Source organism: Massilia luteola (assembly GCF_034420155.1).
Lineage (GTDB): Bacteria > Pseudomonadota > Gammaproteobacteria > Burkholderiales > Burkholderiaceae_D > Telluria > Telluria luteola.
This window is the reverse complement of record NZ_JAXOFN010000023.1, coordinates 1-56359: the sequence shown is the minus strand read 5'-3', so window position 1 is coordinate 56359 and position 56359 is coordinate 1. Positions and strand designations below refer to the sequence as shown.

The 56359-nt window shown below is 68.4% G+C and carries 46 protein-coding genes, 3 tRNA genes and 2 riboswitches (1 of these 51 cut by a window edge); of the genes, 16 read left to right on the top strand and 33 right to left on the bottom strand.

Annotated elements, in window-relative coordinates; translation table 11 throughout:
* Positions 1-833: the 5' portion of a LysR family transcriptional regulator gene (locus U9J41_RS21170; RefSeq protein WP_322404140.1), read on the bottom strand. Its footprint begins 109 nt before the window's first position; the window shows 833 of its 942 coding nt (coding positions 1-833); its start codon is at positions 831-833; its stop codon lies off the left edge, out of view.
* Between the two features lie 105 nt (positions 834-938).
* Here U9J41_RS21170 and U9J41_RS21165 point away from each other — a divergent pair, with 105 nt between their 5' ends.
* Complete coding sequence (locus U9J41_RS21165) at positions 939-1928, top strand: aldo/keto reductase (protein WP_322404139.1); 990 nt, start codon at positions 939-941, stop codon at positions 1926-1928.
* A 14-nt stretch (positions 1929-1942) separates the two neighbouring features.
* Here the strand turns inward: U9J41_RS21165 and U9J41_RS21160 are convergent, their stop codons facing one another.
* The 6 genes from U9J41_RS21160 to U9J41_RS21135 all read right to left on the bottom strand — a co-directional run bounded on the left by U9J41_RS21160 (position 1943) and on the right by U9J41_RS21135 (position 8049).
* Positions 1943-2506: a TetR/AcrR family transcriptional regulator gene (locus U9J41_RS21160; RefSeq protein WP_322404138.1), complete on the bottom strand. Its 564-nt coding sequence runs from the start codon at positions 2504-2506 to the stop codon at positions 1943-1945.
* A 241-nt stretch (positions 2507-2747) separates the two neighbouring features.
* Positions 2748-4667 (bottom strand): putative bifunctional diguanylate cyclase/phosphodiesterase, encoded by a 1920-nt coding sequence (locus U9J41_RS21155; RefSeq protein WP_322404137.1) that lies wholly within the window; start codon positions 4665-4667, stop codon positions 2748-2750.
* A gap of 88 nt (positions 4668-4755) precedes the next feature.
* Entirely contained in the window at positions 4756-5643 is an 888-nt protein-coding gene (locus U9J41_RS21150; RefSeq protein ID WP_322404182.1) for a LysR family transcriptional regulator, read from the bottom strand.
* A 42-nt stretch (positions 5644-5685) separates the two neighbouring features.
* The gene (locus tag U9J41_RS21145; RefSeq protein ID WP_322404136.1) at positions 5686-6078 is read right to left on the bottom strand and encodes a Rossmann-fold NAD(P)-binding domain-containing protein; all 393 of its coding nucleotides are present in this window, start codon (positions 6076-6078) and stop codon (positions 5686-5688) included.
* 49 nt (positions 6079-6127) lie between these two features.
* Positions 6128-6877 carry an SDR family oxidoreductase gene (locus tag U9J41_RS21140; RefSeq protein WP_322404135.1) on the bottom strand — a complete coding sequence of 250 codons (750 nt, stop codon included), beginning with the start codon at positions 6875-6877 and terminating at the stop codon, positions 6128-6130.
* 128 nt (positions 6878-7005) lie between these two features.
* A complete protein-coding gene (locus tag U9J41_RS21135) occupies positions 7006-8049 on the bottom strand; it encodes a lysozyme inhibitor LprI family protein (protein WP_322404134.1) in 1044 nt (347 codons plus the stop codon).
* A 157-nt stretch (positions 8050-8206) separates the two neighbouring features.
* On the opposite strand from U9J41_RS21135, the gene U9J41_RS21130 reads away from it, so the two are divergent.
* The gene (locus U9J41_RS21130; protein ID WP_322404133.1) at positions 8207-8935 is read left to right on the top strand and encodes an SDR family oxidoreductase; all 729 of its coding nucleotides are present in this window, start codon (positions 8207-8209) and stop codon (positions 8933-8935) included.
* A gap of 18 nt (positions 8936-8953) precedes the next feature.
* Here U9J41_RS21130 and U9J41_RS21125 read toward each other — a convergent pair whose 3' ends face one another.
* The gene (locus U9J41_RS21125; protein WP_322404132.1) at positions 8954-9664 is read right to left on the bottom strand and encodes a glutathione binding-like protein; all 711 of its coding nucleotides are present in this window, start codon (positions 9662-9664) and stop codon (positions 8954-8956) included.
* Between the two features lie 101 nt (positions 9665-9765).
* Between U9J41_RS21125 and tssF the strand changes: the two genes are divergently transcribed.
* From tssF to U9J41_RS21110, 3 genes are read left to right on the top strand one after another with little or no spacing between them, the layout of a single operon-like run.
* Entirely contained in the window at positions 9766-11622 is a 1857-nt protein-coding gene (gene tssF / locus U9J41_RS21120) for a type VI secretion system baseplate subunit TssF (protein WP_322404131.1), read from the top strand.
* Entirely contained in the window at positions 11613-12635 is a 1023-nt protein-coding gene (gene tssG, locus U9J41_RS21115; RefSeq protein WP_322404130.1) for a type VI secretion system baseplate subunit TssG, read from the top strand. Before tssF ends, tssG begins: the two co-directional genes overlap by 10 nt.
* 53 nt (positions 12636-12688) lie before the next feature.
* Positions 12689-15121 (top strand): heavy metal translocating P-type ATPase, encoded by a 2433-nt coding sequence (locus tag U9J41_RS21110; protein ID WP_322404129.1) that lies wholly within the window; start codon positions 12689-12691, stop codon positions 15119-15121.
* Here U9J41_RS21110 and U9J41_RS21105 read toward each other — a convergent pair whose 3' ends face one another.
* From U9J41_RS21105 to U9J41_RS21085, 5 genes are all read right to left on the bottom strand, one after another.
* The gene (locus U9J41_RS21105; RefSeq protein WP_322404128.1) at positions 15122-17209 is read right to left on the bottom strand and encodes a TonB-dependent receptor; all 2088 of its coding nucleotides are present in this window, start codon (positions 17207-17209) and stop codon (positions 15122-15124) included.
* A gap of 97 nt (positions 17210-17306) precedes the next feature.
* Positions 17307-18686, bottom strand: coding sequence for a multicopper oxidase family protein (locus U9J41_RS21100; RefSeq protein WP_322404127.1), 1380 nt, complete (start codon positions 18684-18686; stop codon positions 17307-17309).
* Positions 18683-20080: a TolC family protein gene (locus U9J41_RS21095; protein WP_322404126.1), complete on the bottom strand. Its 1398-nt coding sequence runs from the start codon at positions 20078-20080 to the stop codon at positions 18683-18685. The genes U9J41_RS21100 and U9J41_RS21095 overlap by 4 nt, the downstream gene beginning before the upstream one ends.
* On the bottom strand, positions 20080-20454 hold the full coding sequence (locus U9J41_RS21090; protein ID WP_322404125.1) for a hypothetical protein: 375 nt from the start codon (positions 20452-20454) through the stop codon (positions 20080-20082). Before U9J41_RS21090 ends, U9J41_RS21095 begins: the two co-directional genes overlap by 1 nt.
* A gap of 90 nt (positions 20455-20544) precedes the next feature.
* A complete protein-coding gene (locus tag U9J41_RS21085) occupies positions 20545-20925 on the bottom strand; it encodes a DUF2946 family protein (RefSeq protein WP_322404124.1) in 381 nt (126 codons plus the stop codon).
* Between the two features lie 111 nt (positions 20926-21036).
* Here U9J41_RS21085 and U9J41_RS21080 point away from each other — a divergent pair, with 111 nt between their 5' ends.
* Entirely contained in the window at positions 21037-21411 is a 375-nt protein-coding gene (locus U9J41_RS21080) for a hypothetical protein (RefSeq protein WP_322404123.1), read from the top strand.
* Positions 21412-21424: 13 nt separating this feature from the next.
* Here U9J41_RS21080 and U9J41_RS21075 read toward each other — a convergent pair whose 3' ends face one another.
* Positions 21425-22363, bottom strand: coding sequence for a cation diffusion facilitator family transporter (locus tag U9J41_RS21075; protein ID WP_322404122.1), 939 nt, complete (start codon positions 22361-22363; stop codon positions 21425-21427).
* A gap of 91 nt (positions 22364-22454) precedes the next feature.
* On the opposite strand from U9J41_RS21075, the gene U9J41_RS21070 reads away from it, so the two are divergent.
* Entirely contained in the window at positions 22455-25145 is a 2691-nt protein-coding gene (locus U9J41_RS21070; RefSeq protein ID WP_322404121.1) for a bifunctional acetate--CoA ligase family protein/GNAT family N-acetyltransferase, read from the top strand.
* 197 nt (positions 25146-25342) lie between these two features.
* Here the strand turns inward: U9J41_RS21070 and U9J41_RS21065 are convergent, their stop codons facing one another.
* Complete coding sequence (locus U9J41_RS21065; protein ID WP_322404120.1) at positions 25343-26599, bottom strand: DEAD/DEAH box helicase; 1257 nt, start codon at positions 26597-26599, stop codon at positions 25343-25345.
* A gap of 156 nt (positions 26600-26755) precedes the next feature.
* Here U9J41_RS21065 and U9J41_RS21060 point away from each other — a divergent pair, with 156 nt between their 5' ends.
* A complete protein-coding gene (locus U9J41_RS21060; protein ID WP_322404119.1) occupies positions 26756-27145 on the top strand; it encodes a hypothetical protein in 390 nt (129 codons plus the stop codon).
* A gap of 24 nt (positions 27146-27169) precedes the next feature.
* Here the strand turns inward: U9J41_RS21060 and U9J41_RS21055 are convergent, their stop codons facing one another.
* The 4 genes from U9J41_RS21055 to U9J41_RS21040 all read right to left on the bottom strand — a co-directional run bounded on the left by U9J41_RS21055 (position 27170) and on the right by U9J41_RS21040 (position 29976).
* Entirely contained in the window at positions 27170-27412 is a 243-nt protein-coding gene (locus U9J41_RS21055) for a hypothetical protein (protein ID WP_322404118.1), read from the bottom strand.
* A gap of 81 nt (positions 27413-27493) precedes the next feature.
* A complete protein-coding gene (locus U9J41_RS21050; protein WP_322404117.1) occupies positions 27494-28756 on the bottom strand; it encodes a D-amino acid dehydrogenase in 1263 nt (420 codons plus the stop codon).
* Between the two features lie 119 nt (positions 28757-28875).
* Positions 28876-28981, bottom strand: a riboswitch (TPP riboswitch).
* 128 nt (positions 28982-29109) lie between these two features.
* On the bottom strand, positions 29110-29241 hold the full coding sequence (locus U9J41_RS21045; protein ID WP_322404116.1) for a hypothetical protein: 132 nt from the start codon (positions 29239-29241) through the stop codon (positions 29110-29112).
* A 66-nt stretch (positions 29242-29307) separates the two neighbouring features.
* Complete coding sequence (locus tag U9J41_RS21040) at positions 29308-29976, bottom strand: hypothetical protein (RefSeq protein ID WP_322404115.1); 669 nt, start codon at positions 29974-29976, stop codon at positions 29308-29310.
* Between the two features lie 178 nt (positions 29977-30154).
* Here U9J41_RS21040 and U9J41_RS21035 point away from each other — a divergent pair, with 178 nt between their 5' ends.
* Both U9J41_RS21035 and U9J41_RS21030 read left to right on the top strand, forming a co-directional pair.
* Positions 30155-30682, top strand: a complete 528-nt coding sequence (locus U9J41_RS21035; protein WP_322404114.1) for a hypothetical protein — start codon at positions 30155-30157, stop codon at positions 30680-30682.
* A gap of 79 nt (positions 30683-30761) precedes the next feature.
* Positions 30762-32066: an NAD(P)/FAD-dependent oxidoreductase gene (locus tag U9J41_RS21030; protein ID WP_322404113.1), complete on the top strand. Its 1305-nt coding sequence runs from the start codon at positions 30762-30764 to the stop codon at positions 32064-32066.
* On the opposite strand, the gene U9J41_RS21025 is transcribed toward U9J41_RS21030, so the two are convergent.
* The 3 genes from U9J41_RS21025 to U9J41_RS21015 form a co-directional block, all read right to left on the bottom strand.
* A complete protein-coding gene (locus tag U9J41_RS21025) occupies positions 32053-32322 on the bottom strand; it encodes a hypothetical protein (protein WP_322404112.1) in 270 nt (89 codons plus the stop codon). The genes U9J41_RS21030 and U9J41_RS21025 overlap by 14 nt on opposite strands.
* Before the next feature lie 88 nt (positions 32323-32410).
* Complete coding sequence (locus U9J41_RS21020; RefSeq protein ID WP_322404111.1) at positions 32411-35044, bottom strand: patatin-like phospholipase domain-containing protein; 2634 nt, start codon at positions 35042-35044, stop codon at positions 32411-32413.
* A 242-nt stretch (positions 35045-35286) separates the two neighbouring features.
* Positions 35287-35991, bottom strand: a complete 705-nt coding sequence (locus U9J41_RS21015; RefSeq protein ID WP_322404110.1) for a sensor histidine kinase — start codon at positions 35989-35991, stop codon at positions 35287-35289.
* A 144-nt stretch (positions 35992-36135) separates the two neighbouring features.
* On the opposite strand from U9J41_RS21015, the gene U9J41_RS21010 reads away from it, so the two are divergent.
* Positions 36136-36642 carry a hemerythrin domain-containing protein gene (locus U9J41_RS21010; RefSeq protein ID WP_425260845.1) on the top strand — a complete coding sequence of 169 codons (507 nt, stop codon included), beginning with the start codon at positions 36136-36138 and terminating at the stop codon, positions 36640-36642.
* A 97-nt stretch (positions 36643-36739) separates the two neighbouring features.
* On the opposite strand, the gene U9J41_RS21005 is transcribed toward U9J41_RS21010, so the two are convergent.
* Positions 36740-38395: a response regulator gene (locus U9J41_RS21005; protein WP_322404109.1), complete on the bottom strand. Its 1656-nt coding sequence runs from the start codon at positions 38393-38395 to the stop codon at positions 36740-36742.
* A gap of 239 nt (positions 38396-38634) precedes the next feature.
* On the opposite strand from U9J41_RS21005, the gene U9J41_RS21000 reads away from it, so the two are divergent.
* Positions 38635-39081: a hypothetical protein gene (locus tag U9J41_RS21000; RefSeq protein WP_322404108.1), complete on the top strand. Its 447-nt coding sequence runs from the start codon at positions 38635-38637 to the stop codon at positions 39079-39081.
* 110 nt (positions 39082-39191) lie between these two features.
* Here the strand turns inward: U9J41_RS21000 and U9J41_RS20995 are convergent, their stop codons facing one another.
* The 4 genes from U9J41_RS20995 to U9J41_RS20980 all read right to left on the bottom strand — a co-directional run bounded on the left by U9J41_RS20995 (position 39192) and on the right by U9J41_RS20980 (position 47274).
* The gene (locus U9J41_RS20995; protein ID WP_322404107.1) at positions 39192-41510 is read right to left on the bottom strand and encodes a TonB-dependent receptor; all 2319 of its coding nucleotides are present in this window, start codon (positions 41508-41510) and stop codon (positions 39192-39194) included.
* Positions 41511-41949: 439 nt separating this feature from the next.
* The gene (locus U9J41_RS20990) at positions 41950-42975 is read right to left on the bottom strand and encodes a GGDEF domain-containing response regulator (protein WP_322404106.1); all 1026 of its coding nucleotides are present in this window, start codon (positions 42973-42975) and stop codon (positions 41950-41952) included.
* Positions 42976-43129: 154 nt separating this feature from the next.
* Positions 43130-46204, bottom strand: a complete 3075-nt coding sequence (locus U9J41_RS20985; protein WP_322404105.1) for a hybrid sensor histidine kinase/response regulator — start codon at positions 46202-46204, stop codon at positions 43130-43132.
* A 233-nt stretch (positions 46205-46437) separates the two neighbouring features.
* Positions 46438-47274, bottom strand: a complete 837-nt coding sequence (locus U9J41_RS20980) for a response regulator (protein ID WP_322404104.1) — start codon at positions 47272-47274, stop codon at positions 46438-46440.
* Between the two features lie 684 nt (positions 47275-47958).
* Between U9J41_RS20980 and U9J41_RS20975 the strand changes: the two genes are divergently transcribed.
* Both U9J41_RS20975 and U9J41_RS20970 read left to right on the top strand, forming a co-directional pair.
* The gene (locus tag U9J41_RS20975; protein ID WP_322404103.1) at positions 47959-48555 is read left to right on the top strand and encodes a TOL_0243 family YfiR-like periplasmic protein; all 597 of its coding nucleotides are present in this window, start codon (positions 47959-47961) and stop codon (positions 48553-48555) included.
* Complete coding sequence (locus U9J41_RS20970; protein WP_322404102.1) at positions 48555-50444, top strand: sensor histidine kinase, YfiR-like protein-associated; 1890 nt, start codon at positions 48555-48557, stop codon at positions 50442-50444. The genes U9J41_RS20975 and U9J41_RS20970 overlap by 1 nt, the downstream gene beginning before the upstream one ends.
* Before the next feature lie 71 nt (positions 50445-50515).
* Here the strand turns inward: U9J41_RS20970 and U9J41_RS20965 are convergent, their stop codons facing one another.
* The gene (locus U9J41_RS20965; RefSeq protein ID WP_322404101.1) at positions 50516-51064 is read right to left on the bottom strand and encodes an FxDxF family PEP-CTERM protein; all 549 of its coding nucleotides are present in this window, start codon (positions 51062-51064) and stop codon (positions 50516-50518) included.
* Between the two features lie 423 nt (positions 51065-51487).
* Positions 51488-51564 (bottom strand) — tRNA-Arg (locus U9J41_RS20960).
* A 168-nt stretch (positions 51565-51732) separates the two neighbouring features.
* Here U9J41_RS20960 and U9J41_RS20955 point away from each other — a divergent pair.
* Together U9J41_RS20955 and U9J41_RS20950 are read left to right on the top strand one after the other, a co-directional pair.
* Positions 51733-52626 (top strand): SPFH domain-containing protein, encoded by an 894-nt coding sequence (locus tag U9J41_RS20955; RefSeq protein WP_322404100.1) that lies wholly within the window; start codon positions 51733-51735, stop codon positions 52624-52626.
* An 11-nt stretch (positions 52627-52637) separates the two neighbouring features.
* On the top strand, positions 52638-52832 hold the full coding sequence (locus tag U9J41_RS20950; protein ID WP_322404099.1) for a type II toxin-antitoxin system antitoxin: 195 nt from the start codon (positions 52638-52640) through the stop codon (positions 52830-52832).
* A gap of 45 nt (positions 52833-52877) precedes the next feature.
* On the opposite strand, the gene U9J41_RS20945 is transcribed toward U9J41_RS20950, so the two are convergent.
* The 4 genes from U9J41_RS20945 to U9J41_RS20930 all read right to left on the bottom strand — a co-directional run bounded on the left by U9J41_RS20945 (position 52878) and on the right by U9J41_RS20930 (position 56340).
* Positions 52878-52954 (bottom strand) — tRNA-Arg (locus U9J41_RS20945).
* Positions 52955-53004: 50 nt separating this feature from the next.
* A complete protein-coding gene (locus U9J41_RS20940) occupies positions 53005-54777 on the bottom strand; it encodes a S8 family serine peptidase (RefSeq protein WP_322404098.1) in 1773 nt (590 codons plus the stop codon).
* An 83-nt stretch (positions 54778-54860) separates the two neighbouring features.
* Positions 54861-54947: riboswitch (cyclic di-GMP riboswitch) on the bottom strand.
* Positions 54948-55250: 303 nt separating this feature from the next.
* Complete coding sequence (locus tag U9J41_RS20935) at positions 55251-55877, bottom strand: PEP-CTERM sorting domain-containing protein (protein ID WP_322404097.1); 627 nt, start codon at positions 55875-55877, stop codon at positions 55251-55253.
* Positions 55878-56263: 386 nt separating this feature from the next.
* Positions 56264-56340 (bottom strand) — tRNA-Arg (locus tag U9J41_RS20930).
* Positions 56341-56359 lie beyond the last annotated feature (19 nt).

Here is a 56359-nt window from a genome sequence, read left to right as displayed (position 1 = left end):
CTCGACGCGGCCAGGTCGGCGTGGATCACGAGCCAGACGCCGTCGCTGAACACCTGGTCCGGCGCCAGCACGCGCACGAAATCGGCGCCCGTCGCGAGGAAGTCGGGCAGCACCGCGAGGCCCAGGCCCGCGCGCACGGCCGCGATCTGCGCGCGCAGGGTCGACGCCGTCAGCACCACGTGCGCACCGGGTGCGCGCTGCGCCAGCCATTGCGCGGCCGGCAGGTGCGCATGCGCCTCGTCCCACGTGATGACGGCGCGGCCGGCCAGCGGATCGGCCGCTTGCGCCGGATGGCGGGCGAGGTAGTCGCGGTGTCCGTACACGCCGTGGCTCATCTCGCCGAGGCGGCGCGCCTTGAGGTTGCCGTGGGTCGGCCGCACGACGCGCAGCGCGAGGTCGGCGTCGCGCCGGCCCAGTTCCACGGTGGCCGTCGTCGTGACGATCTCCAGGCGCAGCCGCGGATGGCGCGCGACGAGGCGGGGCAGGGCGGGGATCACGAGGTCGGTCGCCAGGTTCTCGGTCGTGGCCAGGCGCACGAGCCCCGACACGGCGGGACTCAGGCCGGATGCGCCGCGTTCGAACGCCAGCATATTGTCCTCGACGGCTTGCGCGCGCCCGAGCAGTTCGCGGCCCTCGTCCGTCAGGTGGTAACCCGTCTGGTGGCGCGCGAACAGGCGCGTGGCGAGGCGCGTTTCCAGTTCGGTGATGCGGCGGCCGACGGTCGACTGGCTCACGCGCAGCACGTCCGCCGCGCGCGTCAGGCTGCCGCCGCGCGCCACTTCGAGAAAGTATTTCAGGTCGTTCCAGTCCACGCGTTCGCTCTCGTCTTCCATTTTTGGAAAACGATTATGCGATTATTGGTGTTTTCTTTGCAAGGCACAACGCCTACATTGTCGACAGGCCGCCGCCGGCGGCATCCACCAGGAAAGGACAACGACATGCTGACCACACGACGACTCGGAACCCAGGGACTGGAAGTCTCCGCCATCGGCCTGGGCTGCATGGGCATGAGCCATGCCTACGGCACCCCCGACGACGCGGAATCGATCGCGACGATCCAACGGGCCCTCGACCTGGGCTGCACCTTCTTCGACACCGCCGAAGTGTACGGCCCGTTCACCAACGAGGAATTGCTGGGCCGCGCGCTGGCGGGCCGCCGCGACGACGTGCAGATCGCCACCAAGTTCGGCTTCGTCATCGGCAAGGGCCATTTCGCGGGCGCCGACAGTCGTCCGGAACACATCCGCGCCGTGGTCGAGGCGTCGTTGAAGCGCCTGCGCACCGACCGCATCGACCTGCTGTACCAGCACCGCGTCGATCCGAACGTGCCGATCGAGGACGTGGCCGGCACCGTCAGGGACCTGATCCAGGAAGGCAAGGTGCTGCACTTCGGCCTGTCCGAGGCCGGCGCCGCGACGATCCGCCGGGCCCACGCCGTGCAGCCGGTGACGGCGCTGCAGAGCGAGTATTCGATCTGGGAGCGCAACATCGAGGCCGACGTGCTGCCCGTGCTGCGCGAACTGGGCATCGGCTTCGTGCCGTTCAGCCCTCTCGGGCGCGGCTTCCTGACCGGCACGGCCAAGCGCGCCGAGGACTATCCGGCCGACGATTTTCGCGCCCAGAACGACCCGCGCCTGCAGGGCGAGAACTTCGACCGCAACCAGGCCATCGCCGACCTGGTGAAGGACATCGCCGCCGCCCACGGCGCCCTGCCGGGGCAGGTGGCGCTGGCCTGGCTGCTGGCGCAGGGCGACGACATCGTCCCGATTCCCGGCACCAAGCGCCGCACCTACCTCGAACAGAACCTGGCCGCGGCCGACGTCCGGCTCGATGCGGACGACCTGCGCCGGCTGGATGGCGCGCTGGCGCAGATCGGCGTGGCCGGCGCGCGCTACACGGCGAAGGCAATGGCGATGGTGGATCGCTGACGCCGGCCGCCGGCTCAGGTTTCCGGCGGCGCGGGTTGCAGCGCGGCGCGCACGGCCGCGAGAATCCCGTCCGACGCGGCGCCGTCGGACACGGCGCGCGCCAGCGTGAGCGCGCCCACCATCGCGGCCAGCGCCACGATGCCCTCGTCGCCCGGGGCGGCCGCGAGGTTGCAGTCCCCCAGCAGCGCGGTCATGCGCGCCACCATCGCGTCGGCGGTGGCGCTGGGCTGGCCGCGCAGGCCCAGTTCCGCGGCCAGCGTGGGCAGCGGACAGCCGTCGCCCGGTTCGTCGCGGTGTTGGGTGGACAGGTAGTGGTCGATGACGGCGCGTGCCGGCGGATCGGCGGCAGGCGGCGCCTGCCAGCGTTCCAGCGTCTGCTCGGCGGCGGCTTCCAGCGACGCCTGAACGAGGGCATCCTTGGATTCGAAGTGGGCGTAGAAGCCGCCATGGGTCAGGCCGAGCGCCTTCATCAGCGGCACCAGGCCGGTGCCCTCGATGCCGTCCTTGCGGAAGCGGCGCGCGGCTTCGCCGATGATGCGCTGGCGCGTTTCGGCCTTATGGTTACTCGTGTAACGCATGCTTATGAGTCGGTATGCAGTAATCGGTTGCGGTCCGTGCGGCCGGGTGTGACGGACTCGCTGGCGACGGATGTGCCCATGAAATTTGGCAACGCTCCGTGTCACGATTTTAAGGCTTTGCGTGGGATTCCACAATTCCGGCCATCCATTTTCACGGAATTTGCCGGAATTGGTGTTGCGTCCCGGCATACATACGGGCCGCACAGACATTTTACGATATAAAAACGATAGCGTTCAGGGCTTATTTGGCCGCGGCGGCCGCCGGCACCGTTTCCGCACCGTGGGATGCGGCCGCGGCCGCCCCGTGCCGCCGCAGGTACGCGGCGCAGGCGTCGGCGTCCAGCGGCTTGCTGTAGTAGTCGCCCTGGATCTGGTCGCAGCCGGCGCTGCGCAGGGCGGCCAGCTGGCCGTCGGTCTCGACGCCCTCGGCGATGACGTCCAGGTGCAGGGTGTGCGCCATCGCGATGATCGCCTTCACCATCGCCAGCGATTCGGCGCTCTGGTGTACGTCGAGGACGAACGAGCGGTCGATCTTGAGCTTGTCGACGGGCAGGCGCTTGAGGTAGCTGAGGCTCGAATAGCCGGTGCCGAAATCGTCGATGCTGAGCGTGGTGCCGAGTTCGCGCAACTGGCGCATCAGGTCCGCGGTGCGGCCCGGGTCGTCCATGGAGATGCTTTCGGTGAGTTCCAGCTCGAGCAGGCGCGGAGGCAGGCCGGAGTCGCGCAGCACCGTGCCGACGAGCGCCACGACGTCCGTGCCGAGGAACTGTTTGCCCGACAGGTTGACGGCCACCGGCACGTCCGGCACGCCGGCGTCGCTCCAGGCGCGGCGCTGGGCCACGGCCGCGCGCAGCACCCATTCGCCGATCGGCACGACGAGGCCGGATTCCTCGGCGATCGGGATGAATTCGGCCGGCGAGATCGCGCCATGTTCCGGATGCTTCCAGCGCACGAGCACTTCCAGGCCGGCGACGGCGCCCGTGTGCAGGTCGGTCTTGGGCTGGTAGTTCAGCGAGAGTTCGTTGCGTGCGATGGCATGGCGCAACTGGTTCTCCAGCGTGAGCTTGCGCTGCAGCGCCTGGCTCAGCTCTTCCGAATAGCGCTGGATCTGGCCGCCGCCCAGCGCCTTGGCGCGGCGCACGGCCATCGTCGCGTTGTTGAGCAGGACGTCGCCGTCCGCGCCGTCTTCCGGGAAGATGGCATAGCCGATGCTGCAGGTGAGCGGGATGGCGCCGCCGGCCGTCTTGAATTCGCGCGTGACGGACTGCAGCAGCTGGCGCAGGCGGTCGCGCGCCACGCTGTCGTCGCCGAGGCCGGGCAGCAGCAGGACGAATTCGTCGCTGCCCGCGCGCGCCAGCAGGTCGCCCGGCCGCAGCAGGTTCTGCAGGCTCCACGTGATCGCGACGAGGGCCTTGTCGCCCGCGTGGTGGCCCAGCAGCTCGTTGAGGCGCTTGAACTTGTCGACGTTGACCGTCGCGACCAGCGTGTGGCCGCCGGCGTGCTTCCATTGATCGAGGTTGTCGGCGATGGTCTTCACCAGCACCTGGCGGTTCGCGAGGCCCGTCAGCATGTCGTGCGTAAGCAGGAATTCGACCTGGCCGGCGGCCGCCGCCAGTTCGGGATTCGCATTGTCGACGTAGATGTGCGAGCGCAGCGACTGCGCGGCCGCGGCCAGCTGGCGGAAGTGGATCAGCTGTTCCGTCATGCGCGCCAGGTCGCGCAGGATGTCGAGTTGCTCCTCGGAGAGCGTGCGTGGCACGCGATCGAGGACGCACAGGGTCCCCAGCGGCATCCGGTCGATCGAGTACAGCTGCACCCCCGCGTAAAACCGGATGTGCGGCGGGCTCACGACCATCGGATTGTCCGCGAAGCGCGCATCCTTCGTCGCGTCCGGGACGATCAGCGGTTCGTGGTCGAGGATCGCATGGCCGCAGAACGAGACCTCGCGCCGCGTGCCCGTCATGTCGATGCCGCAGCGCGACTTGAACCATTGGTCTTCCTTGTCGACCAGCGACACGAGCGCGATCGGCATGTCGAGGAGCCGGCTGGCCATGCGGGTGATGCGGTCGAAGGCGTCTTCCGGCGCGGTGTGGAGGAGGCGGGTGGCGTGCAGCGCCGTCAGCCGGCGCGCTTCGTCGAGCGGGATGGATGGGGTCTGCATGGCGGGTCTTGTTCGGGTCGGTTAAGACATTTTGCCACGGTAAGCGAAGTGGAGGCACGAGCTTGGTGCGCCGTTGCCGCCAGGCAGGTCAAGCCGTCGTGAACCGCTGCACGAGCCAATCCGCGAACACGCGCACGCGGGCCGACAGCTGGCGCGCCTGCGGGTACAGCACGGAGACGGGGATGGTCGGCGGCGGCACGTCCGCGAGCACTTCGACGAGCTGCCCGTCCGCCAACTGCTCGGCGATGCGGTAGCGCGGCACCTGCACGAGGCCGAGGCCCGCGAGGGCCGCCGCCGTATAGGCTTCGGTGCCGGTGACCGAGACGACGCCGGGCGGCGTCGCCAGTTTCAGCCCGGTGTCCGTCATGAATTCCAGCGGATACGGCCGGCCCGTCGCCGTCGACACGTAGTGGACGGCCTGGTGGCGCGCGAGGTCGGCCAGCGCGGCCGGGACGCCCAGGCGTTCCAGGTAGGCGGGGCTCGCCACCGTCACCTGTTCCAGGTCGGCCGCGCGCCGCGCCACCATCGAGGAATCGTGCAGCTGGCCCGCGCGCAGCACGCAGTCGACGCCTTCGCGCACGAGGTCGACGAGGCGGTCGTCCTCGCCGACGTGCAGCTGGATGCGCGGGTAGCGGGCGAGGAACGCGGGCAGCGCGGGAAAGACGAAGTAGCGCGCGAGGGTCGGCTGCAGGTTCACGCGCAGCAGGCCCGTGGGCTCGCTGCCGCGGAACGCGTCCTCGGCCTCGTCGAGGTCGGCCAGCAGGCGCACGCACCGTTCGTAGTACGCGGCGCCGTCCTGCGTGGGCGCGACGGCGCGCGTGGTGCGTTCCAGCAGCCGCGTGCCGAGCCGGTTTTCCAGCCGCTTGATGGCGTTGGTGGCGGTGGCGCGCGGGATCAGGAGATCCTCGGCCGCCTGCGTGAAGCTGCGCCGCTCCACGATGCGCACGAAAATCTGCATCTCCTGGAACCGGTCCATCTGCGTCGCCATGCGTGCCGCCTCCTGACGTTGAACCCCGGATTATACGGTGGGCCGCGGCAGGTCGGCGATGCCGATGCGGCGCGCGACGTCCACGCGCACGGCTTGCGCCACCGCCAGCACGTCGCGCGCGCCGTCGCCGCCGACATCGACCACCGTGCGGACCGGCCGCCGGCCGCGCGGCAGGCCGACGATGCGCACCCGTTCATCGGCCACGGCCGCGTCGCACGACGCTTGCGGCAGCACGTCCAGTTCGAGCGGGCGCAGGTCCGCGCCGTGAGCCCACGTCCGCGCCGCGTCCGCGCGGCCCTGGTTGCGGCCGTCGACGTCGCGCATCGTCGCGTGGACCGTGTGGCCGGCCAGCGCGAGCGCCCGGGCCGCGAGCTTGCCGCTGCCGCTGCCGGCGCCCGCGATGAGGATGACTGCCTCGGTCATGTCGGTCTCCTGCGTGTGGGAATTCCGGGTGTTCGGGTCGGATACGGGATTACGCGATGCCGCCGTTGGCGCGCAGCACCTGGCCGTTGACCCAGCCGCCGTCCGGACCGGCCAGGAAGGCCACGACGCCGGCGATGTCGTCCGGCTCGCCCAGGCGTCCCAGCGGCGCCATCATCGCGGCCTGGCGGATCTGCTCGTCGGACTTCCCGTCCAGGAACAGCTCGGTCGCGACGGGGCCCGGCGCCACCGCGTTGCAGGTGATGTCGCGGCCGCGGAGCTCCTTTGAGAACACGCGGGTCAGCGCTTCCACCGCGCCCTTGGTGGCGACGTACACGCCATAGGTCGGCGGCGCCATATGCAGCACGCTCGTCGAGAAGTTGACGATGCGCCCGCCGCCGTTCAGGCGCGCGGCCGCCTCGCGCATCGTGTTGAACGTGCCGGTGACGTTGATGGCCATGGTGCGTGCGAACACCTCGTCGCTCGTCTCGGCGATGGTCACGTACGGCAGGATGCCGGCATTGTTCACGAGGATGTCGATGCGGCCGAGCCGTTCCTCGATCGTCGCGAACATCGCTTTCACGTCGGCCACGCTGGCGACGTCGGCCCGGACGGCGATGGCATGGCCGCCGGCCTGTACGATGGCGGCGACGGTGGCGTTGGCGGCTGCTTCGTTGCCGGCGTAGTTGACGGCGACGGCGAATCCGTCGGCGGCGAGGCGTTTGGCGACGGCGGCGCCGATGCCGCGCGAGGCGCCGGTGACGAGGGCGACGCGGGTGGTTTGCCGGGCTTGCTGGTTCATGGTGACCTCCTTGGTTGACAGTGAGGTCATGATGATTGATTTCTGATCGTAGATAATCGTCTGGAATATGGTTTTAGAATTTCGTTTGCGATAATAATCATGCGGTGCCACTGCTTGACCGGCACGATTCATAGGTATAAAGCGATTTTCTTCAATTCGGCGATGCGCTGCTGGAGCAGCAGTGCCGTGACGGCGTCCGCGTCGGACCCCGCTGCCAGCCCGGCGCGGAAGGCCAGGAATGCGTCGCGGTAGGCCAGCCACAGACGCTCGGCCTTGCGGACATCGGCGCGCTCGATCGTGGCGTCGCCGATGCGGCCGGGCGCGTCCGCCTGCTTCGACGGTGCGCTCATGAGTCGCTGGTAGGCCGCGTTGAGCGCCGCGTCGAGTTCCACCGCGTCCGCGTGCGGGGAGGCCGGCAGTTTGTTGTCGAGCACGTCCAGCACGGCGCGCATGAATTGCTCGCGCAGCTTGTTCTCGTGCCCGATGCCCAGCCCTGCCGCGGCCGTGCCCTGCATGTCGACTTCGGCCGCGGCACCGACCGCATAGGCGTCGGCCGCGGCGCGCAGCGTCCTGAACGCCGCCAGCGCCGCTGGCGGGAGGGTACGCGCCACGCGGTCCAGGCGCGCCTCGCGCACGCGGCCGGCCTGCGACGCGGCAATGGCGGCGCAGACGGCGCCCATCCGGCCGCTGGTGATGTCGTCGCACTGGTCGAACACGGCACCGGCGGACAGGCCGCCGGCCAGATGGGCGATGCGCGCTTCCATTTCCGCCTTGGCCGCGAAGTCGAGGCTGCAGGCATAATGGATCGCGATGTCGATGTCGCGGGGCACGCCGAAGCCATTCGCATACAACATCATCAGGACGGTATTGTCGCCATGGGCCAGCGCGCATTCCCTGACGGCGTTCCATTCGGCGGGCGACGTCACGGCCTGGCTGCGCTTCCGGTAATACAGCGCGGCCGCGTCGCAGGCCGGGCCGGGCGCGTGCGCGGCATGCGCGGCGGGTGCCACCGCATGCTCGACGCGCATGCACTGGCGGTACCAGGCCTCATCCTTCGAAAACGGGACGCCGAAGGTCTGCGTCGTGGGATAGTCGGGCGCGGCCAGCGCGGGGGCCGCGGCGCACAAGGCGAGGGCGGCGCAGCCTGCCTTGAGGAAGGATATAGATATCATCGCGACAGCCTAGCGCACATCCCGGTCCGGCAATCTATCGAATTCTCACGCGGCGGACCACGCGCACGATTGGCCGCGACCCGGTCCATGGGTTAACATTTCCTGTATCGGCGTCGGCCCGCGCAGGGCGGCCCGCGGCGGCACCAGGGAGACCACCATGAAAGCGATCATCACCGGCCACACCAGGGGCCTCGGCGCCGCGCTCGCCGGCAACCTGCTGGCGCGCGGCGTGCCCGTGCTGGGCCTGGCGCGCAGCCGCGCGCCCGAGCTGGCCGACGCGTATCCCGACCTGTTCGAGGAGATCGAGCTCGACCTGGCCGACAGCGTCGCGTTGTCCGGCTGGCTGGCGGGCGGCGCCCTCGGCGCTTACCTGGACGGCACCGGCGCCGTCCTGCTGCTGAACAATGCGGGCATGGTCAGCCCGGTCGGCCCGCTCGACGCCCAGGACCCGCAGGCCGTGCTGCGCGCCGTGCAGCTGAACGTGGCGGCGCCGATGGCGTTGGCGGCGGCCGTCGTGCGCGCCAGCGACGGGGCGCAGCGGCGCATCCTGCACATCTCCAGCGGCGCGGGCCGCAGCCCGTACGCGGGCTGGAGCGTCTACTGCGCCACCAAGGCCGCCCTCGACCACCACGCGCGCGCGGTCGCGCTGGACCGCGAGCGGGGCGTGCGCATCTGCAGCCTGGCGCCGGGCGTCATCGACACCAGCATGCAGTCCGAGATCCGCGCCGTGCCGGAGGAACGCTTCCCCATGCGCCAGCGCTTCGTCGACCTCAAGGAGACCGGCGCGCTCCTCGATCCGGACGAATGCGCCGAACACCTGATCGACTACCTGCTCGGCGCCGGTTTCGGGGCCGAGGTGATCGCCGACCTGCGCACGCTGTCCTGAGCGCTGTCGCGGGCCCGGTTACGCGGCCGGCGCGCGCGGGATCTGCAGGCCTTCGGCGACGGCCGGGCGGGCACGGAAGGTTTCCAGCACGCGGCCCACTTCCGGGAAGCGGTCGAAGCCGACGATCTCGCCCGCGTCGTAGAAGCCGATCAGGTTGTTCACCCACGGGAAGGTCGCGATGTCGGCGATCGTGTACTCGTCGCCCATGATCCAGTCGCGGCCGCGCAGGTGCGCGTCGAGCACGCCCAGCAGGCGCCTGGCCTCGTGCACGTAGCGGTCGCGCGGGCGCTTGTCCTCGTATTCGCGGCCGGCGAACTTGTGGAAGAACCCCAGCTGGCCGAACATCGGGCCGATGCCGCCCATCTGGAACATCAGCCACTGGATCGCCTCGTAGCGCCGCGCCGGGTCCGCGGGCAGCAGCTGGCCCGTCTTCTCGGCGAGGTACAGCAGGATCGCGCCCGATTCGAACAGCGGCAGCGGCTTGCCGCCGGGGCCGTCGGGGTCGATGATCGCGGGGATCTTGTTGTTCGGGTTCAGCGCCATGAATTCCGGGCTCGTCTGCTCGTTCTTGTCGAACGCGATGCGGTGCACCTCGTACGGCAGCTTGACCTCTTCCAGCATGATCGACACCTTGACGCCGTTCGGCGTCGGCAGCGAATACAGCTGCAGGCGGTCGGGGTGCTGCGCGGGCCATTTCTGCGTGATGAGGAATTGGTTCAGGTCGGTCACGGACGATTCTCCTGTCGGTTGGATTGCGTTGATTGTACTCAAGATACGGTGTTGCGCAGGGTGGGAGCATGCATCTTGGTCTTGGGCAACGATGGGGAGCCATGGACGAGCTGCTGCGCTACTACGAGGAAGAGCTGGGGTTGTTCGGGCAGTTCGCGCGCGAATTCCGCGCCCGCTACCCCAAGCCGGCCAGCGACCTGCACGTGACCGGCGACACCTGGGACGATCCCGGCGTCGCGCGCCTGATCCAGTCCGTCGCATTGCTGTCCGCGCGGATCAACAAGCGCCTCGACGACGATTATCCCAAGTTCACCGAAGCCCTGCTGGACAGCCTGTATCCCCATTACCTGCGGCCGCTGCCGTCGTATTCCGTCGTCCAGGTGGGCTACCGCGCGCCCGCCGAGGTGCCGGAAAAGCCGTTCGTGCTCGCGCGCGGCACGATGCTGCGCACCGGCGCCGCAACGGATGCGCCATGCCTGTTCCGCACCGTCTACGACGTGCTGCTGGCGCCGCTCACGGTGGCGCGGCTCGCATTCGTGCCGCTGCTCGACGTCCCAAGCGCACTGCGCGCGCCGCGCAAGGTAGCGAGCAACAGCGCCTGCGGCATCAGCCTCACGCTCGAGACGGCGCGCGGCGGCTTTCCCGACCGCCTGCCGCCGGCGCTGCGCCTGTTCGCCGACGGCGACGCGTCGACCCGCGCCGCGCTGGTCGACGCGCTGTTCCTGCGCGCCGCGTCCGCCTGGCTGCAGCCGGAAGGCGACAAGGGCTGGCTGCCGCTCGCGCGCGTGCCGCTGCGGCTGGCCGGATTCGCGGACGAGGACGCGATGCTGCCGTATCCCGCGCGCTCGCATCCGGCGCCGCGCCTGCTGACGGAGTATTTCTGTTATCCGGAAAAATTCAATTTCATCGACGTCGACCTGGCGGCCCTGGACGATTTGCTGCCGCCGCGCTGCCGCCGGTTCACGCTGCATGTCGCGCTGTCCGGCATCGCCCCCGATTCCGACGGCGCCCGCCTGCTGGCCGGGCTGGACGCGCGCAACCTGCTGGCCGGCTGCACGCCCGTCATCAATCTGTTCCCCAAGGCCGGCGCGCCGCTGCAGCTCGCCTACACGAGCGCCGACTACCCGCTGCTCGCCGACGGCGCCCACGCGGCGGCCTACGAAATCCACAGCGTGGACGCGGTGCGCCTGGTGCGCGAAGGCACCGGCACCGTGACCCCGTTCGCGCCGCTGTATGCGCCGGGCGAAGCGGCATCCGGCGACGCGGGCAGGGCGGATGCGGCGCACTACTGGATCGCGCGGCGCGACTACGCGACGGCCGCCGTCAGTCCCGGCCACGAGATGCGCATCGCGCTCGTCGACGGCGATTTCCACCCGCTCGACGCGGCCGGCGCGACGCTTTCCACCGAGCTGACGTGCAGCAACCGCGACGTGCCGTCGCGCCTGCCGTACGGCCAGCCGCAGGGCGACCTGCGCAGCGACGAGCTGTCGGCCCTGGCCCCCATCCGCATGCTGCGCAAGCCGACGCCCAGCTGGCGCTTCGCCGGCACGCGCGGCACGCACTGGCGCCTGATCGCCCACCTGGCGCTGAACCATGCCGGCCTGACGATGGCGGGCCTGGACGATTTCCGCAAGATGCTCGTGCTGTACGACCTGCCGCGTGCGCCCGTGGCGCAGCGCCAGATCGCCGGCATCGTCGGGCTGGAACACGGTACGGTGCGCGCGTGGGTCGGCGCGGCGCCCGTCGCCAGCCTCATGCCCGGCATGGGCATCCGCCTCACGGTCGACGAGGACGCGTTCGCCGGCACCGGCCTGTATCCGTTCGTGCAGGTGCTCGACCATTATTTTGCCCTGAACGGCCAGCTCAACTGCTTCACCCGGCTGCAGGTCGTGTCGCACCAGACCGGCCGCGAAATCCTCGCCTGCGCTCCGCGGACGAGCGGCGGCGGATGGACCTGATCGCGCGCCTGCTGGCCGAGCCCCAGCGCTTCGACTTCGTGCAGGCCGTGCGCCTGCTGCTGTTGGCGCTGGACGAGCGCGGCATCCCCGCGCGCCGCGCGCTCGAGCGCCACCTGCGCTTCGCCAACAGCGTCGCGCTGTCGTTCCCGCCCAGCCAGCTGGAGGCGGCGGCGCGGGAGCGGGACGGCTACCGCCTGACGCCCAGCTTCATGGGCCTCCTTGGCGCGCACGGGGCGCTGCCGCTGCACGTGACGGAGCGCCTGCTCGCGCTGCCGGCCGACGCGCCGGACGCACAAGCCACCCGCGCCTTCCTCGACATGTTCAGCACGCGCATGCTCGCGCTGTGGTACGGCGCGTGGCAGAAATACCGGGTCGAGCACCTCGTGGCCGGCCCGCGCGACGGGTTTCTCCCCATGCTGCTGGCGCTGGCCGGCGTGCCGGGCGGCGCGGCGTTCGCGGAGGACGGCGTCGCGGACACGGCGCTGGCCGCGTTCGCGGGCCTGCTGCGCCGGCGGCCCGTGTCGGCGGTCGTGCTGGGCCGGGTGCTGTCCAGCCACTTCGGCGTGACCGTGCGCGTGCAGGAGGGCGTCGGCCATTGGGACCGCCTGGCTGTGTCCGAACAGAGCGCCCTCGGCACAAAATTCGAAAACCGCGCGCTGCTCGGCCGGCGCGCGCTGCTGGGCGCGCGCAGCTGGCGCCCCGACCTGCGCGTGCGCGTGCGCATCGGCCCCCTCGACCGGGCCCGCTACGACCACTTCCTGCCCGGCGCGCCGGGCGCCCGCGCGCTGCGTACCTTGCTCGGCCTGTTCGCCGTCCCGACGCTCGCCTACGACATCGTGCTCGTGCTGCGCCGGGCCGACCTGGGACCGGTGCGACTGGCGCCGGCCGGCCGCCGGCTGGGCCTGGACAGCTATCTGCTCAGCGCCGCCGCCGCGGCCGACCGCGCCGACCTCCGCTACGAACTCCGGCCGCTCGATCCGCTGCCGCCCCTGTCCGCCACAAAATCCCCTTGACCTTCCCATTGTAGGAAGGCATATCCTGTGTCGGTAATCACAGGAGAATCAGCATGGGGATCGACATCGATATCGGCGGGATGACCTGCGCATCGTGCGTGGCGCGCGTGGAGAAGGCGATCAAGGCCGTGCCGGGCGTGCGTGCCGCGAGCGTCAATCTGGCGACGGAGCGCGCGGCCGTGCAGGGCGACGGGCTGGACCTGGCGGCCATCGTGGCCGCCGTCGAGCGGGCCGGCTACGCGGCGCGGCCGGCCGGCAGCGCCAAGGCCGGGGCGCCCGCGGCGACGGGCCTGCCGACGTGGTGGCCCGTCGCCGTGGCCGCGCTGCTCAGCGTCCCGCTCATCGCTCCGATGCTGCTGGCGCCGTTCGGCATCGACTGGATGCTGCCGGGCTGGCTGCAGCTGCTGCTGGCGACGCCCGTCCAGTTCTGGCTCGGCGCGCGCTTCTACCGGGCCGGCTGGAAGGCCGTGCGCGCGGGCGCCGGCAATATGGACCTGCTCGTTGCGATCGGCACGTCGGCCGCCTACTTCCTGTCGCTGTACCAGCTGTTGAACGCGGGCGGCGGGCACCTGTACTTCGAATCCGCCGCCGTCGTCATCACGCTCGTCTTGCTGGGCAAGTGGCTGGAAGGCCGCGCGCGGCACCAGACCGTCGCCGCGATCCGCGCGCTGGAGGCGTTGCGGCCCGCCGAGGCCATCGTCCGCCGCAATGGCCTCGACGTGACGATCGCACTCGACGACCTGCGCGCCGGCGACCTGATGGTCGTGCGGCCGGGCGAACGCGTGCCGGCCGACGGCCGCGTCGTGGAAGGCGCCAGCCATCTGGACGAATCCCTGCTGACGGGCGAGAGCCTGCCGGTGGCGAAGGGCACGGCCGACCGCGTGACCGGCGGCGCCGTCAACGGCGAGGGCCTGCTGCTGGCCGAGGCGACCGCGGTCGGCGCCGACAGCATGCTGTCCCAAATCATCCGCATGGTCGAGGATGCGCAGGCCGCCAAGGCGCCGATCCAGCGGCTCGTCGACAAGGTCAGCGCCGTGTTCGTGCCCGTCGTGCTCCTGATCTCCCTCGTCACCTTGCTGGCCTGGGGCCTGGCGACCGGCGACTGGCAGCACGCGCTGCTGAACGCGGTGGCCGTGCAGGTGATCGCGTGCCCGTGCGCGCTGGGTCTCGCCACGCCGACGGGGATCATGGTCGGCACGGGCGCCGCCGCGCGCCACGGCATCCTGATCAAGGACGCGGAGGCGCTGGAGACGGCGCACGCGCTCGAGATGGTCGTGTTCGACAAGACGGGCACGCTGACCGAAGGCCGCCCGCGCGTCGTCGCGCTGGAAGGCGGCGACACGCGCCGGCTGCTGGCATTGGCCGCGGCCGTGCAGCAGGGCAGTGCGCATCCGCTGGCGCGCGCCGTGACGGAACTGGCCGCGGCGCGCGCGGTGGCCGCGCCGCCCGCGACGGAATCCGCGGCGCTGCCGGGCCGCGGCGTGCGTGCCCGCGTTGACGGCGACACGGTTTATCTCGGCAACCGGCGCATGCTGGACGAGATCGGCGCGGACGCTGACTTGCCGCCCGCGCTGGTCGCCGCGGCCGCGCGCCACGAGGCGGACGGCCGCACCGTGTCGTGGCTGGCCCGCGACCAGGGCGGTGCGATCAGCGTGGAAGGCGTGCTCGCATTCGGCGACCGCCTCAAGCCGACGAGCCAGGCGGCCATCGCGCGCCTGCGCGCCCTCGGCGTGGACAGCATGATGCTCAGCGGGGACAACGAAGGCAGCGCGCGCGCCGTCGCGCAGGCGCTCAGCCTCACGCGCTGGGTCGCGCACGTGCAGCCGCAGGACAAGGCCGATGCCGTGCGCGGCCTGATGCGGGAAGGGCGCAAGGTGGGCATGGTGGGCGACGGCATCAACGACGCCCCCGCGCTGGCGGCAGCCGACGTCGGCATCGCCATGGCGGGCGGCACCGACGTGGCGCTGCACACGGCCGCGATCACCCTGATGCGCGGCGACCCGCTGCTCGTGGCGGACGCCATCGACATCTCGGACCGCACGTGGCGCAAGATCCGCCAGAACCTGATGTGGGCCTTCATCTACAACGTCGTCGGCATCCCCGTCGCGGCGCTGGGCCTGCTGAATCCCGTGCTGGCCGGGGCGGCGATGGCGCTGAGTTCCGTCAGCGTCGTCACCAATGCGCTGCTGCTGCGGCGCTGGCGGCCGGCGCCGCGTCCCGCCGCCGACGATACGATTTCAACCACCGGGGCGGACCTGCCCCAAGTACAAGGAGCACACACGATGTATGAATTGACCGTCGAAGACATGAGCTGCGGCCACTGCGTGGGCCGCGTCACCAAGTCCGTGCAGGCCATCGACAAGGATGCGAAGGTCGAGGTGGATTTGCCGACCAAGAAAGTCAAGGTCGAGAGCACCGCCGACCTGGACGCGATCGCGCGGGCGATCGACGCGGCCGGGTATCCGGTGACGGCCCGCGGCGCCTGATCACTCGATCTTCTTGACGAAGCCGACATAGATCCGCCGGACGACGAAATGGTCGAACCCGGCCCGGCGGAACGTGCTCGTGTCGGTCCGATAGGCGCGTGCGCTGCCGTCGAAGATGTCGTTCGCATTGACCGTCAGGCCGAGCGTCTTGCTCAGGGCATGCTTCCACGTCAGGTTCACGCTGCTGGTCGCACCGAGGCGGCCCAGCGGCGTGAGCGCGGTCGACTGGCCATGCGCATCGAGTGCCACGTCGTCGCGGCCGACGCGGTACGCCGCCCTGAGGTTCAGGTAGCCGGCAACGCCGGCCTGGCGCACGGGGCCGGCGAGGTCGGGCGTGTCCAGCACCACGCGATACGCGCCGCCGTCCACGCCCAGGCGCAGCGCCGCATCCGGTGTCCAGTCGAGCGAGCCCGTGATGCCGGCCGAGCGGGCCTGTCCGCCGTTCTGCTTCGACGTGACCAGCACGTTCTCGGCAAAACTGCGCGCGTCCGTCACCGTATCGCGGCTCGTGCGGTAGAAGGCGCCGGCATTGCCGTCCAGGTGTGCCGTGCCGGCATGCGCGCCGATCTCCCATGCGGTCAGCCGCTGCGGCCTGAGGCCGGGATTGCCTCGGCTCAGATTCTGCGCGTCGACATAGGTCGTGAATGGATTGCGGTCGCGCGGATCGGGCATTTGCAGGCTGCGGCGATAGGCGAGCGTCAGGTCGGCGTCGTCGCCGAACGCGTACTTCAGGTGCAGGCTCGGATCGAATGCCTGCCAGTGTCCGGTTTGCGCGCCTCCCTGTGCCGGATTCACGCGCAGCGCCATGCGTTCGGCCCGGCCGCCCAGCAGCGCTTCCCATTTGCCGCGCCGGATCCGGTCGGTCAGGTAGGCGGCGTGCACGGTCGTCGTCACGGTGTAGCCGTTGGTCGTGGCCGGATCGGGCGTCTCGGCGCCGGTCGCGGGATCGACCCGCGCCTGGTAGTTGCCGATGGCGTCGGTCTGGTCCCGGAGATCCAGGCCCATGCCCCATTGGCCGTGTGCCGCCGCGCCGGTCCAGTCGACCGTGGCCTGGTCGAGGCGGCGCGCCGACCGCGTCGCGCCATGGCTGTCGTCGGTGGCGCGCGCGGGTGCCACGAATACGTCGCGATACGACTTGTCGACCATAGTGGCCGTCGCGCTGTGCTGGACCGTCGCCTTGAGCGCCGTGCCGTCGCCCTGGTGGCTGACGCTCAGGTTGGCGCTGTCGTCCGACTGCTCGTTCGGCCCGTTGGAGATGCGGTGAAAGGTGGTCGCGGCGGCGCCGGTACTGGTCTCGTTGAGGACGTCGAACAAGGGACGCGAGCGCCGTTGGTTATGGCGCGCCGACAGGCTGACGCTGTCCGCGTCGCTCAGGGCATAATCGGCGCCCAGCGCCGCGCTGTCGACGATGCGCCGGATGAAGACGCGCGAAGTCTGCAGCGTCTGTCCCGACTCGCTTGCGACGGGATTATTCCAGTCCACCTGCGAGCGGCGGATCTTCAGCGTGCCGTCATGGCGGTACGCCACGTTGCCGTGCACGCTCAACCGGCCCCGGGTCGCGTCGCCCGACGCGCCGGCGTTCCACAGGCCCTGGTCCGTGGCGCTGCCCTGGATCTGCGCATGCGCGCCGGGCTTGCGGTTGCGCTTCAGGACGATATTCAGGATCGCGCCGCCGTTGGCGCGATACGCGGCGGATGGATTCGTGATGACTTCGACGCTCGCGATGTCGGCGCCGCTCATGGTCTGCAGCGCCAGCGCGCGTTCTTCGCCGGACCCCGACAGCATCGCCGTCGGCTTGCCGTCGACGAGGACCGTGACCTGGGTATTGCCCTTGACCGCGATTTGCCCGTCGGCCGTGACCGAGACCTCAGGGGTCGCCTGCAGCACGTCCTGCGCGGAGCCGTTGGCGGCCCGCGGCGTGTCGGCGACCTGGTAGACCGTCTTGTCGAGTTGTCTGGCGACGGCCGCTTTCCTGGCCGTGACGGTGACCGTCGGGGCGGCCGGATCGCCGTCGCCGTCGCCGGCGCGCGCCGTCAGCGGCAGCGCGGCGACGCCGCACAGGAACGACGATCGTATCGTCTTCTGCACATCATGTCCTTTCATTCCGTTGAACCGGATTGTCGGGGACATTCGAGCGTTCGGAAGACAATGTGTGACCGACGCCCTGTTCGGCGTGACGTGCGGGTCAGTGGCCCTCGTGCCCGCCGCCGCCTTGTCTCCGGCGCGCGGTCCCGATGAGTTCACCCTGCGCCGGCGCGGCCGGCGCGTTCACGGCCTCCGGCACCGCGCCCGTCCACTCGCGCGCCACCGTGCCGGCCGGATGCCGGTACCAGCCCGGATCGCGATAATCGCCCCGCGCCAGTCCCTCGCGCACCTTGATGACGGTGAACATGCCGCCCATCTCGATGCCGCCGAACGGGCCGCGTCCCGCCATCATCGGCAGCGTGTTTTCCGGCAGCGGCATCTGCATGCCGCCCATCGATCCGCCCTTGTCGCCCATGACCATATAGCCCGGCACGAGGTCGTTGATCGTTTGCGCGACGCCGGCCTGGTCGACGCCGATCAGGGTCGGCGCGTCGTGGCTCATCGCGTTCATCGTGTGGTGCGACTTGTGGCAGTGGAAGGCCCAGTCGCCCGGATTGTCGGCGACAAATTCGATGGCGCGCATCTGGCCGACGCCGATGTCGACCGTTACCTCGGGCCAGCGCGCGGCCGGCGCAATCCAGCCGCCGTCCGTGCCCGTCACCTCGAAGCGGTGGCCGTGGATGTGGAACGGGTGGTTCGTCATCGTCAGGTTGCCCATCCGGATGCGCACCTTGTCGTCCTTGCGCACGACCATCGGGTCGGTGCCGGGGAAGGCGCGGCTGTTGATGGTCCACAGGTTAAAGTCGAGCATCGTGTTCACGTTCGGCGTGTAGTTGCCGGGCGCGATGTCGTACGCGTTCAGCAGGAACACGAAGTCGCGGTCGACGGCCTGCCGGCGCGGATCCTTCGGGTGCGTGACCCAGAAGCCCATCATGCCCATCGCCATCTGCGTCATCTCGTCGCTGTGCGGGTGGTACATGAAGGTGCCCGCGTGGCGCGCGACGAATTCGTAGACGAAGGTCTTGCCGGGCGCGATGGCCGGCTGCACGAGTCCCGCGACGCCGTCCATGCCGTTCGGCAGGATCTGGCCGTGCCAGTGGATGGTCGTCGCCTCCGGCAGCTTATTGGTCACGAAGATGCGCACCTTGTCGCCTTCCACGACCTCGATGGTCGGTCCCGGGCTTTGCCCGTTGTAGCCCCACAGGTTCGCCTTCATGCCGGGCGCGATCTCGCGCACGACGGGTTCGGCCACGAGGTGGAATTCCTTGACGCCGTCCTTCATGCGCCACGGCAGGCTCCAGCCGTTGAGCGTGACGACGGGATTGTACGGGCGGCCGCTCGTTGGATGCTGCGGCGGCTGCGTCGCGGCGGAGGCCTGGACCGGTGCTTCCGGAATGGCGGCCGCGCCGGCCTTCGACACGAGCGAGGCGCCCACCATGGCGCCGGCCGCGCCGGTGATGAAGTTTCTGCGGCTGGTCATTCTGTCTTGTCCTTGTTCTGCGAGTTCACTTGCTGCGGGTTCAATCGGGTGCCGAGCGTGGCTTCCAGCGCGGCGTGGGCGGTCCAGAAGGTGTCCAGCGCCTCGATGTACGCGCCGACCGCCTCCGCCTGCGCGCGCGCGTCGGCCAGCAGGTCCTGCGGACTGGCCAGCATGCCGTTGTAGCGCAGCAGGACCTCGTGTCCGATCTTCTTGCGCAGCGGGATGATCGTGTCGCGATAATGCCGCGCCACGTCGTAGGCGTTGCGATAGGCGAGATACCCCTCGCGCGCCTCGCTGCGCGCCGTGACGGCGGTGAGCGCCACGCGGTTCACGGCCTGCATGTACGTGGCCTCGGCGCGGGCGACGCGCGCACCGCCCCAGTCGAACAACGGCAGTTCCAGCGACAGCGTGTAGCCGTGTTGCCTGGCCGCGCCGGTGTCCGACTTGTCGGCGTAACCCGCGTCGAGCACGTCGACGAAGCGGGTCGTGCGCGTGAGGCCCAGGTCCGCCGCGGTGGCGGACGCCTCGGCCTTCGCGGCCTGCACGTCCAGGCGCTGTTCGAGCGCGATGCGTTCGACGTCGGCCAGTTCCGCCGGCGCGGCGGGCAGGTCGGGCAGGTGGTCGGGCAGCGCGTAGCCGGCGTCCTTGCCCCACAGGCCCAGCGCGCGCGTGAGGCGCTCGCGCGCCGCCGTCGCGCGCCTGGCCGCGCGCGCGACGTCGCTCGCGGCCTGCGCATGCAAGACCTGTTCGCGCGCCAGTTCGAGCTGGTTCGTGGTGCCCGCCCTGGCCATGCGGCCGGCCAGCTCGGCGCCGGCTGCGCTCGACGCCTGCACGCGGCGCGCATAGTCGAGGGCCTGTTTGCTGGCCACCGCCTCGATCCACGCCGTGCGCGTTTCCAGCGCGTGGCGCTCGATGGCGGCGCCGACCTCGCGCTTCACCTGCTCGAAGCGGCGCGCCTCCATGCGCGCGGCCAGCGGCGCGGTCAGCATGCCGACGAGGTCGAACGTGATGCCGCGTTCGATCTCGAGGGCGCCGCCGCTCGCGAGCCGCTTGAAGTCGAACGACGGATTGCGCGGGCGCGCGGCCTGGGCCAGGTCGGCCTGGGCGATCCCCACGTTCCAGTACGTGGCCTGCAGGCCGGGATGGTTGACGAGGGCGATGCGCACGGCCGTGTCCATGTCCAGCGGTGCGCCCGCCGCGAACACGGGCAGCGCCCGCAACGACGGCGCCAGCGCGCCCTGTCCGGCGTCGTCGCGCGCCAGTTGCGGCGTCACGCCGATGCGGTGCCGCGTCGCGGCGGCGACGTCGTCGAAGCCGCCGTCCGGCGTGACCGTCGTGCAGCCCGCGAGCAGCGCCAGCGCGGCCGCCGCCGGCAGGAATCGTGCTGGCGGCATCACTTCGCCTCCCTGTGGCCGCAGCAGTCCGGCTTGCACGCGGCCGGCTGCGCGCCCGTGCCGGCATGGTCGGCGCCGCCGCCGTTTTTCTTATCGCCGCCGCCCATGCACTGCATGCCTGTCATGCCGCCGCCGGCCGTGGACGGCATCGCGCCCATGGCCATGCCGGGGTGATGCTCGTGCATGGGCATGGGCATGGCGGGGCCGGCTGCCGGCGCGGGTTCGGCGTGGTCGTCGATGGCCGGCTGCGCGCGGGTGGCCGGCACCGGCGCCTGCGGATCCGCGACGCCGGCGGAAGAAGCCTGCGCGGCGGCGTGCGCGCACGTGGCGGCCAGCAGCCAGGCCAGCGCGCAGGTCGGGTGAAGTCGTTTCATGTCGTCCTCGTGTCGAATGCGTGAATGGCGCCGCCGCGCATCGAGAGCGCCGGCGGCGTGATACGGGCGCGGACCGGAAGGCCGCGCCGTTCAGGCGATCGAGGGACGGGGAGGGCGTTCGGGCAGCGCCGGGTCGACGCTGGCCACGTGGCCGGCGCGGAAGGGAATCGCGACGGAGGGCGGCGCGAACGCCGGCGGGACGAGCGGCGCGGGCACGAGGGCGACGGCGATGCAGCAGCCGGGGCAGGTGCCGCGATGATGGTCGTGATGATCGCCGCCGGACGCCTTGCCCGCCTGCGCCGCGTGGGCGGCGGGCATGTGGTGGCAGCTTTGCGCCGGCGGCGCGGCGTGCGCCGCCGCCATGGCGGCCGGCGCGCTCACGGACGGCAGCATGCGCGCGGCGGCCAGGCCCTGGAAGGGCAGGGCCAGCAACAGCAGCCAGACGAACAGTGAGCGCAGGACGATATTCACGCGGGCATTCTAGCACGGCACCGTTGCATTTTTATCCGTCCAGCGCCTTTGCGGTGATGCAAGAATGGTCACACGTGCTAGCATATTGACATGACAAGGAGACTACGGGCAATGATGGGCATCTTGACGCGCCTGCGGGCGGCACGGGCCATGCACAGCCGGCGCCAGGTGGGCGAACGGGCCGCGCAGGTCATCGATCGGGTGATCTTCGACATGGGCGTCGAGCGCCTCGTGCAGGGCACGTTCCGGCTCGATCGCCACTGCCGCCCGCGCTTCTCCAGCGTCCCCCTCGCGCCCGGCCGCGACGGCGTCGCGGTGGCGCTGGCGCAGCTTACCGAATGCGCCGCGCTCACGGCGGCGGCACGCCGCGATGCCGATCGCGAGGCGCTGCGGATGCACACGGAGGCCGTCGTCGCGGGCCTGCTGCGCGAATTCGAGGCCCGCTCCCCGCGCTTTCGCGCGCTGCCGGCGGTGCCGGGCGCATAAGGCCGTGCCGTTGTCAGCGCAGCGCCGAGCGCAGCGCGCCGGACTCGAAATAGATGTGCTGGATCGCCGGATACGCGGCCGCCACGGCCTTCTCCAGCCGCTCGATCGCGGCCTCCACTTCGTCGATGCGCATGCCGCGGTTGAACTGCACGGCCGCCGTCAGCAATACCTCGTCCGGCCCCAGTTGCATGCTGAGCAGCTTGCCGACGTCCTGGATGGCGGGATCGGTGCGCAGGATCTCGCACACGCGCCGCGTGGCCTCGGTGCCGATGCCTTCGCCGACGAGCAGCGCGCCCGTCTCGCGCGCCAGGGCGAACGCGGCGCCCACGAGCAACAGGCCGATCGCGATCGATGCGGCCGGATCGAAATACGGGCTGTCGAACACGAAGCCGAGCGTGATGCCGACGGCCGCGATGGTCAGGCCCAGCAGGGCGGCCGTATCCTCGATGAAGACGGTGAACACCGACGCGTCCTTGCTCGCATGGACCGTCTGCCACAGCGAGGCGCCGGGCTTGCGCCGCTTGTTGAGTTCCTTGCGCGACACGTTCCAGCTATAGCCCTCGAAGCAGGCCGAGACGGCCAGCACGATGTAGTTCCACATCGGGTCTTCCAGCGGCTCCGGATGGCGCAGCGCGCTGATGCCGTGGTAGATCGACAGGCCGCCGCCCAGCGAAAACACGGACAGCGCGACGAGCAGCGCCCAGAAATACAGCGCCTTGCCGTAGCCGAACGGGTGGCTCTTGTCGGCCGGCTTCTCGCTGTTCCTCTCGCCGATCAGCAGCAGGAATTCGTTGCCGGTGTCGACGGCCGAGTGGATGCCTTCGGCCAGCATGGCGGCGCTGCCCGTGATGGCGGCGACGACGAACTTGGCGATCGCGATGCCCAGGTTCGCGAGGATCGCCGCGTAGATCACCTTGCGCGAGCCGCCTTGTTCGTTCTCTTTGTCCGTCATGGTGTATGGTTGTCGCCGGTGGCGTCGATGAGATGTCGAACCAAGTGTAGCCAATCCGCCGCCGGCGGCTTGCACGGCTGGGAGCGTGTGGATGAGTGTCCGTAATCTCAAGCAACTGTTCGCCCCGACGTCGGTGGCCCTCGTCGGCGCATCCGAGCGGCCGGGCAGCGTCGGCGCGACCATGCTGCGCAACCTGCGCGAAGGCGGCTTCGCGGGCCGGCTGTTCCCCGTGAATCCCAAGTACGACGCGCTCGCCGGCCTGCAGGTCTGGCCCGACGTGGCGCAGCTGCCGCAGGCGCCGGACCTGGCCATCATCTGCACGCCGCCGGCCACGATCCCCGGCATCGTGCGCGCGCTCGGCGCGCTGGGGACGCGCGCCGCCATCGTGATGAGCGCCGGCGTGTCGACCGCGCGCGACGTGCGCGGGCGCAGCATCAAACAGGCGATGCTGGATGCCGCCAACCCCTATTTGCTGCGCATCCTGGGGCCGAACAGCTCAGGCCTGCTGGCGCCCGGCATCGGCCTGAACGCGAGCATCGCCGTGGGCGGCGCGGCGCCGGGGCGCCTCGCCTTCGTGTCCGAGTCGGGCGCGCTGATGGCCGGCGTGCTCGATTGGGCGCGCACGCGCAACGTCGGCTTTTCCACGTTCCTGGCCCTGGGCGACTCGGCCGACGTCGATTTCGGCGACGTGCTCGATTACCTGGCCAGCGATCCCGGCACGTCCGCGATCCTGGTGCACGCGGAGAGCGTGCGCTATGCCCGCAAATTCATGTCGGCCGCGCGCGCGGCGGCCCGCAGCAAGCCGACCCTGATGCTCAAGGCCGGCCGCTCGCTGGAGGCGGCGACGGCCGGCGCCTGCCTGTCCGGCGTGCTGGCGCGGCCCGACGACGTGTATGACGCCGCGATCCGCCGCGCCGGCATGCTGCGCGTGTACACGACGGACCAGCTGTTCGCGGCCGTGGAGACGCTGGCGCGCGCCAAGCCGTTGTACGGCGAGCGGCTGGCGCTGCTCGGCAACGGCGCCGGGCCCGTCGTGCTGGCCGCCGACGCCCTGCAATACGGCGGCGGCCAGCAGGCCGAATTGTCGGCGGAGACGGTGGCGAAGCTGCGCGGCCTCGTGCCCGAATGGAGCGGCAGCGGCGAATTGAACCTGCGCGGCGACGCGCCGCCGGAGCGCTACCGCGACGTCGTCGACGTGCTGCTGCACGACGGCGACGCCGACGCCGTCGTGATGATCCACGCGCCCAACGCCGTCGTCGACCCGGCCGACGTGGCGCGCGCGGTGGCGCCGCTGGCGAAGGCGTCGTCGCGCAACGTGCTCGCGTGCTGGCTCGGCCTGCAGTCGGTGGGAGAAGCGCGCGCGATCGCGTACGAGGCGGGCATGCCGGCCTACCGCACGCCGGAAGCGGCGGTGAACGGCTTCCTGCAGATCGTCCATTTCCGCCGCAACCAGCAGCTCCTGATGGAAGTCCCGGCCTCCGTCGGCGACGGCGAGCCGGACCGCGGACGCGCGCGCGCCCTCGTCCGCGATCTGCTCGCGCGCGGGCGCAGGACGGGCCGCTACCTGCTGGACGACCCGGACACGAAGGCGATCCTCGACGCCTACGGCATCCCCACCGTGCCCACGCGCGCGGCCGTGACGCCGGACGATGCCGTCGCCATGGCCGGCGAGATCGGCTATCCGGTGGCGGTCAAGATCCTGTCGCCGGACGTGGTGCAGAAGTCCGACGTCGGCGGCGTGTCGCTCGACCTGGACACGCCGGAAGCCGTGCGCGCCGCGACGGAACGCATGCGGAAACGCCTGGCCGAACTGCAGCCGGACGCGCGCCTGGACGGCTTCATCGTGCAGGCGATGGCGCGCAATCCGGCCGCGCACGAACTGATCGCGGGCGCCGCCACCGACCCCGTGTTCGGGCCCGTGATCCTGTTCGGGCAGGGCGGCCTCGCCGTCGAAGCCGTGAACGACCACGCGGTCGGCCTGCCGCCGCTGAACACGGTGCTGGCGCGCGACCTGATCTCGCGCACGCGCGTGGCGCGCCAGCTGGCCGGCTACCGCAACCATCCGGCCGCCGACCTGGACGCCATCGCCGCCGTGCTCGTGCAGGTGTCGCGCCTCGTGGCCGACGTGCCGGAGATCGTCGAACTGGACATCAACCCGCTGCTGGCCGACGCCAATGGTGCCGTCGTGCTGGACGCGCGCATGCGCATCGCGATGGCTGACCGCGCCGGCCACGCGCTGGACCGCCTCGCAATCCGCCCGTATCCGGCCGAACTGGAAGAATTCGTGGCGTGGCAGGGCGAAACGATCCTGCTGCGCCCCATCCGCCCCGAGGACGGCGCCGCGCACGTCGCCTTCTTCAACGCGCTGACGCCGGACGACGTCCGCTACCGCATGTTCGTGCGCGTGCGTGAACTGCAGCCGGCGCAACTGGCGCGCTTCACGCAGATCGACTACGACCGCGAAATGGCCTTCATCGCCACGCGCGCCGGCGCGGACGGCCACGCGGAGACGCTGGCCGTGGGCCGCGTCGTGGCCGATCCCGACAACATGAGTGCCGAATTCGCGGTGACGGTGCGCTCGGACCTGAAGGGCAAGGGCCTGGGCGTGATGTTGATGAACAAGCTGATCGCCTACTGCCGCGCGCGCGGCACGCGCGAGATCGTGGGCGAGGCGCTGCCGCAGAACGCGCCCGTCATCGGCCTCGTCAAGAAACTCGGCTTCATCGTCGGACCGGTGGACGAGGACGAGGGCGTGCGGAAGTTCCGCTTGCCGCTGCGCTAGGGTCTATCCGACTAACGAAAGGCCAACGGCATAATTTATTACGTCGTTCCCGCGGAGGCGGGAACCCAAGTTCGAAAGGCCGCCCGCGCATAACCGGGTCACGCCAAGGGGGGGCGTCCAGCCGGGGCGCGACGTGCTCATGATCCCGGAAATTGCGCTTTTTACCTCGTGTCAGCCTGACAGCCCCTGGCGCCGCATCAGCGGCGGAAGCGCACGTCTTCCTGCACGACGGGTGCGTCCTTGTTGCCGTTCTTCGGCTTCTTGGGTTTCTTCGGCTTCTTGACGATCTCGCCGCTCGCAGTCGTCTGCGGCACGCGGTGCTCGGGCTCGAAGCCCGCTTCCTCCTTGCGCTGCAAGGGCTGCTTCGTCAGCGCCTCGATGGCGGCCAGTTGCTGGACTTCGTCCGCGCACACGAGCGACACGGCGTCGCCCGACGCGCCCGCGCGGCCGGTACGGCCGGTGCGGTGCACATAGTCTTCCGCCACGATCGGCAGGTCGACGTTGACGACGACGGGCAGCTCCTCGATGTCGAGGCCGCGCGCGGCGACGTCGGTGGCGACCAGCACCCGCACCTCGCCCGCCTTGAAGCGCTCGAGCGCGCGCAGGCGCGCGGGCTGCGGCTTGTCGCCGTGGATCGAATCGGCGCCGACGCCTTGCGCGGCCAGCAGGTCGACGAGCTGGTCGACCCCCTTGCGCGTCTTCACGAACGCGAGCACCTGCGACCAGCCATGGCGCTCGAGCAGGTGCAGGAACAGCTCCGGCTTGCGCTTCTTGTCGACGGGGACGATCCACTGGCGGATCGCCTTCACCGTCGTGTTGCGCGGCGATGCCTCGATGCCGACGGGGTCGACCAGCAGCTTCGTCGCCAGCAGCCGGATCGGGTCGGAAAACGTCGCGGAGAACAGCAAGGTCTGGCGCCGCCTGGGCAGCAGCGCGAGCAGGTTGTCGATGTCGCGCGAGAACCCGAGGTCGAGCATGCGGTCGGCCTCGTCCAGCACGAGCGTCTGCACCTGGTTGAAGCGCACGGCGTTCTGGCGCTGCAGGTCGAGCAGGCGGCCGGGCGTGGCGACGAGCACGTCGACGCCCTTACGCAGCCGCATCATCTGCGGATTGATGCTGATGCCGCCGTACGCCACCATCGTGCGCAGCGGCAGCCCGGCCCCGTAGGCGCGCACGCTCTCGTGCACCTGCTCGGCCAGTTCGCGCGTCGGCACGAGGATCAGGGCGCGCACCGAATTGGCGGCGACCTGCACGCCATCCAGCACGAGGCGCTGCAGCAGGGGCAGGGCGAAGCCGGCCGTCTTGCCGGTGCCCGTCTGGGCGGCGGCCATGACGTCGCGTCCGGCCAGCACGGCGGGAATCGCCTGCGACTGGACGGCGGTGGGCGTGTGGTAGGACAGCGAGGCGAGGGTGCGCGTGATCTGGTCGATCAGGCCGAGCGAAGCGAACGACATGGTGGCGGAGGCAGTCTTGGAAAAGGCGACAGTGTAACCTGTCGCCCAACCTAGGGTCACGGCGGGTGTCCACTTGTCGTGAGTGCAACGCGCACGTACACTGCGCCTTCGTGGACTTCCGTTGCGACAAGGCCGATGGGCTTGATTTTATTACTCGTGTTTCTTGGAATGCTGCTCGGGTTCTCGTGCCTGGGCATCCCGATGGCTATCCGGGCCGTATGCCGGGCGCGAGGCCGCACGGCCGCGGCCCTCGTGTTGGCGGTTGCGAGCGCCGGCCTCGGTGCGCTTGCGGTGGTCCTGCCTTTCGCGCTCGTCATGTCGAGCCGGGTGTCCGCGTGGGGATTCGTCCTCGTCGTGACGGCGTGCGTCGGCGGCATTGCCGGCCTCGCCGGCTTCGTTCTCAGGCGACGTTTCGGGGAAACGGGCAGGCCCGCCGACGGCCTGTCCGGTGCCGCGTTCTTCCTTGCCGCGGCGGCGTTCCCGGTGAACTGGTTCTGGCTGGCGCCGCGGCTGGAGGCGTGGTTCCGGGTCGGCTGGACGTATTGATGCCGCCGGTGCGTCGTCCGGCGCCTAAGGCATATCGCCGGCCTTGCCAGGCGCAATGGCCAGCACGATCGCCCACAGCGCGAACTTGATGATGCGCTCGACCACATAGAAGCAGCACGCCCAGACCGCCAGCCTGGCGAACGAGAATCCGCCGTGCAGCGCCGAGTCGTCCACGCCGGCGGCCTGCAGCCATCCCTGCACGATCAAGACCGCGCAGACGCAGCACGGCAGCTCGATCCACCACTTGGTTGCCAAATTCTTTTTCATGCCGAAGTCTTTCCACGCCGGGTCCGATCCATTGCCGGCGCGAGTGTAGCAGCCCGGACACCCCCGAAAACACGCCGATTGTCACGCGCCGCCGCCGGCGAATGGGAAATCGACGTCCGGCCTCCGCCCCGACACGATGTCCGCGATCGCCTGCCCCGAACCGCATCCCATCGTCCAGCCCAGCGTGCCGTGGCCCGTGTTCAGGTACAGGTTCGCGAAGCGCGTGCGGCCGATGAGCGGGACGTTCGATGGCGTCAACGGCCGCAGGCCCGCCCAGTACGTGGCGGCGTCGTAGTCGCAGGCGCCGGGGAACAGCGCGCGGACGCGCCGCGTGATCGCCGCGCAGCGCACGGGGTTCAGGTCGCGCGTGTAACCGTTCAACTCGCACGTGCCGGCCACGCGCAGGCGCGCGCCCAGGCGCGAGAACACGAGCTTGTGGCCGTCGTCCGTCAGCGACACGGTCGGCGCGGCGTCGGCATCGATCACCGGATACGTGGCCGAATACCCCTTGCCCGGATAGATCATCAGCCGGATCCCCAGCGGCGCGAGCAGGTGCGCGGAAAAACTGCCCAGCGCGACGACGACGGCGTCCGCGTGCAGCTGCCGGTGGCGGCCTTCGGCGTCGATGATTTCCACGCCGTCGATGCGCTCGCCGCCGGCCAGCAGGCGCGTCGCCGTCGCGTTGTACAGGAAGCGGATGCCGGCGTCCGCGCCGCGCGCGGCCAGTTGCGACGTGAACCGGTACACGTCGCCGGATTCGTCGCTGGCCGTGAAGTCGCCGCCCACGAGCTGGCGGCGCACGGGCGCCAGCGCCGGTTCGATCCGCACGACCTCGTCGGCGTCCACGGTCATGCGCGGGCAGCCCAGGTCGCGCATCGCGGCGGCCGCGCGGCGGGCGCGCTCGAATTCCTTGTCGTCCGTGTAGAAATGGAGGATGCCGCGCGTGAGGCTGTCGTAGTCGATGCCCGTCCGCGCGCGCAGCGCCTGCAGGCTGCGGCGGCTGTACTCGGCCATGGCGACGATACGGCGCAGGTTGGCGGCGACGCGGCCGGGTGCGCACTCGCGCACGAATTGCAGGCACCAGCGCCATTGCAGCGGGTCGGCATGCAGGCGGAACAGCAGCGGCGCGTCTTCCCGGCCCAGCGACTGCACGACCTTGAGCAGGCCGGCGGGTGTGGCCCAGGGCTCGGCGTGCGACACGGAGATCTGGCAGCCGTTCGCGAAACTCGTCTCCTGCGCGGGGCCGCCCTGGCGTTCGATCACGGTGACGTCGTGGCCGGCCTCGCGCAGGTACCAGGCGGTCGCGGTCCCGACGATGCCGGCGCCGAGGACGAGCACGTTCATCGGCGCACCGCCGCGCTACGGCGTGGGTGGGTTCTGGAAACAGGAAGTTGCATGCCGCTCCTCGTTGGCGTCGTGGTGACGGGCGGCGCCGGCAAGGGAGGGCGGGCGCCGGCGCGGGGACCGGTATCCGCATGCTTCCCTTCGCTGGCATTACCCAGATCAGGTTCGGAGGGTGTTTCTCACCCGCGGGCCGCGGTTGCGGCTGCAGGACCCCTAGCGTTGCCTTATGGCAGGGAGAATTCTAACCGGTCCGCGGCGCGGCGGCAAAGTGGACGAGCAAGCGAGGCGATGGATGCGCGGCGGCGCCGGCGCGCGAATGCGGCCGGACGGCGGCAGGCTGCGCGGCGCGCGGCTCAGGCCGGGATGACGGCCGTGGCCGGGGCCAGCGCGACGGTGGGCTTCACCGGTTCGCGCCGGTCCTGGCAGGCCACCAGCGTGAGGCAGGCCAGGAGCAGCAGGCGATGGCAGGCACGATGGGGTTTCATGGCGCTCTCTCCTTTGGCCTCATCCTAGCCGACCCGCACGGGAGACGGCGCGCCGCTGGAGGACGCTCAGAAGCGGTAGCCGATGCTCGCGCGCACGACCGGATAGACCTTGAACGAGTCCACGTCGTCGCGCAGGTGCAGTTGCTCGGCGGCGATGTCGTTGATGAGCGCCACGCAGTCCGTCAGCGACGTCGGGCAGCTCGTGCTGGCCAGATGCACGTTCGGATTACCCTGGTAAAACACGCCGAGGTCGACGTTGCTGGTCCAGCGCGAGGACGGGGCCAGCGCATTGCCCCAGCCGATGCCGACGTAGGGCGCGGCCTTGCGGTAATCGATGCTGCCGGTCAGGAGGCCGACGTCGGCCGTCGAGTAGGTATGGCCGTTCAGCGTGAAGGCGCCGGCGCCGTTCGGCCTGGCCTTGGCGTCGAACTTGTTGCCGTTGTAGAGGACGCCGCCGGTCAGGTGGAAGCTGCTGCCTTCGGTCAGGTACCAGTCGAACAGGAGGTCGAACGTCTGCAGCTTGCCCTTGAGGTCGTACTCGACGAGGTTCGACGTCTTGGTCAAGTTGTGGCGGAAATAGTTGACGCCGAAGCGGCCGTTCAGATAGGTTTCCATCGGCACGACGACGTGGAAGCCCACGCCGGTGGTGCCGAGGTCGGCCGTTGCGCCGACCTGCGCGTTGGCGGCGCCCGCCGCCAGCAGGGCGGCCGCCAGCACGGTTTGTTTCGCGAACATCGATGACCTTTCAGTGGATTGGAGCCGGCGATTGTAGCCGCGCACTTGCTCCAAGAGAAATATTGCGGCCCGGTCTGTTGTAATCCCGCCCGGCGACAATGTAAGCATGTGTTGCAACGAATTGTACGTAACATTTCGTTTGATAAACTCGACCCAAACATTACAAAGAGGTCATCCTATGAAATCCCTGATCTTCGGCGTGGCGCTGTGCGCCGCCGCTCTCCCGGCCCTGGCCCAGACGAATGTGTCCATCAGCGTCGGCCAGCCCGGCTTCTATGGCCGGGTCGACATCGGCGACTTCGCGCCGCGCCCCGTCCTGTATGCGCCGCAACCGGTGATCATCACGCCGGCGCCGCAATACGTGGCCGAACCGATCTACCTGCGCGTGCCGCCGGGCCACCGCAGGCACTGGGCGCGTTACTGCGGCCGTTACGGCGCGTGCGGCCGCCCGGTCCTGTTCGTGCGCGACGAGTGGTACACGAACACCTATGTGCCGCGCTACCGTGAGCATTTCGGCGGGTATCGCGAAGGACACCGCGGCGGACCGCGCGACGTGCGCGTCGTCGAGCGCGTGGAATACCGCGACGGCGGCGGCCACGGCCGCCACGAGGACCGGGAGCACGGCCGCGGCCACGATGAAGGACATGGCCACGGCAACGGCAACGGCAACGGCCATGGTCACGGCCACGGCCACGGCCACGACTGATCCGTGACGGGGCGTTGCGCCGCCCCGTAGTAGACTGTCCGCGTGAGCCCGGCAGCGGGCGTGACCGACGGAGGCAGGCTTGCAGGGCGATATCGTGATCGTGGGCGGCGGGGCGGGCGGACTGGAACTGGCTTGCAAACTGGGCCGCAAACTGGGGCCAGGCAAGGTGACGCTGGTCGACAGCCGGCTGTACCACGTGTGGAAGCCGTCGCTGCACGAAGTGGCGGCCGGCACGCTGGACATCCACCAGGAAGGCCTGTCGTACCAGATGCTGGCGCACGACCGCGGCTTTTCCTTCGTGTACGGGGCCATGACGGCGCTCGACGCGGCCGCGCGGCACATCACGATCGCGCCCGTCACCACGGCGGCCGACGGCGAGGAAGTGCTGCCGGAGCGCACCCTCGGCTATCGCTCGCTCGTGATCGCCGTCGGCAGCACGTCGAATTATTTCGGCGTGCCCGGCGCGCGCGAGAACACGATTTCCCTGAACGCCACCGAGGACGCCGAGCGGTTCCGCCTGCGCCTGCTGCGCCTGCTCGCCCAGGCCGAGCAGCAGAAGGAGGACGGCGCCGCCGACAGCGGCCTCGACATCGTCATCATCGGCGGTGGCGCCACCGGCGTCGAGCTGGCGGCCGAATTGCGCGAAGCGTCCGGTGCCTACGCCGCCTATGGCTTTCGCCGGCTGCAGGTGAAGCGCGACGTGCGCATCACCCTGCTCGAAGGCGCGCCGCGGATCCTGGCGCCGCTGCCGGAACGGGTGTCGAGCGCGGCGGCGCGCCTGCTCGACGAGCGCGCCATCCGGGTCGTGACCGATTGCCGCGTCGACTGCATCGACAAGACGCAGGTCAGCGACAACAAGGGCAACCTGTATCCGGCCGACCTGTGCGTGTGGGCGGCGGGCATCCGCGCGCCCGAGTTCCTGGGCTCGCTCGGCCTGCCCGTGGCCAAGGGCGGCCAGGTCGAGGTCGACGCGCACCTGCGCGTGAACGACGTGCCCGACGTGTATGCGCTGGGCGACTGCGCCGCCTGCACGGACGGCAAGGGCAAGGCCGTGCCGCCGCGCGCCCAGGCCGCGCACCAGCAGGCCGATTATCTCCTCAAGACCTTCATCGACCAGGCGGCCGGCAAGCCGCCGCGGACGGCGCCGTACGTGTACCGCGATTACGGCTCGCTGGTGTCGATCGGCCGCGAGACGACGGTGGGCAACCTGATGGGTTCGTTGCGGGGCGCCAGCCTGTTCGTGGAAGGCTTCCTGGCGCGCATCATGTACATGAGCCTGCACCTGATGCACCACCAGGCCGTGCTGGGGTCGCTGCGCACGGGCCTGATGGCGGTGGGGCGCTTCCTGATCCGCAGGACGACGCCGATCGTCAAGCTGCACTGAGCCCGCTGCGCGGCTGCCGGCAGGCGGCGTCGAGCAGCGGGATGTCGCAGCAGCGCACGCCGGGCTGGATGCCGTCCCACACGACGCGCCGCATCGCGTTGCAATAGCACGCGAGGTCGGCGTCGACGAGGTACCACAGTGCGAGCCGGCAATGCCCGCAGGCCGGCATCGGCGCCGGCCGCTGCATGGGTTCGAGCCGTTCGAGCGTCGGGCTGAGTGCCTCGGGCGGCCGGGCAAACGGTGGCGTCGGGTCCATGCGAAGCTCCACGATGGTTGGCAACCCGCCGATGCTCGCACGGGCCGGCAACCCGGTGTTCGGCCCGATCAAGGAAACGGCAGGTCGTTCAGCGCACGGCCAGGATGTTCCACAGATGGTGCCGCTGGTCCTTGTCGGCGGGGTCGAAGATGCGCCGGCCGATCTCGACGCCCAGCATGCGATAGCTTTCCCACTGCGCCTCGTCGAAGAACTGGTCGCCCGTGGTTTGCTGCGGGAATTCCTTGTTCACGGCGCCATAGTTGTGCACGTCCAGCGGGGCCTCGGCGACCAGGACCGGCTTGATCAGGACGATGCGCATGTCCGGCACGTTGTCGTGCCGCGCCCCGCTGCTGCGGAACACGTTCAGCAGCAGGGCGCATTTGTTGCCGCCGGACTGGGGCCGCGCCAGCTCCGCGGCGGTGCCGAAGACGTCGCGCAACGGGGACAGCGAATTCGTGACGGTCTCGTCGACATCGATGTCGATGCCGAAGTCGATGCGCGCCAGGCGGATCAGGCCGGCGAGATCGTCGAACCGGTAGCCGGGATCGGCGCCGCAGTCGCAGGCGACGACGAACTTGAGGTCGCGTTCGGGCCGCAGCAGTTCGTAGATGCCGGTATTGTCGAAATGCCCGCCGTCGCTGAGGTAGTGCATGGGCCGGCGGGTGCCGTAGAAATGCGCGCCCAGTTCGTCGACCAGGTAGGCCTGGGTCGGCAGCACGGCGCGGAACAGGCGTGCCAGGCCGCGCTCGGTGTTGCCCTTCAGGCCGGAGCGCCACCAGCGGCCCAGCCGCACGTTCGCCAGGCCGAGCAGCAGGGCCATGGCCGCCGACGTGCGCCGGCCGCTGCCGGTGGCGGCGGCCGCGCCGGAGATGCCGATCCACTCGCCGATCGTCAACGGGTCGCTGGCGCCGGTGTCCCCGGCCGGAAAGCACTTGCCGTCGATCGCGAACGGCAGGGCCGGCGCATCCCCGGCGACGGCGGGGAGCACCACCATCGGCCGCCCCTTGCGATCGCGCTGGACCAGCTGCTCGGCCGGGTCGACGTTCTGGTTCAGGCACACGTTGATGAGATGCAGGGGCGCGTAGCGGTTGGTGTTGTAGTCGGCATGCTTGATGTGGTCGGAATCGAGCGGTTCCGCCGAGCTCAGCGTCTTGTCGCCGTCCGCGAAACGGTCGGCGTTGCTGGCGCCCTGGTAGGCGCGCGTCAGGCGGGCGCTGTACAGGCCCTGCAGCGAGGACAGGTTGAGGAATTGCGGGAAGCGGCCGATCATCGCCGTGAGCGCGCCGGCGGCCAGCAGCAGCAGCGCCAGCCAGCCGCACTGCGACGTCAGCAGCCCGGCCGCCGCGGACGTGTGGCGGCCCGGCAGATCCACGCCTTGCCACTGGATCCAGATCACGCCGTAATCCCAGACGGACACCAGCAGCACGGCCAGCGCCCCGGCGGCCAGCCCGAGCAGGACGTCCACCGGGATGCGCGTGCGCGGCATGCCGGACAGCTTGGCGAGGCGCGGGGCCAGGCGCCGCGTCAGCCACGTCAGGATGGCGGTCGCCGTCAGCGGCGGCCCCAGGGTCCAGTCGTGCGCATAAAAGCTCTGGGCGAGCGTGTCGACGAGCGCCAGGAAGGCGAGCACGCCGGCCAGCTTCAGCGTCCAGGTGAGCTGGCGCGTCAGGTGCAGGCGCAGTGCCGCGAACGTCTTGTGCGCGGCGGCGACGAGGAACCACACGGTGCCGAGCGCCATCTCGGCCAGGACGACGGCGAACGGCGTGCCCGCCCGGTCCCAGGGCAGGTCCGGCGCGATCCAGAACCACGGGATCATCCCCGCCGCGCAGGCGATGACGATCGCCACGCAGGCCGCGCACAGGCCATAGCCGAGCCAGTACCGCAAGGATTGCCTGGCCGGTTTGTCCACGCCTTCGCCTGAGGGGGGATAGGTCATCCAGTAGGCGCAGCCGCACGGCACCGTCAGCAGGGCCAGCACCGCCACGGGAAACATCCACAGGCCGCTGAACCAGACGTCCGCCAGCCACGTGCCCGGCGTGGACAGCTGGACGATGAACCGGGTCCACGGCGATTGCCCGGCCGCGTACAGCAGTCCGTTCTTGGCCAGGTTCAGCAGGGCGAGCAGGACGAGCAGCAGCAGGCCGAGCACCAGGTGCAGGGCGAACCAGGCGCGCACGGCGGTGGCCACGCCATACAGCAGGTCGCCGGCGCTGGACGGTGCGAGGTAGCGGCCGTTCTCGCGCAGCCAGGCCATGGCCCGGTACGCGCTGCCGGCGCTCCTGACGGCGGACGTGCGCAGGCGCGGCGGTTCCTGGCGCAGCGTGTCGTAGGCATTCGCGGCGCTGGCAGCCTCGTCCGTCCCGGGATCGGCGCGCCCCGGCACGAACAGGCTGGCGAAGAACGTCCCGATGTAGCCGCCGCCGCTGACCGTCGACAGGTAGTCGAACTGGCCCAGCAGGCTCTCCTCGGCGGCCGCCGGACTGCCCGGGAGGGGGAGCGGCGCGGCTCCGGGCGGCGCCGGCGCGCGGCCGAGGGCCTCCAGCACCCCGAGGCAAAAGGTGGCGCTGCGGATGCCGCCGCCGGACAGGCACAGGCCCCAGGCGGACGTCGCCTGCTGCGCCGGCACGGACCGGCGCAGGCGGATCCGCGCGAGCTCGTCGCGCATGCGCCCGACGTAACGGTCATCGGCCGTCGCCGGCGGCTGGTGCGATTGCGTGTCCATGCATACCTCCATCGCGCGCGACGCGGGGCGTCGATATGGCTGACCACGGACGACGTGCCGGGTTCCCGTCGATCTATCCGTGCAGGGTAAGAATTTGCCTGACAAATCTATCGGCAAATTCTTACAAGGCTAGCATGATTAACTGACAAAATTCTCACCAATGATTGCATGGGCGCGCAGGCGAGGGACGTGCGCCGGCCGCGCCCGGAGGGCGGCCGTGCAGCGGGTGGGATGTGGCCGGCTTACTTGGGGAAGACGAGCTTCAGGGCGGTGCCTTTGCCGTCCGGTCCGGGGCCGAGGGTCAGCGTGCCGTTCAACCCGCGGACGCGTTCGCGCAGCATGCGCAGGCCGTGGCAGCCGGGGGAGGCGCAGCCGCCCGTGCCCGGGCCGACGCCGTCGTCGCGCACGGTCAGCATGGCCTGCTCGCCATCGTCGTCGAGGATGACATCGACCGCCGTCGCCTGCGCATGCTTCGCGACGTTGCGCAGGGCTTCCTCGGCGCAGCGCAGCAGCGCGACGCCCTGGGCGCGCGTGTAGTCGGGGTCCTCGTCCGGCATGCTGGCCCTGGCCTTGACGCCGTGTTCGCGGCCCCATTCCTGGACCAGTTCCGCGATCGCCGCCTTGGGGCCCAGGAATTCGAGCTTGTCGTTCCAGAGCGCCAGCTGCATCTTGCGGTTGGTCTCGATGATGTTGTTCAGCAGTTGCTTCATCTGCGAGGCGCGGTCGCGCTGCGGCTGTTCCTGCAAATGTTGCGACAGCAGGCCGAGATGCATCGTCAGCGCCGTCATCGACGAACCAAGACTGTCGTGCAGCCGGCGTGCCAGCTGGCGCCGCTCTTCGTCCCAGCAGGTCGTGACGTGGGCCAGGAGTTCGGCCAGCTCGGCGGCGCGCGCCGCATGCTGGCTGTCTTCTCCGGAATCCGGCGGATGAGGTTCCGAAACTTTCATGGAGGCAACCAATTTATGTTTCTCGGGATGATACAACAGCTTGGGCCGGGACGGCGCAGGAATCGTCTTTGTGAGTTGCCGTACAGTCTAGTGTTGCATTTCGGGTCAAGCTGGAGGCTGACAACCCCACGCAAGGAGCTACAGATGAGCACGAGATCCCACACCGGCGCACAGGCCGGCACCCAGACGAACGCCATGGCCGCCGGCCAGGACGCCATCGCCCTCTTGACCGCGGATCACCGCGAAGTCTCGGACATGTTCGAACAGTTCGACCAGCTGGGCGACCGCGCCACCACCAGCAAGGAAAAGCTCAAGGACAAGATTTGCAAGGCATTGATCGCCCACACGACGATCGAAGAAGAAATCTTTTACCCGGCCGTGCGCGCGAAGATCGAGGAGGGCGAGGACATGGTCGACGAGGCCGTCGTCGAGCACGCGGCGGCCAAGGACCTCATCCAGCAATTGCAGGAAATGCAGCCGGACGACGAGCTGTATGACGCGAAAGTGAAAGTGCTCGGCGAGCAGATCGAGCACCACGTCAAGGAAGAAGAGAAGGAGATGTTCCCGAAAGTGAAGAAAAGCGGGCTGGACCTGCTCGCGCTGGGCCAGGAAATGGCGATGCGCAAGCAGGAACTGATGGCGACGCTGTAGGGCGGGCGGCCTCCGCCCACGCGTAACGTCAGGTCCCTGCCACCGGTGACGCGTGGGCACAGGGTGCCCACCCTACGTGCCCGTCGGCATTCAGCCCTCAGCCGGCGGCGGCCGGCTGGGCCAGGGGCAACCCTTCGCCGGACGGGCGGGCCGCCGTGCCCGCCAGCTGGTCGAGCAGGGCGTGCAATTCGACGGGCTTGACGAGGTGCAGGTCGAAGCCCGCTTCCAGCACCCGGCGCTGGTCTTCCGCCAGGCCGTAGCCGGTGAGCGCGATCAGGCGGATGCCGTGCGTGCCCGCTTCCTGGCGCAGCCGGCGCGCCACTTCATAGCCGTCGATGCCCGGCAGGCCGATGTCGACGAGGGCGACGTCCGGCTTTTCGGCGCACGCCACGCGCACGCCTTCCAGGCCGTCGCCGGCCTGCAGCACGGGATACCCGAACGACGCCAGCATCGTGGCCATCATCTCGCGGCCGTCGTCATTGTCTTCGATCAGCAGCACGGTGGGCTTGTCGGCCTCGCGCGTCCGCGCATGGGCGGGGGCGTCGGTCGCGGCGCCGGGCTCCGCGCGCGGCAGGCGGATCTCGAACGTGCTGCCGTTGCTGGTGCCCGGGCTGCTTGCGCTGACCGACCCGCCATGCAGCTCGACGAGGCGCCGCACGAGCGACAGGCCGATACCGAGGCCGCCCTGCGAGCGGTCGATCGAGATCGCGCCCTGCACGAACACGTCGAACACGTGCGGCAGCAGGTCGGGGGCGATGCCCACGCCGGAATCGCTCACGCGCAGCACGATGTCCGCCTCGTGCGCCGCGACGGCGATCTCGATGCGGCCGCCGCCCGGCGTGTATTTCAGCGCATTGTCGATCAGGTTCGTCGCGATCTGTTCGAGCCGCGTGGCGTCGCCGTCGACCCAGCCCGGCGCCAGCTTGACGTCGATGTCGTAGCCGGTCGTGCGGCCGGTGGCGCGGAATGTGTCGAGGCAGCTCGACACGAGCGTGGCGATGTCCAGGCGCTTGCGAGAAAGCAGGATCTTGCCCGACATTGCGCGCGACAAATCCAGTAGATCGTCGACGATGCGCGACAAATGCTGGCTCTGGCGTTGGATGATCAAGCGGGCGCGCGCGATGGAATCGGGGCCGATGCCAGGCATGCCCAGCAGCGACGAGGCGCTGCTGATGGCCGACAGCGGGTTGCGCAGCTCATGCCCCAGCATCGCGAGGAATTCGTCCTTGGCGCTGCTCTTGCGCTCGGCCGCGCGCCGTTCTTCCATTTCGCGCACGAGGCGTTTATTCGTCGCGGTCAGCTCGGTCGTGCGCTGGGACAGTTTCTCGGCCTGGCGCTTGAGTTGTTCGTTCTTCGTCGCGAGCGCCACGAAGACCTGCACCTTGGCGCGCAGCACCTGCGGGATCACGGGGGTGAACAGGAAATCGGCGGCGCCGCGCTGGTACGCCTTCAGCCGGTCGATCTCGTCGGCGAGGAACGCCGTGACGAAGATGATCGGGATGTCGGCGGAGCGGGGGCGCTGGTGGATGGCCTCGGCCGTCTCGAAGCCGTCCATGCCGGGCATGTTGACGTCCAGCAGGATGACGGCGAAGTCGTGGCGGAGCACCTGGCGCAGCGCATCCTGGCCGGAGCGCGCCGACAAGACCTCGTAATTGCTCTCGTCGGCCCATTGCTCCAGGAGGCTCGTCAATGCAAGCAGGCTGGCGGCATCGTCGTTGACGACGAGAATCTTAGGTTTTTCGGTGAGGGACACGGCGTTTGAACAAGGGCTCGGTACACGTATTCACAAGCTCATCAGAATAACAGAGCATGCCGCTTTGCAAAATAAATTGATAAAAACTGTTGCAATTCATCATGATAGCACGGCCGCTCAAGCCCCTAAAAATCAATCGTGCGCGGCAACTGGCGGGGCATCGTTCGGTGCCGCACATACCATGTCAAGACCGTATGCGATAGTGGGGTCATGTCAGGGAGCCACATGAAAGGACAGACATGAATATCCAGATCATCGTAAACGACACGCATCACGATAAATGCTTCCGCGAGCTGGTCAACCAGCCGGTGACGGTGCTGCGCAATGTCAGTCAGCAGCAGGCGGATGCGCTGCGCGATGCGTTCGGCATCAACACCATCGCGGAACTGGCCGATCTCAAGCTGGTGAAGTGGGCGCGCGCGATCCGTACGATGGCCAGCGCGGAGGCCGAGCCGCGCGAAGCGGTGGCCAAGGAAACCCTGCTCGACGATGCCGTCGAAATGACGTTCCCGGCCAGCGATCCGCTCTCCGTCACCTCGAGCATCACCCGCATCGAGGTGCCGCCGGAAAAAGTGGACGCCAGCTCCGACCACCAGAACGCCGCCGCCATCGAGGCGCACAACGAGAAGGTCGTCGGCTGCCGGGCGCTGGGCCCGGGCGGCGAGAAGACGGCTGGCGCGGCCTGATCCGCGCCGTGTTCGTTGGGTTGGGTGTGTGAGGCCGGCGGCCTCACATGCGAAGGTGCCCACGCGGACGTTTGCATGATGCTGGCGTCGCGCGTGGGGTGCCCACCCTGCTAGAAGTTCACGCGGAACTGCGCGCCGAAGTTGCGCGGCTCGTTGACGATGCCCGTCAGGTTGTCGAAGTCGATCGCGGCCACCACCTGGATGCGGTTGGTGATGTTGCGGGCGAACGCGGCGACTTCATACTTCCCGTTGTCCCACTTGTAGCCGACGCGCAGGCCGCCTTCCAGCAGTGCCTTCGCCTTGTACTCCCTGGCCTCGTACAGGAACATGTTGTAGTCGGTCCGGTACGACCAGTCCGTGAGCGCGTACAGCTCGCCGTCCGCCAGCGGATGCGAATAGCGCAGCGTGAAGTTGGTCTGCCACTTCGGCGAGCGGGGCAGCGGCAGGCCGTTCAGCTTTTGCGTGTACGGGAACGGGCCGGGCACGCCGGTCGGGGTGCAGCCGTTCACGCCGTTCGTGTTGGGCTGGTTGCCGCAGGTCTGCACGAACAGGTTCGGATCCTTGATCTCCGTGTCGTTGTAGCTGGCGCCGACGCTGGCGCGCCAGTCGTCCGACAGGATCGCCTGGAAGTCCATTTCCACGCCCTGGCCCGTGACCTTGTCGGCGTTGATCAGCTGGTTCATGTTGATCGTGCCGCTGCCGGCCGTCAGCTGCTTGTCCTTCACGCGGTACTGGAAGACCGTCGCCGACAGGCGTGCGCGCCGATCCAGCATGTCCGCCTTGATGCCCGCCTCGTACGACAGCGCCTTTTCCGCGCCGGCCATCGACGGCTTGTCGGAGAGGCCGTTCAGGCGGCCCTGCATCGACGGGGCGCGGTAGCCGGTGGCCACGCGCGCGAACAGGTTGGTGTCGCCGTCCAGCGCGTAGCTGACGGAGCCGTCCCAGCTGATGTTGTGCGAGTCGCTGTGCAGCGGCAGCGGGCCGCTGGACTTGGGCGGCTCGAAGCGCTGCGCCACGAAATCCTTGTTGTCGCTGGTGTAGCGCAGGCCGCCGCGCAGTTTCAGCTTGTCCGTCACCTTGTAGTTCATGGTACCGAACACGGCCCAGGAGCGGGCGTCCTGGGTCTGGGTCGCGTAGGCGTCGTTCTGCGGATTGCCCGGTGCGAGCGTGTTGAAGCTGATCGAGTCGATCCGGATGTGCTCGTCGAAGTAGAACACGCCGGCCATCCATTGCAGCGGGTCCTTGGTGTTCGACTCCAGGCGGATTTCCTGCGTCGCCTGGTTATGTTCGGGCAGCAGGTCGGCCGTCTCGACCGTGAACGGGATGTACGCGGGCTGGCCCGGATAGTCCGGCGCCATCGGCGGCGCGTAGACGGCACCGACGCCGCCGTCGACGTCGCCGCGGCTGTAGAAATAGGCGTGCTCATAACCCGTGATCGAGTGCAGGGTCATGCCGTCCAGGTCCCAGCGCAGGCGCAGGTTGGCGCCGCTGGTGCGCAGGGTCTGGTTGTTGCCGCCGTCGGTCGGATAGTTGTCGTAGTTGAAGCCGTCGACGAGGTCGTTCGTGCCCTTCTTGATGATATTCGCGCGGAACAGCGTCGCGTTGCCGCGCATGTCGCGCGCGTGGACGTTGAACAGGGCCGAGAAGTCGCGGGTCGGCTTGACCAGCAGCTGCACGCGCGCGGCGTTGTCGTCATAGCCCTCGAAGTCGCGGGTGTACGCGTTCGGTTCCGGGTTGTGCACGCGGTTGTTGCGGTGCTGGGACTGCAGCGACACGCGCAGCGCGGCCGTGTCCGACAGCGGCATGTTGTAGGCGCCTTCCGCATTCATGGTGCCGTAATTGCCGGCGCCCAGCACGGCGTAGCCTTCCGTCTTGAATACCGGTTTCGCGGAGTCGAACTTGATCACGCCCGCCGGCGAGTTGCGGCCGAACAGCGTGCCTTGCGGGCCGCGCAGCACTTCGACCTGGTCGACGTCGAACACGGGGAAGCCCTTGAGCATCGGGCTTTCCTGCACGATGTCGTCGACGACGAGGCCGACCGGCTGCGACGCGTTCAGGTCGAAGTCGGTATTGCCCTGGCCGCGGATGTAGAAGCGGGGGAACGAACGGCCATAGTCGGACTCGACGTTCAGGGACGGCGAGCGGCCCGCCAGGAACCGGATGTCGGCGCCGCCGGACGTCAGCACGTCGAGCTTGTCGCCCTTGATCGCGGTGACCGACATCGGCACGTCCTTGAGGTTCTCGGCGCGCCGCTGGGCGGTCACGATGACGGTTTCTAGGTGCTGGGCCGGCCTGGCGGCGGTGTCCTGCGTGGCGGCCTGGTCGGCGGGCTGATCGGGTTCGTCGGCCAGCGCATACAGGGGGAATGTGCCGGCCACGGCGGCTGCGAGCAGGGTACGGGCGAACAGTCGGGTGGGTCGTACGTGCATGTTACGCATCTCGTCCTTTATTGGAGCTATTGATATAAATCGATCTTGCTGAATCGATACTCTCTCGTTCTTGTTTCTTTGTCGTTTGGCAAAGAATAACCATCCTAGCAGTAAAAACATTTGCACAAGATTACTGCTGATTTATTTGAAAAACAGATAAATCAAGTAGTTAAACGGTATTTGCCATTCGCTGGCGGGCTATTGCATAGTTTGATGTTCGGTACAGTCGACGCCGATTTGCGCGGCAGAGTGGGGCCGTGGCTGGCGTAACGACATGGGTGCGCCGAGAAGGGTGTTTACGTGTGCAACCGTGTGATTTAAGCAACAGATGCGATGTTGTTAATGTCCAACATCCAACGCGGGCGGCGCATGTGAAAAGCGGTCCGCCCCATGTGGAACGAACCGCCCGGTGTGACGCTGGAAGGGGACAGGGTCGGCGTCAGCGATGCTGCACGAGTTCCGGCGCCGGCGCGACGGCCGCGGCGGCCGCCGGCGGCGTCATGCTCGGCTTGACGGCCAGCGCGGCCTGGCGGGCGGCGCTGCCGTTGGCGCAGTAGCGGTTCTTGCCGGCGCGCTTCGCTTCGTACAGCGCGTAGTCGGCGATGCTGATCAGGTCGACGACGTTCTCGGCATCGTCCGGATACAGGCTGATGCCGATGCTGGTCGACAGCTGCAGCGTGAGGTCGTTGATGAAGAAGGGCTCGGACAGCGCCTCGACGAGCTTGGCGGCCGGGCCCTGGGCGTCGGCCAGGCTGTGCACGTCGGCCAGCAGGACGATGAATTCGTCGCCGCCCAGGCGCGCCACCGTGTCTTCCTTGCGCGAGTTCGACAGCAGGCGCTGCGATACCATTTTCAGGATCTCGTCGCCGTAGGCGTGGCCGTAGGTGTCGTTGATCGCCTTGAAGCCGTCCAGGTCGAGGTACATCACCGCGGCCTTGTGGTGGTTGCGGTTGGCGTGCTGCAGCGCGGTTTCGATGCGGTCTTCCAGCAGGCGGCGGTTCGGCAGGCCCGTCAGGGCGTCGTGCAGCGCCAGTTCCTGCTGGGCGCGGCTGTACTGCGCCAGTTCCTTGTACAGCAGGCGCACTTCCAGCATGTTGTGGATGCGCTTGTGCACTTCGAGCAGGTCGAACGGCTTGCTGATGAAGTCGCGCGCGCCCGCTTCCAGCGCGGCGATCTTGAAGCTGGGCTGTGCCGTCAGGGCGAGCACGGGCAGATAGCCGCCCTGTTCGATCTCCTTGAGGCCTTTCATGACCTGGAAACCGTTCAGGCCCGGCATTTGCAGGTCGAGCAGGATCAGGTCGTAGTTGTGCTCGCGATGCAGCGGGCATACCTGTTCCGGCAGCATCGTCGAACTGACGTCGGTGTAGCCTTCCTCGCGCAATATCTCTTCCATCAATTCGATATTGTCGGGGGAATCGTCTACGACCAGGATCTTCGCGTTCAGGATGTCTTGTCGGCTGGGCATGCGTAATCTCATCAAATCAAGGCCGGCGTCGTTAATTCCTTAACGAATTCCGACTCTAGCGCAACATTCCGTAGTCTAGCAAATGGCCGAGAATTTCTTGTAGGACAGCGCCGCGTGCGTGGGTAGGAACATTATTCATGATTTATTCATGACACTAGCGTACGCCATTTCGGCCCGCCGCGGGTGCCGCGGCGCGGCTCACCATGGGGCCGGAAGGGCCTACGACCGAGGCAACTGTTGCAATTAGTTCACTCGGCTCGACCGGTTTCGAAATATGCGCCGAGAAACCCGCCTCCAGCGCGCTCAACCGGTCTTCCGAGCGGGCGAACGCCGTCAGGGCGATGGCGGGCACGTGGCCGCCTTCGTCGCGCGTCAGGTGGCGCACCCAGTCGAGCAGTTCGAAGCCGTCCACTTCCGGCATGCCCAGATCGCTGATCACGAGGTTCGGCACTTGTTCCTTGAACAGCGCGAACGCTTCCCGCGCACTGGCGGCGATGCGCACGCCGGCGCCGCAATCGCTGAGGATGCGCTTGATCAGTTCGCGCGCGTCGCGGTCGTCGTCGACGACCAGGACGTTGACGCCGGACAGGTCGAGCACCGTCATGTCCGGCGTCGGCGGCGTCGGCAGGATCATGGCGGCGCGGGCGCGCGCGGCCGACGCCGGCTGCTGCTTGGCGAGCGGCAATTCGATGGTGAAGCTGGCGCCCTTGCCCTCGCCGGCGCTGTCTGCGCGGACCGTGCCGCCGTGCTGCTCGACCAGGTGCTTGACGATCGCGAGTCCCAGGCCGAGGCCGCCGTGGCGCCGCGTCATCGAGGCGTCGCCCTGGCGGAAGCGTTCGAAGACGTGGGTGATGAATTCCGGGCGGATGCCGACGCCGTTGTCGCGCACCGTGACGGCGACGCTGGCGTCGTTGCGCGCCAGTTCGATGCTGACGAGGCCGTCGCGGGGCGTGAACTTGATGGCGTTGGATAACAGATTCCACACGATCTGCTGCAGCCGGGCCGGATCGCCCGCGATGAGGCCAGGGTCGGCGGCGTAGTGTTTCTCGATGCGGATGTTCTTGGCGTCGGCGGCCGGGCGCACGGTCTCGACCGCGGCGTCGACGAAGCTGGCCGGCGCCACGGACTGCATGTCGAGCAGCACCTTGCCGGACGTGATGCGGCTCATGTCGAGCAGGTCTTCGATCAGCTGGGCCTGGGCGCGCGCGTTGCGCTCGATCGTCTGCAGGCCTTTCTGCAAGTCGTTCTGGTCGCGGCTGCCGCGGCGCAGCACCTGGGCCCAGCCGAGGATCGCCGACAGCGGCGTGCGCAGTTCGTGGGACAGCGTGGCCAGGAATTCGTCCTTCATCTGGCTCGTGCGTTCGGCCTCGGCGCGTGCCTGGCGTTCGCTTTCCAGCAAGACCTTGCGTTCCTCGGCGGCCCGCTGGGCGGCTTCGTACAGGCGCGCGTTGTCGATGGCGACGGCGGCCTGGGCCGCGATGCCGCGCACGATGCGCTCCGTGCGGTCGCTGAAGATGCCCGTTTCCGGATGCCCGAAGAACATGGTGCCGAGTAATTCTCCAGAGTGCGCCACGACCGGCACGGCCAGGTAGCTGCGCACGGCCGGGTGGCCGGTGGGCAGGCCGAACGGCGCCGCCTCGCCGAAGCGCGGGTCGTGCGTGACGTCGTCCGAGCGGACGAGGCCGGCCGGGCGGTCGGCGAGCCCCGGGCCGAACAGCCCGTTGGGACCGCCTGCGCCGAACGACTCCAGTCCGGCCGGGCTGCCGCCGGAGACCGTGTACAGCGTGAACAGGTTGCCGCCGTCGGCGCCGCCCTCGTGGCCGTCATGGCGGCCGTGGTAGAGGAAGGCGCCCTGGCGCGCGCCGGCGATGCCGGTGGCGGCGTCGGTCGCGGCCTGCAGCAGCGAGCGCAGGTCGCGCGTGGACGCCAGCGCGCTGCCGGTGCTGTTGAGCAGTTCGAGCACGTGCGACTCGTCGCGCAACGCCTGTTCGGCGCGCTTGACTTCGTCGACGTCGGTGTTCGTGCCGAACCAGCGCAAGACCTTGCCGTGGCGGTCGCGCACGGGGTTCACGCGCGTGAGGAACCAGCGGTAGGTATCGTCCGCGCCGTGGATCGGGTATTCCATTTCGAACGGGGTGCCGCTGCGGATGCTGGCGTTCCAGCGCTCCTGCACGGCGGGCAGCACGGTGGGTTCGACGGTCGTTTGCCAGCCCCATCCGACGACCTGGTCGGGCGTCGTGCCCGTGTATTCGAACCAGCGTTCGTTGAACCAGACGATGGCGCCGTCGGCCTGGGCCATCCAGGCCAGCTGCGGGATCGTGTTGGCCAGCGCGCGCAGCACTTCCTCGCTCTGGCGCAGGGCGTCGGCGGCGCTGCGCCGGGCCGTGATGTCCTGCACGACGCCCGTCATGCCCAGCACGCCCTCGCGCCGCACCTGGTCGGCGTAGTCGGCGCGGCCCACGAGCGCGACCCAGCGCGGCTCGCCGCCGGGGCCGGGCAGGCGGCATTCCAGTTCGAGGTCGCCATGGCCGGAGAAGGCCTGCAGCACGGCGCGCCGCACGCTTTCGCGGTCCCCCGGGTCGAGGCGGGCGCGCAGCTCGCTCCACGCCAGCGGTTGCTCCGCCGGCAGGCCGAAGATGGCGGCGGCGCGTTCGCCCAGCATCACGCGGTCGCTGGCGGCGTCCCAGCGCCAGTCGCCCAGGCGGCCGGCGGCCAGCGCGACCTGCAGGCGGCTGTTGCCTTGCTGGAGGGCTTGCTGGTCGGCCTTGCGCCGGTTGATGTCCTGGAAGTACAGCGTGAGGCCGTCCGGCGACGGATGGGCGCGCACCTCGAACCAGCGCTTCAGCGCGGGCCAGAAGAATTCCTGGATCGCCGTCTCGCGGCTGACCATCGCGCGCCGGTAGACGGTTTCCAGCAGGCTGCCGCGCAGTTCCGGGAACGTGGCCCACAGGTCGTGGCCGACCAGGCTCGGACGGGTCTTTTGCAGGGGCGAGAGCATGTCCAGCGCGCGCCCGTTGATGTACATGATGCGCCAGTGGTGGTCGACGGCGCAGAAGCCGTCGGTGAGGCTCTCGAGCATGTTTTCCATGCGCGCATTGGCGTGGTGCAGGGCTTCGCGGGCTTCCTGCAACTCGCGTGCGGCCGCGGCAGCATCGGGTGCGGCGGGGGCGGGGACGGCAGCAGCGGGCTGCGCGGAAGACTGCCGCAGCTGGTCGCGCTCGTTGTTCACCGTCGGTCTCCCCACGAGATCACCGGAGCGGGCACCGGACCGGGCATCTTGATAGGCTCGGAGGGGCGGGGTGCTCTGCCGGTGGGCTCGAAATCGGTCATCGTTCTGGGCTCTGCGCGCGCGACTGTGGTGCCGCGCGGAATGCGCAGGCACGTCGGTCCACGGCGCGTAACGAGCCGTACATCGATTCTAGCCCAGCCCGGGCGCTTTGTTGCACACCTTTGATACATCGTTCAGGTGCGCGCCGGCAGCGGGTGCGCCACCTTGTCGAGGGCTTGCTGAAGCTGGTCGAGCTCGTAGGGCTTCTGCAGCGACAGATAGGGGAATTCCACGTGGCGCAACAGGGTGTCGCCGTACCCCGACGCAAAGATCACGCGCATGGCCGGCGCGTTGGCCACCGCCTGCCGCGCCAGCTCGACGCCCGACATGCCCGGCAGGCTGACGTCCGTGAACAACACGTCGTAGTGCCCGGCCGCCAGCCGTGCCAGCGCGTCGTCCGGATGGCCGACGCCGTCCGCCTCGTGCCCGAAGGCGCGCAGCATCTCGCACACCAGGTACTGGGAATCGACGTTGTCCTCGACGACCAGGATATGGAGCGGGCCGTCCGCCTCGGCGGGCGCCGCCTCCGGCACGGGCGCGGCCGGCGCCAGCGCGCACAGCACGCCGGCCACCGTGTCGCCGTCGGCGCGCACCGGGGTGAAATACAAATCGTAGCGCCCGCCGCCACCGGCGCTGCCCGGGAATGCGAGCGTGCGGCCGGAGGCGTGCGTGGCGTCGCCGTTCCAGGCGCGTTCCAGCTCGGCGCCGCCCGCGGCCAGCGGCGGCGGCATCACCGGCGGTATGCTGCCGCCCGGCACCCGTCCATACGCCGGACCGGCCAGCGCGCCGTAGGCGTCGTTGAACAGGACCGTCATGTCGCGGCCCCACACCAGCAGCAGCGGCAGCGGGGTATTGAACATCAGGTCGGCGGCCAGCTTCAGCGCTTGCGGCCACTGCTGCGGATCGCCGAGCCGGGAAGCGGACCAGTCGAACGAGCTGGAGGAATGTGCGGACCTGCCGGAAAGGAGCATAGCGCAGTAACGATTGTTATCTAAACGAAAAGAGGATGCATCGTACACCAAATCGGAAGCAGGGGCGGCACGACTGCACACGATTTCATAGGGGAAAAATTGCAGTGGAACTACGATGCGGTCGTAAAAGAACAACATCATGAACAGGCGCTATTGCACCACAGCATATGACGCCGCGCGCGGACGCCCATCCGGCGTCGCCGGGGACGGCGGGCAAAAAAAAGCCCGCTGCGGGAGCGGGCTGAATCTATCCTTGGAGGAGAATAGAGGAGACAGGGATCATAATGCTGCATCGCAAAAAATAAATCCAATTTAGTTTTTCAATGTCTGCCATTGCTTTTATAAATGACTCGACGGTACGCACGCCAATCGTGCCGCTCTTGGTGCACTAAAGAAAATGTTCTACGATAGCAAAATGTTTAAAAGCGCTCCGCTGTCGCTCACGTTCTTCCGATTCGATCCATCCGCACGCCGTGCGTTGCCATTGTCGACCTTACCCGGCTATCATGCCCGTTGCGGTTGCCGGCCATGCGCGGCGCCGTTTGTACTGACAGGAACATGTCCGGTACGCGTGTTGCGTGCCTGGCGTGCCTTACCCGGCCGTTTCGTAGGGCGCCGCACGTTCCGGCGCTCCCTGCCACCGTTTACAGTCCTGGGTTTGCCAACCGGCCGATGCATCGTCAATTGAACCGATTTACGAACCGCGGGCTGCGCCGCTCGCTCGCCGCCTGGGCGCTGGCCGCCGTGTCCGTCCTGTGCGCCGGCGTGGGCCTGGCGCCGCCTGTGCGCGCCCAGAGCGCGGCGCAGGGCGTGCCGCTGGAACGGCGCGTGAAAGCGGCCTTCCTGTATAAATTCCTCGGCTATACCGACTTTCCCCCGAGCGCCTTCGGCGACGCCGCTGCGCCGCTGACGATCGGCGTGATCGGCGCGGACGACCTGGCCGTCGAGCTGGCGCGCGTGGTGGCGGGACGTACCGTCAACGGCCGCCCCATCGAAGTGCGCGAGCTGCGCGAAGCCGACGCCGGCGCCCGCGTGCATCTGCTGTTCGTGGGCGGGAGCGATCCGCAGCGGGTGGCGCGCATCCTGCGCCAGGCGACCGGCGCGATGCTCGTCGTGACCGAGTGCGACAACGGGCTGCAGCTTGGCAGTGTGATCAATTTCCGCATCGTCGACGAGCGCGTCCGCTTCGACGTCGCGCTCGACGCGGCGGAACGCAACGGCATCAAACTCAGTTCGCGCCTCCTGACGGTGGCGAACCGGGTGCAGAAAGGAGCGCAGTGATGGTGGTGCGCGACAGCGGCACGGTCCGCGGCAAACTGATTCTGATGGCGGTATCGACGACCTTCGTCGCGCTGCTGGCGGCTTCCGTCGCCATGCTCCTGTTCGACCTGCGCGCGTTCCAGCGCTACTGGACCGACGACCTGATGACCCAGGCCGACATCATGGCGCGCGTGACCGCACCGGCGCTGACGTTCAACGACGAGGAGACGGCGCGCCAGAACCTCGCCGTGCTGCGCGTGCGGCCGCAGATCCTCGCCGCCGCCATCTATACGAGCGACGGCACGCGCTTCGCCACGTATGCGGTGAGCCCGAACCAGACCATTCCGGCGCGGCCGGCGCCGTCCGGCTACCGCATCGAGGGCGGCGAGGTCGCCGTGTTCCGCAACATCGTGGAAAACGGCGAGATGGTGGGCACGGTCTACCTGCGCTCGCGCTATGGCGTCGTCGACCGCCTGTTCAGCTACGGCGCGATCCTCGGCGCCGTGATGCTGGGCGCGCTCGTGATCGCGGGGCTCGTCGCATCGCGCCTCCAGGCCGCCATCACGCGGCCGCTGGCGGCCGTGACCAATGTCGCGCGCCAGGTGATGCAGCGGCGCGATTTCACGCTGCGCGTGCCGGGCAACGACAGCGGCGAGATCGGCGTGCTCGTCGCCGCCTTCAACGACATGCTGGCCGAGATCGGCCGGCGCTCGCATGCGCTGCAGGAAGCGAATGCGACGCTCGAGCACGAGATGCAGGTGCGCGAGCGCGCGGAAGAGGCGCTGCGCCTCGCCGACCGCCGCAAGGACGAATTCCTCGCCACGCTGGCGCACGAGCTGCGCAATCCGCTGGCGCCGATCCGCACGGGCCTGGACATCCTGCGCCTGCGCAGCGGCGACGCCCAGGCCACCCAGCGCGCCACCGATATCATGGAGCGCCAGCTGCGCCAGATGGTGCGCCTCGTCGACGACCTGCTGGACGTCTCGCGCATCAACACGGGCAAGTTCACGATCAAGAGCGGCCGCGTGGAACTGAAGGCCGTCGTCAACGACGCGCTCGAAGTCGTCCGGCCATACATCGAACTGCACGGCCACGAACTGGCGATCGACCTGCCGGACCGCCCGGTCTTCCTGAACGGCGATGCGACGCGCCTTGCGCAAATCCTCTCGAACCTGCTGAACAACGCGGCCAAATACACCAACCGCGGCGGCCGCGTCGGCCTGAGTGCGAGCGTGGACGACCGCACGCTCACGGTGACCGTGTCGGACACCGGCATCGGCATCGCGCCGGACATGCTGGATTCCGTGTTCGAAATGTTCGTGCAGGTGGATTCGACCCTGGAGCGCTCGAACGCGGGCCTGGGCGTCGGGCTGTCGCTGGCGCGCAAGCTGGTCGAACTGCACGGCGGCACCATCGAGGCGCGCAGCGCGGGCGTCGGCCACGGCAGCCAGTTCGTCGTGCGGCTGCCGATCGTCGTCGAGCCGGAGCTTCCGGCCAAACCGACGCCGATGTCCTTCATCAGCTCGGAAACCTACCGCATCCTGCTGGCCGACGACAACGTCGACTTCGTCAACAGCATCGGCGCGCTGCTGACGGCGATGGGGCACAGCGTCGTCATCACGCACAATGGCGTCGATGCGCTGGCGGCCGCCAAGCGCTTCTGTCCGGACTACGCCTTCCTCGACATCGGCCTGCCGCAGATGTCCGGCTACGACCTGGCGCGGGGCATCCGCGACCTGTCGTGCTGCACGATGACCGTCATGGTCGCCGTCACGGGCTGGGGCCAGGAAAAGGACAGGCAGCTGGCGTTCGAGGCCGGTTTCGACCACCACATGGTCAAACCCGTCCGCTTCGAACAGATCGAGGAAATCCTGGGGAACCGCAGCATCATCAAGAAGCTGCGTACCTGAACGTACTTGCGGCGGGGGCAAAAAAAAAGCGGAAGCGCGAACGCTTCCGCCCGACTCAAGCTAGCGGCGCGTCAAGCCTGGTTGGCTGACTTGCGGCGACGAGCCAGGAAGCCCAGCACGCCCAGGCCGGCCAGCATCATGCCGTAGGTTTCCGGTTCCGGCACCGGTGCGGCCATCGCGACGGCGCCACCGAAGCTCGCGGCCTGGTCCGAGACCAGATTGCCGTTCACTTGCAGATAGTAGTTACCGGCGGCCAGGTTGTCGCCGGAGATCGTCCACACGTCGATGTTGCCGGACTGGAGTGAAGCACCCGACGAGACCAGCGCGTCGCCGGTGGCGTTGTACAGGGACAGGCCGGTGATGTCGAGACCGGTGTCAGCGGAGTGGCTCACGGACGAGATGATGGCGTCCAGGCTCATGCCGGCGCCTGCGACCGAGAAGGTGAAGCGGTCGGCAAACGTGTTGCCGTTGTTGTTCATCGCGAACGTGTCGCCGAAGAAGCCGCTGCCGTCGGTCAGGTCGAGGACCTGCGGGGTGTTGCCGACGGTAGCCGCCATGGCAGCGGTGGAAGCGAACGACGCAGAGGCCAACACTACAGCAGCAATCAGTGATTTTTTCATTTCTTACCTCGCAAAGAAACAGCCGCGTCCTGCAGCTTGGTTTTCAAGAATCGGGGAACTTCATCGTATCAAATCGACGATAAAACGCACGAAAATTCACCGAAGTGTGCGCTTCTTGATGGAAATATGCCGAAAATCAAGAGTTTCTGCGTGGATGCGCTTTTCACCCGCTCTTCATAGAGAACGTGGTCGGTTTGGTATGTGCAAATGACAAAATAGGGCGATATTGCACGGTATTCGTAGGTAGGTTCCTACGTGAAGACGCGAGAAAATCTGCGGCCGAGTTTTTTCTGTTGGCGAACGAGCATTGCGCAGTTGGCAAGAAGACCGGGCGGGATAACGATGAGGCCAGGCTCATCGTTAAAGCTGTGGAAGCACAGCAATGAAAAAGGCCAGATCTCGCGATCTGGCCTTTCGAATGATTGGTGCGGCTGGCAGGAATCGAACCCACGACCCCTTGGTTCGTAGCCAAGTACTCTATCCAGCTGAGCTACAGCCGCCCGAGGCACGCATTATAGCAGGCCTCTCTCGAATGGCAAAGTCGGCAGGGATCGGCAGGGACCGGCGGCGGTCCGGACCGATGCGTGACGCGCATGACACTTCTGCTTGACAATACATTAAGGTGATCCTAAAGTGATATCACTTTCATATAACAACGGAACACCGGCATGTCTACACATACTCGTCAGGAAATCCCGCTCGCATCGATGAATGGTTACGTGGCCGGCGCCGGCGGCCTGCTTGCCGTGCTGGCGGGCGCCTGGCTGCTCCATGCAGCCGTGATGGGCACGGCGGCGGGTGGCGTGGGCGTCGCCGGTATCGTTCTCGGCGTCGCCGGCGTGTTCGTGTGCATGGGGCTGTACATGCTGCAGCCGAACGAAACGGCGGTGCTGACGATGTTCGGCCGGTATGTGGGCACCGACTGCGGCGAGGGGTTGCGCTGGGCCTTTCCGCTGTACCGCAAGCGCAAGCTGACGGTGCGTGCGCGCAACCTCAACATGGCGACGCTCAAGGTCAACGACAAGCGTGGCAATCCGGTGGAGCTGGCGGCCGCCGTCGTGTGGCGCGTGCGCGATACGGCGCAGGCGCTGTTCGAAGTGGACGATTTCGAGCGCTACGTGACCGTGCAGGCCGAGGCCGCGCTGCGCCACCTGGCCGTGCAATATGCGTATGACGAAGGCGAGGACCTGGCGCCGGGCGAGATGACGCTGCGCGGCGGCGGCACCGAAGTCGGCCATGCGCTCAGCGAGGAACTGACGGCACGCTTCGAAGCGGCGGGCGTGGAAACGCTGGACGCGAAGCTGACCCACCTGGCCTATGCGCCCGAGATCGCCCAGGTGATGTTGCGCCGCCAGCAGGCCCAGGCGATCATCAGCGCCCGTGCCCGCATCGTGCACGGCGCGGTCACGATGGTGGAAGACGCGCTCAAGGGCCTGGCCGAGCGCCAGATCGTCGAACTGGATGCCGAACGCAAGGCGGCGATGGTCAGCAACCTGCTCGTGGTCCTGTGCTCCGACCGCGACGCGCAGCCCATCATCAACGCAGGCACCCTGTACAACTGATTCGCGTATCGATGGCAAGTCCCGGTAAAAAGTCCTATCCGCTGCGTATCGACCCCGCGCTGTGGGAGCAGTTGCAGCGCCTGGCCGCCAACGACCTGCGCAGCGTGAATGCGGAAATCGAATTCCTGCTGCGCGAAGCGCTGGCGCGGCGGGGCATCCGGATCGCGTCGGTCGAGCCGGATGCGGGGAGCGGCGACACGCCGTGAGAAATGAAAAAGGCCAGATCTTGCGATCTGGCCTTTCGAAAAAGCTGGTGCGGCTGGCAGGAATCGAACCCACGACCCCTTGGTTCGTAGCCAAGTACTCTATCCAGCTGAGCTACAGCCGCCCGAGGCACGCATTATAGCGGCATTGCGCGATTTGGCAAAGAGCAGGGCGTTACTTCTTGGTGACGATGACCGACGTGGTGCTCGTGTTGCCGGCGGCATCGCGGGCGGTTGCCGTCAGGGTGTGCTGGCCGGCGCCGACCTTGCGCGTGTTCCAGTTGTAGCCGAGCGACCCGCCCGTGCCCTGGGCCTTGGTCTGGCCGTCGATCACCAGCACCGTCGTGATGCCGGCGGCGCCCGCGTTGTCGGCGGCGTTGATCGAGACCGCGACGTTGCCGCTCACGGTGCCTGCCACCGGATTGCCGATGGCGACGGTGGGCGGCGTCGTGTCCTTGGCCACGGTCGTGACCGTGTTGGCGACGTTGATCGCGACGGCGGCGGACTTGCCGGCATTGCCCGCGGCGTCATACGCCACGGCGACCAGGCTGGCCATGCCGTTGGCGCTGCCGGTCGAGTTCCAGCTGAAGCCGTACGGCGCGCTGGCGTCGGTGGCGACGACGGTGCCGTTGACGAGCAGGTCGACGCGGGCGACGCCCACGTTGTCGCTGGCATTCACGGTCACGTTGACGAGGCCGGCGACCGAGCTGTTGGCGAGGGGGGCGGCAATCGCGGCCACCGGCGCCGTCGTGTCGACCGGCGCCTGGTAAGCCACGGCCGCGCGCAGTGCGGCGGCCGCATCCACGCGGCCATAGCCGAACACGGGGTCGCGGCCGGCGGCGCCGAGGTCGACGGCCGACAAATACATCAAGGACGCGATCTGGTCGCCGCCGAGGTCTGGCCGGGCGGCCATCATCAGTGCCGCCACGCCGGCGGTCACCGGGGCCGAGAAGGAGGTGCCTTGCCACTGCGAATAGCCCAGCGAGTTATCGGTGGTCCAGATGTAGGTGCCGGGCGCCGACACGGTGACGAAGCTGCCCCAGCTCGAGAAGCTCGCCTTGGCGTCGTTGGCGTCGGTGGCCGACACGACGACCAGCGCCGGATCCGGCGTGACGTTCTCGTCGATATTGTTATTGCCGGCAGAAACGATCACGAGGCCGCCCTTGCTCTTCATGTAGCGCGCCGCGCTCAGGACGGTGGAGCTGCCGGCGATGCCGGTATAGCTGATGTTGGCGATGCGGGCGCCATGGTCCGCTGCATAGGTGATGCCGCTGGCGATGGTGCTGAAGTAGGCGTGGCAACCGTTGCTGTCGCTGTACGCGATGCGCAGGGGCATGATGCTGGCCGCGCCCGCGACACCGGCGACGCCGGCCGCGTTGTTGCCCGTGGCGGCGGCCGTGCCGGCGACGGCCGTGCCGTGGCCGCAGATGTCCGTCAGGTCCGTGTTGCCGCTGTAGATGTTATAGCCCGGCACCATGCGGTCCTTGAGGTCCGGATGGTTGACGTTGACGCCCGAGTCGAGCACCGCGATCGTCACGCCGCGGCCCAGGGAGCTGTCCCAGGCCGTGGGCGCGCCGATCTTCGCCAGGTGCCACTCGCTGCCGGCGTAGGGGTCGTTGACGGCCAGCGCGGCCGGCACAATGCGGTCGAGTTCGGCGAACTTGAGCTCCGGGCGGTGCGCCAACCTGGCGACCGCGGCAACTTCCGAGGCATTGGCCGGCAGTTCGACGATGTGCAGGCGGCTTTGTCCGATCTTGTGCTTCTTGCCGCCGAATTCCTTGAGGACGCGGTCCAGGTCGGCGTCCGACAGGCCGGCCCGCGCTTCGACCAGGATGCGGCCGCGGGCATAACCGCCATCTTGCGTCGGGGCGGCGTGTGCGGCACCGAAGGCGAGTGCGCCGGTAACCAGCGTCGGGAGAATGCGGAGGGAAGTGTGGATGGACTTCATTGCGTACATATCCTTAAGTAAAGGCAGGATCGTGCACAGTGACATCCGTGGTGCGGCCGGCGTGAGCCGGTCCGAGGCTGGCATCTGGCAGTCCTGCCGTCGTAGGGCCGAAGCCCGTTAGACCGTTGACTTTGCGTCACCCACTTTCGCGGGCTTTGCCCTTTTCAATAAGCAGCACTCAGCTGTTTCGGGAAATCATATCCTTTTCGAGTGAGGATATACTGCCGGTAGGAAATAAAAACTTACGGTTACGGGAATTTATTGCGAATCCGCAACAGTTCAATATTAGGAGTGAAACGGGTGTGACAAGGCTGCTAATCGAATTTCAAAAAATGAAATTCGGAAAAAACGGAAAAACCGGAAAATGAAATAATAACTTTCGGTTAAAACGAAAATTCGGATTAGGCGCCGGAATAAAAAACGCCCACTGCGAAGTGGGCGATCAACTGAATGCGGAGTATGCCGGCCGGCGATCAGCTCTTGCGGCGCAGTCTGGTCATGCCGAGCAAGCCAAGTCCGACCAGCGCAAGTGTTGCGGGCTCCGGAACCTTGCCGCCACCCTCGTCGCCAGTGCCGTCGCCCTCTCTGTAGTACACGGTGATGTGGGAGATGTCGTGGAGGACCGATTTGCCCTCGAGCGTGAACGGCGGATCCGAAAAGGGCGACGCATAGGTGCCGCTGCCGTATGGGGATTGCAGGAGGTATGCGACCAGGTTGGTATCGTTGCCGTCCTTGAACACCAGCATCACGTCGGACGGTTGGGGCGTGCCGCCGACATAGGTGTACGTGCCAGTCTCTACGCCGCCCGTGAAGTTGAACAGATTGGACGTATCGGTGGGCGTCGTGTCCAGGTTGTCATATTTGCCGTCCAGCAGCCAGTTATTGATGCCGAAGAATGCCGTGGTGTTGATGAGGGCCAGGTTGTCGTTCTGGTTGCCGTTCAGCGGGTCCAGGATGGCGCAGGCGCTGCTGCCGCTGACATTGTTGGAAATATCGTAACCGGATCCGGTGCAGGATACGGTCGCAGCGGATGCCGCGCCCTGGACAGCGATAAGGACTGCAAATGTCACAGTGGCTTTTGCGAGATTTTTACAAAACATGATTCCTCCCTGGTTTTGAATTTGACAAGTAATGCACCAGTTATTAGAGCAATCCGCGTGCCAGGAAAATAAAGGCCTGTGTTTACAGCGACTTAAAATTAATAACTTCTGGTTAAAACAAGGGATGTAAGATTAATCGACAAAATAGATTGATATGGATCAAGTATATGTGGGAGCAATGAGATTATTCCGCCTGAGATATACGTATCACGGGAAAATCCATTCTCCCGCGATCCAGGCTGTGGCGGCGCAAAAGCATGCGGCGTGAATAATGTCGAAAACGCCGGCGCAGGTTGCATCCGGATCGCGCAAGCGACGAGGGGAGCGGCGACACGCCGTGAGAAATGAAAAAGGCCAGATCTTGCGATCTGGCCTTTCGAAAAAGCTGGTGCGGCTGGCAGGAATCGAACCCACGACCCCTTGGTTCGTAGCCAAGTACTCTATCCAGCTGAGCTACAGCCGCCCGAGGCACGCATTATAGC

Bases quoted from the DNA above. Each gene is read 5' to 3' on its own strand.
- U9J41_RS20970 (WP_322404102.1), top strand. From the start codon at position 48,555: ATGGTGGTGCGCGACAGCGGCACGGTCCGCGGCAAACTGATTCTGATG.
- U9J41_RS20980 (WP_322404104.1), bottom strand. From the start codon at position 47,274: ATGCTCCTTTCCGGCAGGTCCGCACATTCCTCCAGCTCGTTCGACTGG.
- U9J41_RS21065 (WP_322404120.1), bottom strand. From the start codon at position 26,599: ATGTCGTTCGCTTCGCTCGGCCTGATCGACCAGATCACGCGCACCCTC.
- U9J41_RS21150 (WP_322404182.1), bottom strand. From the start codon at position 5,643: ATGGACCGGTTCCAGGAGATGCAGATTTTCGTGCGCATCGTGGAGCGG.
- U9J41_RS21145 (WP_322404136.1), bottom strand. From the start codon at position 6,078: ATGACCGAGGCAGTCATCCTCATCGCGGGCGCCGGCAGCGGCAGCGGC.
- U9J41_RS20935 (WP_322404097.1), bottom strand. From the start codon at position 55,877: ATGTTTTGTAAAAATCTCGCAAAAGCCACTGTGACATTTGCAGTCCTT.
- U9J41_RS21080 (WP_322404123.1), top strand. From the start codon at position 21,037: ATGATGGGCATCTTGACGCGCCTGCGGGCGGCACGGGCCATGCACAGC.
- U9J41_RS20990 (WP_322404106.1), bottom strand. From the start codon at position 42,975: ATGCCCAGCCGACAAGACATCCTGAACGCGAAGATCCTGGTCGTAGAC.
- U9J41_RS21130 (WP_322404133.1), top strand. From the start codon at position 8,207: ATGAAAGCGATCATCACCGGCCACACCAGGGGCCTCGGCGCCGCGCTC.
- U9J41_RS20995 (WP_322404107.1), bottom strand. From the start codon at position 41,510: ATGCACGTACGACCCACCCGACTGTTCGCCCGTACCCTGCTCGCAGCC.
- U9J41_RS21025 (WP_322404112.1), bottom strand. From the start codon at position 32,322: ATGGACCCGACGCCACCGTTTGCCCGGCCGCCCGAGGCACTCAGCCCG.
- U9J41_RS21160 (WP_322404138.1), bottom strand. From the start codon at position 2,506: ATGCGTTACACGAGTAACCATAAGGCCGAAACGCGCCAGCGCATCATC.
- U9J41_RS21035 (WP_322404114.1), top strand. From the start codon at position 30,155: ATGAAATCCCTGATCTTCGGCGTGGCGCTGTGCGCCGCCGCTCTCCCG.
- U9J41_RS20965 (WP_322404101.1), bottom strand. From the start codon at position 51,064: ATGAAAAAATCACTGATTGCTGCTGTAGTGTTGGCCTCTGCGTCGTTC.
- U9J41_RS21045 (WP_322404116.1), bottom strand. From the start codon at position 29,241: ATGAAACCCCATCGTGCCTGCCATCGCCTGCTGCTCCTGGCCTGCCTC.
- U9J41_RS21000 (WP_322404108.1), top strand. From the start codon at position 38,635: ATGAATATCCAGATCATCGTAAACGACACGCATCACGATAAATGCTTC.
- U9J41_RS20950 (WP_322404099.1), top strand. From the start codon at position 52,638: ATGGCAAGTCCCGGTAAAAAGTCCTATCCGCTGCGTATCGACCCCGCG.
- U9J41_RS21020 (WP_322404111.1), bottom strand. From the start codon at position 35,044: ATGGACACGCAATCGCACCAGCCGCCGGCGACGGCCGATGACCGTTAC.
- U9J41_RS21070 (WP_322404121.1), top strand. From the start codon at position 22,455: ATGAGTGTCCGTAATCTCAAGCAACTGTTCGCCCCGACGTCGGTGGCC.
- U9J41_RS21050 (WP_322404117.1), bottom strand. From the start codon at position 28,756: ATGAACGTGCTCGTCCTCGGCGCCGGCATCGTCGGGACCGCGACCGCC.
- U9J41_RS21010 (WP_425260845.1), top strand. From the start codon at position 36,136: ATGAGCACGAGATCCCACACCGGCGCACAGGCCGGCACCCAGACGAAC.
- U9J41_RS21015 (WP_322404110.1), bottom strand. From the start codon at position 35,991: ATGAAAGTTTCGGAACCTCATCCGCCGGATTCCGGAGAAGACAGCCAG.
- U9J41_RS21055 (WP_322404118.1), bottom strand. From the start codon at position 27,412: ATGAAAAAGAATTTGGCAACCAAGTGGTGGATCGAGCTGCCGTGCTGC.
- tssG (WP_322404130.1), top strand. From the start codon at position 11,613: ATGGACCTGATCGCGCGCCTGCTGGCCGAGCCCCAGCGCTTCGACTTC.
- U9J41_RS20955 (WP_322404100.1), top strand. From the start codon at position 51,733: ATGTCTACACATACTCGTCAGGAAATCCCGCTCGCATCGATGAATGGT.
- U9J41_RS21165 (WP_322404139.1), top strand. From the start codon at position 939: ATGCTGACCACACGACGACTCGGAACCCAGGGACTGGAAGTCTCCGCC.
- U9J41_RS21100 (WP_322404127.1), bottom strand. From the start codon at position 18,686: ATGACCAGCCGCAGAAACTTCATCACCGGCGCGGCCGGCGCCATGGTG.
- U9J41_RS21095 (WP_322404126.1), bottom strand. From the start codon at position 20,080: ATGCCGCCAGCACGATTCCTGCCGGCGGCGGCCGCGCTGGCGCTGCTC.
- tssF (WP_322404131.1), top strand. From the start codon at position 9,766: ATGGACGAGCTGCTGCGCTACTACGAGGAAGAGCTGGGGTTGTTCGGG.
- U9J41_RS21155 (WP_322404137.1), bottom strand. From the start codon at position 4,667: ATGCAGACCCCATCCATCCCGCTCGACGAAGCGCGCCGGCTGACGGCG.
- U9J41_RS21090 (WP_322404125.1), bottom strand. From the start codon at position 20,454: ATGAAACGACTTCACCCGACCTGCGCGCTGGCCTGGCTGCTGGCCGCC.
- U9J41_RS21135 (WP_322404134.1), bottom strand. From the start codon at position 8,049: ATGATATCTATATCCTTCCTCAAGGCAGGCTGCGCCGCCCTCGCCTTG.
- U9J41_RS21075 (WP_322404122.1), bottom strand. From the start codon at position 22,363: ATGACGGACAAAGAGAACGAACAAGGCGGCTCGCGCAAGGTGATCTAC.
- U9J41_RS20940 (WP_322404098.1), bottom strand. From the start codon at position 54,777: ATGAAGTCCATCCACACTTCCCTCCGCATTCTCCCGACGCTGGTTACC.
- U9J41_RS21140 (WP_322404135.1), bottom strand. From the start codon at position 6,877: ATGAACCAGCAAGCCCGGCAAACCACCCGCGTCGCCCTCGTCACCGGC.
- U9J41_RS21040 (WP_322404115.1), bottom strand. From the start codon at position 29,976: ATGTTCGCGAAACAAACCGTGCTGGCGGCCGCCCTGCTGGCGGCGGGC.
- U9J41_RS21110 (WP_322404129.1), top strand. From the start codon at position 12,689: ATGGGGATCGACATCGATATCGGCGGGATGACCTGCGCATCGTGCGTG.